The organism is Domibacillus enclensis, assembly GCF_900156125.1.
GTDB lineage: Bacteria > Bacillota > Bacilli > Bacillales > Domibacillaceae > Domibacillus > Domibacillus enclensis.
Genome location: NZ_FTLX01000001.1, coordinates 401,666 through 457,604 on the forward strand (window position 1 = coordinate 401,666; position 55,939 = coordinate 457,604).

Genomic DNA, 55,939 nt, shown 5'->3' on the forward strand with positions numbered 1-55,939 from the left:
TCATCAATGATATTTAAGGCTTCCGCAAGCCCAAGTTCAGATTCACGCACGTCAAATCCAATGATGGTTGCCTGCGGATGGGCTTTTTTGATCGCTTTCGCCAGCGATCCGCCAATTAAGCCAAGACCGGCAATAAATACATTTCCTCTCATGGGCGAAGCACCTTCTATCTTTTTACAGTTTCAGCCAAAAAGCTTTTCATCGCGTTTAAAACGCCGTTATTTTGTTCTGTGGAACCGACCGTTACGCGAACAGTGCCCGGAATGCCGAGTGCTGCGCCTGAGCGGACGATATATCCTTTTGACATTAAATATTCAAACAGCTCATTGCTGTCACAGTTAAAGTCGATCAAAATGAAGTTTGCTTCAGACGGATAATACGAAAGGCCGTTTTCCTGACAAAATGCATAAAACTGCTCGAGTCCTTCTTTGTTAGCTGCTCGGCAATTGTCAATAAATTCTTGGTCACCAATGGCGGCTCCCGCTGCTTTTTGCGCCAGTGAGTTCACATTAAACGGCTCCCGCACCGGGTCCAGCTGCGCAATAAGCGATTCATTGGCCATTCCGTAGCCTACGCGGAATGCCGCGAGCCCGTACACTTTTGAAAACGTGCGCAGCACAATAACATTGCTGTATTCCTTGATAATATCAAGGGCATTGTAATAATCATCTGCTGTGACATATTCATAGTACGCTTCATCCAGAACGACAAATACACCTTCCGGAACACGGTCAAGAAAGCCGCGCAGCTGCACGTCCGTTATGTAGACACCCGTTGGATTGTTCGGGCTGCACAGCCAGACAATGGCTGTGTTTTCATCAATGGACTGTGCCATCTTGTCCAGATCATGGGCCCCATTCACCAGTTCAATCTCGCGTACTTCCGCGCCCTCTACAATCGCATTGTGGCGATATTGCGGGAAAGATGGTGTCGGCATGATTGTGTTTTTGCCGGGTTCAAGCATCGCCCGGGAAATCATCATAATAATTTCATCTGAACCGTTTCCGAAAATAAGCTGTTTTTCAGACACGTTTAAAAAGTGTGCTAGCTCCGTGCGCAGCCCGGTTGTGTAACCGTCCGGGTAAATCGCAAAGGAATCGGCATAGGTCCGAATGCACTCTTTCACTTTTTCAGAAGAGCCAAACGGATTTTCATTCGAGGCAAGCTTCACAACATCCGACAGACCGTACGCCTTTTTCACTTGATCGGTTGTACGTCCCGGCTGATACGCCTTTAACGTCAATATTTGTTCTTTCCACTTCATCTTCTGCAAGCTCCTCTCAATTCGTCGATTTCTGCAAATCCGGGCGTAGGACGACCGCCCCTTCTAAATAAATGTGCTGAATATCCTTTTGAGGTATGTCTGTGTTCACATGCATCATAATCCGAATGCACCGCTCCAGACCGCCTTTAATGGCCAGCTCCTGCATGCACATAACCGGCACATATTCCCAGCCAGCCTGTTCACGAAGGGCTTTGGCTGGAAACATGGAATCTAAATCATCTGTTGCCGATATAAAAGCAGAGCATACTGATTCTGGATCAATGTTATTTTGCTTAATCATTTCAGCGATCAGCCGTTCCGTTGCTTCCACCATCAGCGTACCTTCATTTGCCGGTACTGTAATGGCTCCACGAATGCCTCTTACCATTGGTCGGCCTCCTTTCGGACATGTTCTTCGATTTTTTGCAATTCTTCCTTTGTCATATCCGTCACGTACGGTTCGCCAATGCTATTGAGCAGCACAAACCGGACTGTTCCTCCATACGCCTTTTTATCACGGGTCATCACCTGGTAGACTTCTTCAAACGAAAAGCGAAGCCCTGCTTCAACCGGATAGCCGACACCTTTCAGCCAGGAGGCAAAAGACGGAATATCATATGTCAAACCATTTTTGTATTCGGATGCGTACAGGGCAAAGATCATGCCGCACGCAACGGCTTCCCCGTGTGCTACTTTGCCGTAGCCGGAAAGAGCTTCAACAGCATGTCCATACGTATGGCCAAAGTTTAAAAACGCACGGACACCCGTTTCTTTTTCATCTTCTTTGACGATAGCTCCTTTGATTTCAATGCCTTTTTGAAGACACGTTTCCAAAAACGCTCCGTTAATATCCGCTGTTTCTTGAACATTTTGCAAAATGTCCTGCAGCATGGCTTCATCGGCAATAAACGCATGCTTAATTACTTCTGCAAAGCCGCTCCTCGTTTCTTTTGGAGAAAGGGACGGCAAAAAGGACGTATCGTAAAGAACCGCTTCCGGCTGGTGAAAAGCACCAATCATATTTTTGCCAAGCGGATGGTTAATCGCCGTTTTGCCTCCGACCGCGCTGTCATGAGCCAGAATCGTTGTCGGCACTTGAATAAAAGGAATACCGCGCATATAGCTTGCTGCACAAAAGCCAGCCAGGTCGCCGCACGCTCCGCCGCCAAAGGCGATCACGAGCGAATGGCGGTCAAGCGCTGCTTCGAGCATGGCCGATAAGCACTGTTCAAACACTTGAAAGGACTTGGCTGATTCACCGGCCGGCACCATATGCCAGTCAGAAGGAATGTTTGGCGGCAGCGTCCTTTTTAATGCATCGCCGTGAAGGGCGTATACGGCTTCATCGGCAATGACAAACAGACGTGTCGGCTGCTTTGGCATTTGTGCCAGAACGGTGCTTATTTCCTGCACCGCATTTTCCCCGATCAGAACGGGATACGTTTTATTTGCTGTTTCAACCGTAACGCAGTTCATTGGCTTAAAACTCCTTTGCGTACGATTTATGTTCCTCGACCTGGCGGATTAAATGGTCCATCCGGTCGCCATTAAACTGCTCCAGAATCGCATTCGCCAGCTCCCACGCAACAGCTGCTTCTGCCACAACGGCTGCGGCTGGCACTGCGCATGCGTCTGAACGCTCGATGCTTGCCGAGAACGTTTCCTTCGTATCAATGTCCACACTTTCAAGCGGCTTGTAGAGCGTCGGGATCGGCTTCATAACGCCGCGGACGACAACCGGCATGCCGTTGGTCATCCCGCCTTCAAAGCCGCCTAGACGGTTTGTTTTCCGGTAAAAGCCTTTTTCCTCGTTCCAGGCGATTTCGTCATGCACTTCACTGCCGAACTTTCGTGCCGCTTCAAACCCGATGCCGATTTCAACGCCTTTAAAGGCATTGATGCTGACGATGGCCGCGGCTACTTTTGCATCCAGCTTGCGGTCATAATGCACGTAGCTGCCAATTCCAATCGGCATGCCTTCTGCAATGACTTCTACTACACCGCCGATCGAATCGCCGTTTTTCTTTGCTTGATCGATCGCTTCAATCATCTTTGCGCCTGCTTCTTCATCAAGGCAGCGCACAGAGGAAGCTTCACTTCGCTCCTGAAGCTCTTTTATCGTTTCAAACTGAAGGTTCTCAGCACGGATGCCGCCAATTTCAATAACGTGTGAGCCGATTTCCACTCCGAGCAGCTTCAGCAATTTTTTAGCTGCGGCGCCTGCTGCTACACGTACGGTTGTTTCACGTGCCGATGAACGCTCCAGCACATTCCGCATGTCCCGGTGTCCATATTTAATGCCGCCGTTTAAGTCAGCATGTCCCGGGCGCGGGCGCGTAATTTTGCGCTTGATTTCTTCGGCTGCTTCTTCGCTGTCGAGCTGCTCGATGCCCATAATTTTTGTCCAGTGCTTCCAATCGTCATTTTCAACGACTAATGTAACCGGCGAACCGAGCGTATGACCGTGGCGCACACCTGACTTGATCGCAACTAAATCTTTTTCGATCTGCATGCGGCGGCCGCGGCCGTGTCCTTTTTGACGGCGCAAAAGGTCTGTATTCACATCCTCCGCCAAAAGCTCCATTCCGGCTGGAAGTCCTTCAATAATTGCCGTTAATTGTGGTCCATGTGATTCCCCTGCTGTTAAATATCTCATTTTCCTGCTCCCTTCAGTACGTTAAAGCGGTTATGTACTACTATATCATACTTCAAATTATTTAGAACAGCCGAAACGACTGTTTTTGAGAATTTTATCACAATTCGTTTCAGTCGGCTTCACCCTTTTTTATAAAAAAAGGTATCTTCTGCTACAAAGCCGTACCGTTCCGGATTAAATATTTGCTCCGTGCTGCCGACAAACAAGACGCCGCCAGGCCGGAGCGCCGCATTAAACTTACGGTACAGCTCATCCTTCGCTTCTTCTGTAAAGTAAATCATGACATTCCGGCACACGATTAAATCATAGCCGCTGTCAAAACGGTCTGATAATAAATTTTGTTTTTTAAACGTGACGGTCCGTTTCACCTCATCCGATACTTTGTAATACGAACCTTCCTGACGAAAGTATTTTTTCTTCATCACATCCGGCACTTCTGCAAGTGACCGCTCAGGGTACAAGCCGAGCTTGGCTTTTTGAATGACGTTTGTGTCGAGGTCCGTCGCTTGAACAGAAACAGATGAAAGCGGCATGTGTGTGGACATCACCATCGCGATCGTATAAGGCTCTTCGCCAGTAGAGCAAGCGGCACTCCACACCTTTAAGCGCTTATTTTCACTTAAGAGGCGGGGAAGAATTTTCTTCTCTAAAACGTCCCACCGTTTCCCATTGCGGTAAAATTCAGACACATTAATCGTCATCCTGTCCAAAAACTCATTCATCATTTCCTGGTTTGCATTTAACGCATCAAAAAAAGCCCGAAAGGACGGATAACCTTTTTTTTCATATAAAGAGGTGAGCCTTCTTTTCATTTGCGCTTCTTTGTATAGACTTAAATCAATACCGGTTTTGCGCTTAATGGATCCTACAAATTGTTCATAATCTGCCATGATGTCACCTTTCCCATCGTTCCTATTTCATTCCTTTATTATAGAGTATTTAAAGCAAAGAAATAGTCTTATTTGCACAAAAAAAGAGTTTCCGGCGAAGGAATGCCGAAAACTCTCACTTTTATATTAGTATATCCATTCCGAACCTGACTTCGTGTAATCTGTCAGCTCTTCTTGTTTAAAGAAAATATTGATTTCCCGCTCTGCACTTTCAGGTGAATCCGATCCGTGAATCACGTTTTTGCCGACAATGACACCGTAATCACCGCGAATTGTTGCAGGTGCGGCATCCTTCGGGTTTGTAGAACCCATCATTTGACGCGCAACTGAAATGACGTTTTCGCCTTCCCATACCATTGCAAAAACAGGACCTGACGTAATAAAGTCGACCAGCTCCCCGAAAAAAGGACGCTCTTTATGCTCACCATAATGCTGTTCGGCTGTTTCGCGCGAGACGTGCATCAGCTTTGCACCGACAAGACGAAATCCCTTTTTTTCAAACCGGGACACAATCTCCCCAATCAGTCCGCGCTGTACCCCATCTGGCTTTACCATTAAGTATGTTTTCTCCATCGTTCACCACTCCTGTGTTATGTATACCGCTTTCATGCGGACATGAAGAATCGTACCACTTCCACTGGAAATTTACAACGCTTTCATGGAAAAATTAATATTTTCTTTTTCCAATAAACAGGGCAATATCCCGAAGAGAATTACGATGGCGTCCCACTGGCAGCTCATCTAAAATGGCCAGTGCCCGGTCAAGGTATTGGCGGCTCATCACATGAGACCGTTCAATCACATCGCTGTCCTTTAGCAGATCAATGATCGCATCGATCTCCTCACGGCTTGAATGCGCATGAACAGTCCCGATTCGCTCACGCATGGCTTCATTTTCCATCGCGTACAAAACGGGCAGTGTAATATTTCCTTGAAGCAGGTCACCGCCAGCAGGCTTGCCCAATTCTTTTTCACTGGCTGTAAAATCAAGAATGTCATCTGTAATTTGAAAAGACATACCGACGTTATAGCCGAAATCGTACAATTTCTGGTGAACGGAAGCAGGAGCGCCAGCCGCAATCGCCCCAAGCTGACAGCTGGCCGCAATCAAAATCGCCGTCTTGCGCTTAATTCTGCGGAGATAATCACGCAGATGCTGATCGTAGCGATACTTGTCCTGGATCTGAATGATTTCGCCAATACATAGCTCCGTCATTGTACGAGATAAGATGCGGTGGGCTTCCACGTCATCAATTTTCGTCATACTTTCAAGCGCTGCTGCAAATATGTAATCTCCTGCGTACATCGCAACCCGGTTGTCCCATTCTGCTTTTACTGTATGCTCCCCCCGGCGGATTACCGCATCATCAATGACATCATCGTGGACGAGTGAAGCCATGTGAATTAATTCCAGTGAAGCGGCCGCGTATTTCACCCGGTGAATATCGTAATCTCCGAATTTCGCTCCCAGCAAAAGCATGACCGGGCGGATTCGCTTGCCGCCCGCCTGCAAAAGGTGAACAGATGCTTCTTGTAAAATAGGCGAGGTGGAGCCGACAGCTTGCTCCAGTTCTTTTTCGATTATATCAATATCGCTTTTCAAGCGTGTGTAAATCAGTTTAATGTTCATTTTCTTCACCCGGCTTTTGGTCTAATATGTTTTGTTCCCGTAATGGGTGGCCGCAACCCCGCCTGTATGTGCTTTAAACCGCACATTTTCAAAGCCGGCCTGCTGAAACATCCGGGCAAGCTCCTTCATATCCGGAAAATGACGCGCGGACTCCTGGAGCCACGAATACTCCTCATAGCTTTTGGCGAATAAGCGGCCAATCGCTGGCATCACGTAGCGGAAATAAAGCATGTATCCTTCTTTAAAGACAGGAAGCTGCGGCTGGCTTGTTTCCAGACAAACAGCCATCCCGCCAGGTTTTAGCACACGGTTCATTTCGCTTAAAACCTGTAAATAGTCCGGCACATTGCGAAGGCCAAAGCCAATCGTTACATAGTCAAACGTATTGTCTTCAAACGGAAGCTCCATCGCATTCCCATGAATAAGCTCGACCTGCTCCATGCCGGCAGCTGCTACTTTTTGTTCTCCTACAGCCAGCATGTTCTGGCTGAAATCCAGACCCTTCACAGATCCTTCAGGCCCTACAGCCTCAGCAAGAGCCATCGTCCAGTCTGCTGTTCCGCAGCACACATCAAGTGCACTGGCACCCTTTGGCACGTTCATGATCTTCATTGTGTCATTCCGCCAGCGCTTGTGCTGCTGAAAGCTGATAACGGAATTCATTTTGTCGTAATTGCCGTAAATCTTCTCAAATACATGGTGCACTTTCTCTTCTTTAGATTGCTGCATTTGGTCACCCTTCTCCCACAAGTCGAAGCGGCATGCTATTCACTCGGTCCCATTCCGCCTGAATGGCCGCTGCGCTGGACGATTCCACATTTTTCATCCATTTATTTAAATCTGACTGGCATTTCTCAAGTCGACGGTCAATGGCATCCATCGCCTTTTTCTTCTCGCCGCAAACACGTTCAAGCGCATCCACAACGATAATGGGCTTCTTTTTTTCGCGCTGAAGCCGGTCTAGTTCAAGTAAAAGACAGACAGCGGACCAGCAGGCTTCATCCGCATTTACTTCCGTATAAACAGACCTGATAATATCACTTTCAATAGTTTGAACAGCTTGAAAGACCGACTCCTCTGAACGAAGAAGGCCGCTATGAAGTGCCGTTTTTGTTTCATTTACTTTTTTAACGGCTTCTGCGAGCACGCCAACCCAGTGAATGCAGCCAGCTTCTGCTAGCGTTTGATAGTACATGCCGCTGTAGTAGTCTCCTGCGAGCACAATGAGCTGGTTTTCCCTTGTCATTTCTTCTGTCAGAGGCGGGATCAAGTCATGCGTGTCAAGAGCCATCTGAATAAGAACAGCAGCGGTCATTTGCTTTCGCGCCACGTCTGTTCTCCTTTGATTTTCGTCAAAAGCGAGCATTAAAGCAGATGCCCGCAGCGGATTCACAGCCGGATGTCCGAGCACGTTATCTAAAAAAGGCTGCCGGCAAGCCTGATTAATTTCTTCGAGTAGAGCTCTTTTTTGCTCCTGCCACTCCGTCATTGCCAAAACCCCTCACTCTTGAATCGGTTATTCATCGTTTTCCGTTCTTTGATTACGTATGTTTAGTATAGCATACTCACACGATCATGACGAACGAATGAGCGAAAGCAATTCCGTGCGAAGCTGGGCATCATTTTCATATAAGCCCCTCGCAGCGGTTGTGACGGTTTTTGCGCCAGGCTTTTTCACTCCGCGCATCGCCATGCACATATGCTCGGCTTCCACAATAACCATGGCGCCATGCGGTTCAAGCATTTCCATAATCGCATTGGCGACGTCGCTAGTGATCCGCTCCTGCAATTGAGGACGGCGCGCAACAGATTCCACGGCCCGGGCCAGCTTGCTGAGACCTGTCACTTTTCCCCCTTTTGGCAAATATGCGACATGTGCATGGCCGAAGAAAGGAACAAGATGATGCTCACACATCGAATAAAACGGAATATCCTTTACTAAAACAAGCTCTTCATATTGTTCTTCAAAAACGGTTGCAAAATAGTGTTTTGGATCTACGTGAAGCCCTGAGAATGCTTCTTCGTACATTTTTGCCACCCGCTTTGGTGTATCCACTAAGCCTTCCCGGTCCGGGTTTTCCCCAACTGCTTCTAAAATGAGCCTTACTGCCTGCTGAATCTTGGCGTGATCTACTTCTGACATCTTCACCACTCCTGTTAATATATACTACACTTTTTTATGTTTGTGCTGCACTTCATCTTAGCATAACCGCCTGCAAACCGGCAAAAAGAAGTGTTCACAAAAAGAGACTGCCCGATTAGGGGCAGCCTCATCTTTAGCCAATTTGGCTATGTACTTATTTAACTGCGTCTTTCAACGCTTTGCCCGGTTTGAATGCCGGTACTTTGCTTGCTGCGATTTCGATTTCTTCGCCTGTTTGCGGGTTGCGTCCTTTACGTGCAGAACGTTCGCGTACTTCAAAGTTTCCGAAGCCGATTAGTTGTACTTTGTCGCCTTTTGCCAATGTATCTTGGATGGCATCAAAAATAGCGTCAACCGCTTTAGTCGCGTCTTTCTTAGAAAGTTCAGCTGTTTCAGCAACTTCATTAATCAAATCAGTTTTGTTCATGCCATTCACCTCCTCCCGCATGAGACCCGATAAACATTGTTATATCAATGTTTTACCGTAATTCTGTTAAAAGATTATCACATGTGTTCGGTCATATCAAGCAGAATCCATTCCAAATCGCTATTTTACGCCCTTTCCACGAAAAAAGACTCCCAAATTGGAAGTCCGGCTGTCTATTAAAGAAGAATCGCGATCATGCCGCCTGACCCTTCATTTATAATTTTCTCAAGCGTATCTTTTAATTTGCTTCTTGCATGATCCGGCATTAAGGACACCTTCGAATGTATACCGTCCTTCACAATAGAGCTTAAATTCCGGCCGAAAATATCACTTTCCCAAATCGACAGCGGGTCCTCTTCAAAATCCTTCATGACGTGATGCACGAGCTCCTCGCTTTGCTTTTCGGTTCCAATAATCGGTGAGAATTCTGATTCAATATCGACTTGAATCATGTGAATAGACGGCGCCACCGCTTTCATCCGGACACCATAGCGTGAGCCGTGGCGGATGATTTGGGGCTCCTCCAGGCGCATTTCACTCATGGACGGCACCGCCACCCCATAGCCAGTTTGCTTCACCATCTTAAGTGCTTCTTCTACCTGCCCATATTCTTCTTTAATTCGTGCGTAATGCTGCATGATCTCGAGAAGATGTTCTTTTCCACGAAGCGGCTCGCCAATAATTTCATTGACAATCGTTTCATAAAGGCCATTTGGCGCGTGAACGTTAATTTCCGCAATTCCCTGTCCCATGTCCATTCCCGTTAAAACGGCGGATTCAATATATTCACCACCGCCAAACTGTTCCACAACCCGATTTACATCGCGCAGCCGTTTAATGTCCTTCACGGTTTCTTTTACCATTTCGTTATACTGATCCCGAAGCCAGTGAGATTCATCCAGTGCCATAATCCATGACGGGAGATGAACATTAACTTCATGAACCGGAAACTCAAATAGCGCCTCCTGCAACACGTGCAGCACGTTTGCTTCCGTCATCGCTTCCACAGACATTGCCAGCACCGGAATGTCGTATTTCTCGCTTAATTCTTCCTGAAGCAGAATGGTTTCGGTGTGGTCCGGACGAGCGGAGTTAATAATTAAGATAAATGGCTTTCCAACTTCTTTTAAACCGTTGACAGCCCGCTCCTCGGCCTCGACATAAGACGATCTCCGCATCTCGCCGAAGGAGCCATCTGTCGTCACAACCACGCCAATCGTTGAATGCTCTTCAATCACTTTTCGCGTACCAATATCTGCCGCCTCATCAAACGGGATCGGCTCATCATGCCAAGGCGTTTGAATCATTCTGGGACCATGTTCGTCCTCGTACCCTTTCGCCTCCGGAACCACATATCCTACGCAATCGACGAGACGAATGTTCACCAGAACGCCGCCCGCTTGAACGGCGGCCGCTCTGCTCGGGACAAATTTCGGCTCTGTCGTCATAATCGTCCGGCCGGCTGCGCTTTGCGGCAGCTCATCCTGCGCACGCCGCCGTTCTGATTCACTGTCCATATTCGGCAAAACCAGCAGCTCCATAAAGCGTTTGATGAAGGTTGATTTCCCTGTTCTGACAGCACCGACTACGCCCAAATAAATATCGCCTTCTGTTCGTTCAGCGATATCCTTCATTAATTCTGTTTTTTCCATAAGCAGCCCCCTTCCGTATTAAACGGCCCGTCCGCCGCCCTGCTTTACATTGTATGAGCCCAGTTTCAATGTATGCAAAAAAAAGAAGCCTGATGTTAGTCAGGCTTCTACTTGTTCATAAATATTGGCTCCCCCTGCTCATCTACTGTATAAGGAAGCGAGTAGGCAGGCACGAATGGGGAAGATTGTGTGAGCAGGCTGCGGATGTCCTCTCCCGGTGCTGGCGGAGGGTCTGTTTCCTGAAGGGCTGCGTACAAATCAGCTGCGTAATCAATGTAAATGGTACCGTCGCCGCTCATCACAAGCGGAAGCTGTTTGCCTGAATAAGGACTTGTAATGTAAGGCTCGTCCTCATAGCCAAGCTCTTTGAAATCAAGCGTATACACATTGTCCGCCAGCGCATCCTTAAAGGGCGGAAATTCATGAGCAAGAAGGCGGACACGAATGCTGCGGATTTGCTCTGCGATCCGCAGATCAATCAGCTTAACCGACGGATTGGTTTCAACGTCAATAAGAACGTACTGGTAAATGCCGCCGCTTTCATACGCATTTCCGGGTGGTTCAGCCATGAAGCGCGGTGAAATTTTACTGAAGTCAACAGGATATTTTTCGTAAATATCCGGGTCGTCTTCTTTTGTTTTAATGGGCAAAATGCCGCCCTCTTCTGTTTGAAACTGATTAACCGCAGATTGAACAGACTGAAGCTGATCTTCATACGGCACTTCGTTTTGGTTTAAATTTTCTTCCGGGTACAAACAGCCGCTAAGCAGAAACGAAAGCAGCATGATCGAAAAAAACAACCCATTTTTTCTTTTCATCTCGTTCACCTCTTTGCGTTAGCGGGTCGGGCCGCTTAATACAACATACACCACAATCAGCCCGCCGACAATCATGCACAAGTAGGCAAACAACGCTGTGATCGCTTTAATAACGCCATTGCTGAATTTATAGCGGCTTAAATAAATGGAGAAAATGGAGAGAATCATCAGCCCCATTCCGGCAAATGAGATCCACATTTTCAGCATGGATGGTGACATTCTTCCTCGTCCTTTCTGCTACTCCTGCTTTGTGTCCAATATATCGATTAAATCCTCAAGCTCCGTTTTCTTTACCCGTGCCATCAGCTCATCAACGGCTTTTTTCGGGTCCTGCTGTTCAAATAAAATGTGATAAAGCGCATTGGTAATCGGCATTTGCACGTTGTATTTCTGTGACAGCTGCTGGCCTGCTTTAGTGGTGCGAACCCCTTCCACAACCATACCCATGCTTTGGAGCACTTCTTCAAGCTTTTTCCCCTGGCCAAGCATGTTGCCAGCCCGCCAGTTTCTTGAATGCACACTTGTACAGGTCACGATTAAATCACCGATGCCCGCAAGACCGGAAAACGTGAGCGGATTGGCCCCCATCTTCGTTCCAAGACGGGCAATTTCAGCGAGCCCTCTCGTGATCAGTGCCGCTTTTGCGTTATCGCCATAGCCAAGACCATCGGAAATCCCTGCAGCGAGTGCGATGATGTTTTTCAGCGCACCGCCAATTTCCACCCCGATTAAATCGGGATTGGTGTACACACGGAAATGCTGGTTCATAAACAAATCCTGTGTTTTCTTTGCCGCTTCAGGCGACGCTGAAGAGACCGCAACTGTCGTCGGATGACGCAGACTCACTTCCTCAGCATGAGAAGGCCCTGACAGGACGACCACGCTTTGAAGAAGATCATCCGGTATTTCCTCTTCAATCATTTCGGAAATGCGCAGCAGTGAATCCGGCTCTATTCCTTTAGATACGTGGATGACGGTCAGCGGAGAGGATGCCATTTTCACAACCTCGCGGGAGACCTCTCGAATCGCTTTTGTCGGAACCGCCATCACCACTGCCTCGACACCTTGAAGTGCCTCCTCAAGAGAAGCAGTCGCTTTCAATTGCGCCGGCAACGTGATATCCGGCAAATACTGGCTGTTTGTATGACGCGAATTAATTTCACCGACACGGTCTTTGTTTTTGGCCCAAATAAATACGTCATGCCCGTTGTCAGCCAGAACGAGAGCAAGAGCTGTTCCCCAGCTTCCCGCTCCAAGCACAGCAATTTTTTCAGTCATTTGGCACACAACCCTTCATGCTTATTTTCTTGCACGCGCAATAATATGGATCGGCGTTCCTTCAAACTCAAACGCAGCCCGAATGCGGTTTTCAAGAAAGCGAAGATACGAAAAGTGCATGAGTTCCGGCTCATTCACGAATACAACAAATGTCGGCGGCTTCACTGCTACTTGAGTAGCATAATACACCCGCAGGCGCTTGCCTTTATCAGAAGGTGCCGGGTTCATCGCAACCGCATCGGTAATAACATCATTCAATACGCTTGACTGCACACGCATAGAGTGGCTTTCGCTCGCGCGGTCAATATAAGGCATTAACGTGTGAATCCGCTTTTTCGTTAAAGCAGATAAGAAAACAATCGGTGCATAATCTAAAAATTGAAAGTGGCTGCGGATGTTTTCTTCGAATTCACTCATCGTTTTTTCGTCTTTTTCAACGGCATCCCATTTATTGACGACGATCACAACGGCTCTTCCCGCTTCATGTGCGTAGCCGGCAATATGCTTATCCTGCTCCCGAATGCCTTCCTCTGCATTTAAAATGACCAATACGACGTCGGACCGTTCGATCGCTCTCATCGCCCGAAGAACACTGTATTTTTCAGTTGTTTCATATACTTTACCACGCTTGCGCATACCCGCTGTATCAATAATGACATATTTTTGTCCATTGTACGTGTACGGCGAATCCACTGCATCACGGGTCGTGCCGGCAATGTCACTTACGATTACACGGTCTTCTCCGAGCAGCGCGTTTGTTAACGAGGATTTCCCTACATTCGGCCGTCCAATTAATGAAAATTTAATGACATCATCTTCATATGGCTTGTCTTCGCCGGTCGGAAAATGAGACACCACTTCATCCAGAAGATCGCCAAGCCCAATTCCGTGCGAGCCTGAAATCGGATAAATTTCACCAAAACCGAGCGAATAAAAATCATAAATATCCGTCCGCATTTCCGGATTATCAATTTTATTGACCCCAAGAACGATCGGTTTTTTCGAGCGGTACAAAATCTTTGCTACTTCTTCATCTGCCGACGTCACACCTTCGCGGCCATTCACGATAAAAATAATGACATCTGCTTCATCAATTGCTATTTCCGCCTGCTGGCGAATTTGGTCCAAAAAGGGTTCATCGCTTAAATCAATTCCGCCTGTATCAATCAAATTAAATTCGTGCGTCAGCCATTCTCCTGAGCTGTAAATCCGGTCACGTGTCACACCTGGAACATCTTCTACAATGGAAATACGCTCTCCCGCAATCCGGTTAAAAATCGTTGACTTGCCCACATTCGGCCTTCCAACGATGGCAACAGTCCGTTTCATCATTTCATCTTTCCCTTCAATGGTTCATTCATTTATACGTGAATCGTTTTTGTTCAAAAGAAAACCCTTCTGCCACGAGAAGGGGTTCAATCAACATCTTATTTTAGCACATTTCTATTACGAATCAAATGAGGCTGGCACACGTACCGCAAATCGTTCCGGCTTTAACCCTCTTACGCGGAGCCATTGTTCGGTTTGGCCACCTATAATGAGAGGAGAATGATGAAGATCGGTTATCGATTTAGCGCCCAGTGCACACATCATCATCTTCATATCCGTTTTGATCTGCTGAATATGATCGACAAGTGCTTCCTGACCGCCCGTCAGCAAAATATTTAATAAAAACCCTGAAAGGCCTGCTGCTGAAGCACCAAGAACGAGCGATTTCACAACATCTTCAGCGTTTTGCAAACCGCCCGATGCAATCACGGTTTGATCCGGTGCACCTGAGGACGTTTCAACGATGGAAACAGCTGTCGGAATACCCCAGCTATTAAAAAACGAAAGCGGGCGTTCTGAACGTTCGTTTTCAACGGCTGCAAAATTGGTACCGCCAAAACCCGCCGTGTCAATGGCAGCAAGGGGCAGTTCATTCAGCTGCTTAGCGGTTTCAAATCCAATGCCAAAGCCCGTTTCTTTGACGATAACCGGTACACCCACCTGCTCACAAATCGCAGCGATTCGCTCAAGAGCGCCTTTGAAATCACGGTCTCCCTCCGGCATCGCAAGCTCCTGAATAACATTCAGGTGAATTTGCAAATAATCCGCTTCGATCATGTCACAAACCGCTTTCGCTTCATCCACTGTTGCTTCAGATCCGATGTTCGCCAGCATCAGGCCATTTGGATTTGCTTTTCTTGCTGCTTTAAACGTTGCACTTTCCTCCGGATGGCGAAGCGCTGCCATTTGGGAGCCAACGGCCATCGGGATGTCGCAGGCTGCCGCGACCTCGGCAAGCTGTGTATTAATTTCTGCCGTTGCCTGTCCGCCCCCGCCGGTCATCGCATTCACAAAAATCGGCGAACTCCACTGAAGTCCGCCGATTTCGGTTGATAGCGATAGATCCGTTACAGAGGAACCCGGAAGGCTGCGGTGGACAAACTGAAGTTCATCCAGTCCTGTCCGCCGGCTTTGCCCTGTCGACAACGCATAATGAATATGGTCGATTTTCCGTTCCGATCTGCTCAAATTGTCATCACCATCTTATTTTAAGTCTTTTAGCTGGTCACCCAAAATATCACCAATTTGGAATCCTGAGCTTTCTTCCGGCATTTCATAGGAATCTACCGTTTCTTCCGGCTCATATTCTTCAAAGGATTTCATGCTCAATGATAAACGATGCTCTTGCTCGTTTGCATCAAGAACTTTTACTTTCACTTGCTGTCCTTCTTCAAGCACTTCATGCGGTGTACCGATGTGTCGGTTTGAAATCTGGGAAATATGCACGAGACCTTCTACACCCGGGAACACTTCGACGAAAGCACCATATGAAACGAGGCGCTTGACCGTTCCTTCGTGCTCTGATCCAATCGGTGCGCGGTCCGCAATGTTTTCCCACGGTCCAGGAAGTGTCTCCTTAATAGATAAGGAAATGCGTTCGCTGTCACGATCGATTGACAGCACTTTCACTTTTACTTCCTGTCCTTCTGTTAATACGTCAGAAGGTTTTTCCACATGATCGTGTGATAGCTGGGAAATATGCACAAGACCGTCAACACCGCCGATATCAACGAAGGCGCCAAAGTCCGTTAGGCGCTGAACTTTCCCTTCAATTACATCGCCTGCTTGAATATCTTCCAGTACTTTTTGTTTGTTTTCTGCTTTTTCAATATCTAATACGGCGCGGTGAGACAAAATCAAACGATTTTTATCTTGTTCAAGCTCAACAATTTTAAGCTTCATCACACGGCCCTTGTAATCTTCAAAATCTTCAACGAAGTGATCTTCAACAAGTGAAGCTGGAATAAATCCGCGAATGCCAAGGTCTACCACAAGGCCGCCTTTAACAACTTCTTTGATCTCCGCTTCAAAAATCGTTCCTTCTTCAAACCGTTGCTGCATATCGTCCCAAGCGGTTTCAGCATCCGCTTTCCGTTTCGACAGCACGTACAGATCATCTTCTTCTTTTGTAACAAGCAGTTCGAGCTCATCGCCCTCTGCAACAACATCTGATGCTTTTTCTACGTGAAGGCTTGACAGTTCACTGATGGGAATAATACCGTCTTTCTTGCTGTCCGGAATTTCCACCTGGACCTGCTTTTCTTCGACTTTCACAACCGTAGCGCGGACTTTATCGCCAACGGAGTAGTTATTCACTTCTGCCTGATTCATATCCTCTGTCATATGTAATCCTCCTCAATACGAAACTGCGTCAATTTTTAAAATTCTTAGTTCTAACTTCTTACAAATGAGCGAATTTGTCAAGCCAGAAGCTCATGATCGATGGTTTTCGATCAACTTTCCAATTGCCTGCATAATCGCTTCTGTTGCTTCTTCTGCCGATGCTTTTTTTTCACGGAGCGGCGTCATGTCAATCGGGGGTCCGTACACTACGTGCAGCTTCCGGCCCACTTTGTAAGGTCCGATAACGGCACAGGGAACAACAGCCGCATCCGTCCGCAGGGCAAAAAAGCCGGCACCTGCAAGACCCTTGCCTAACGTCCCATCCTTTGAACGGGTTCCTTCTGGAAAAAGACCGAGCACCTGCCCTTCTTTCAGCATTTTCAGCCCATTTCGCAACGCTTCCCGGTCACTCATGCCCCGCTTCACCGGGAAAGCGTTGAGCCCCTTCATTAATTTCCCTGTCCACTTCGTTTTAAACAGCTCTTCCTTTGCCATGAACCTCACAGGACGGTTGGCGGTGATACCAACTACAGGCGGATCGAGATTATCAATGTGATTGGCGCAAAGCAGGACACCGCCCTCTTTCGGGAAATGTTCAAGACCCGTGACTTGAATCCGGTAAGTGGGGGTTAAAATGGTTTTGACCACTGTTTTCGCAACTGTATAAAATGTTACCACTCCTTATCCCTCCACGCCGGCTGCTGATAAAATGGCGTCAACAACCTGGTCAACCGTCATAAAGGTTGTATCGATTTCAATGGCGCCCTCTGCTTTTTGAAGCGGAGATTCGACTCTCTCCATATCCATTTTGTCACGTGCGGCAATCTCTCTTTTTAAATTCTCCAAATCTGACGAAAACCCTTTTTTCAGATTTTCGGCATGACGGCGCTTCGCCCGTTCTTCTACCCCGGCCAGCAGAAAAATTTTCACGTCTGCTTTTGGGAGAACACTCGTGCCAATGTCGCGTCCATCCATCACAACACCGCCCTTTGCCGCCAGCTGCTGCTGCCGTGCGGTCATGTCGCGGCGTATTTCACTGTGGCGCGCAACGGCGGATACATTATTTGTCACAACGTCTGTCCGGATCGCTTCGGTCACATCCAGGCCGTCGAGCAAAACCATTTGACCGTTTTCGGCTTGTTCAAGCGTGATCGTGGTGCCGTGAAGCAGTTCGCCGAGTTTTTTCCCGTCCTCTACATCTATGTTTTGTTCAAGGGCTTTATACGTAATTGCGCGGTACATTGCGCCTGTATCAATATAAATATACGAAAGCCGTGCTGCGACGATTTTTGCCGCTGTGCTTTTTCCTGCCGCAGCGGGTCCGTCTATCGCAATTTGCAATTGTCTGTCCATGTCGTCACCTCATCCAAAAAGTCTTCCTTATTTTATCACAGAATAACTTCGCCACAAAAAAAAGAACCCAAAAGGGCTCTTCATTATTGCAGTCCTTTTTTGCGCAGCTGCAACTGCCGCTCAAAACAAAACCGCATGAGCATTTGCTGATCCGCGTAAAGCAGCTCTTTGAATTGAAAGGAACCGACCCGCCGGCCGCTTTTTTCATCTTCGCGAATGCGAACAAGATCTGCTTTCGTTTCAATGTAGCGCGGCTCTCCGTGCTGAGATGGAATCACACCGTAAAGCGTCACTTCCGTATCGGGTTCTATTTGGACCGCACCCGGAATAACAACAGCCGCCCCTCCTGCACTAATATCTTCTGTGACTGAAGAAAAAGCCGGTACACCGTTTACCTCTACCGCAATATCGATAGCGGTAGGAACCCGAACGAATTTCCGGCGCTGCACCCGGACATAGTTATCGATCCCCGGATCGTGCAAAACGAGCATCGGTATTTTCTTTTTCACCCTGCCGATAACTTCCGTTTGAAACAAATAAACAGCGGAAGCAGCGGTTGGATCAATAAAGTTCACAGCCAGCTGCATGCCGTCCAGCAGGAAAACGGTTTTATTGGTTTCTGTGCTGACAGGATAGTCAATGTATACCTTTCCTTCCTCCACATCAACAATTTTACATCGGTATTCTTCTTTTTTGTCCACACTATCATATGGCTCCATCGAAATGGGAATCCCTGCTTCAAGCATCGTTATCACTCTCTTTATTTCCATTAATACGCCTTTTGACCTAAAGCGTTCACTGGAAAAAATTATAAAGGATTCGCGCATTGAATGCAATATGTCATTCTCAGCCGTATGACGCTTCTGCTTCCGTCAATTTATCAATTCGCTCTTCCTTCCCGCTGTCCGCATTGATAAAAATTCTATAGGAAGCCGTTCCGTTTTCCGCTAAAAATTCATAGCACAAAACATCTTTCATTTCATCGTTCGTCACAATCGCTTTCGTTGATTCCATCACCGTCAGCTTCGGGTGCAGTTCTTTTTTCGCTTCCGCTTCCGTTAAGCCCGGCTCAGGAATGTCACGGTCTTTTTTATTTTTCCAGTAGTTTTGTGCTTCGAGCCCTGTGATGCCTCCTGTATCGAGTGCTGTTTTCACTGTGACCGACTCTGGATAAACAAGCGTGTCTTTCACTTTTTTCGTAAAGGTAAAGACACCTGTATGGTCATACTGTGCGCTGTTCGTCACGACCATGTCCTCGAAGCCGTGCTTTTTTAAAAACGCCGACGCTTTTTCAGATGCGTCAAACAAGCTGATCCGCCCTTTTCCAGGAGTACGGTTGACAGTAAAGGTGAGTGGATACCCGCCCTTTTTTGTAATATCCATGCTTGCTTCTTCTCCGTTTTGACCGACAACGGCCACGTTGTAAAAAGGAATCGAAGCCCCTTTTAAGCTGCTTTCCACACTTGTCACTTCAGCGTCAATCTGGAAATACTCTTTTGCTCTTTCAGCTGCTTCTTTTTTTGTGATCACCGGGCCCTTTAATTTTTTCAAAGCGTCGTCGGATACCGACTTTTCCACCTGTGATGCCTGGAAAATGTCCGCTTCTGAAAATTCAGATGCTTTTTTCTCAATTTGATTAAATCCATCAATCACGGTATTGTCTTTTGGCTCGTCACCGCTTGCAGCTGCCTGTGCGACATCAGTCCAGCGCAGGTTTTGATCCAGTACAGACATTTGAACCGACCGCAAGTCCTTTTGGATATCCGCTGCCTGCTTGTACAGAGATTCAAGCTGTTCGTATTCTTTTTCAGAGAGCGGCTCTGTGTCTAGATCTCTCACAGCCGTTTTATACGTAAAATCGCCACTGGCGCCTAAAAACTCCTCTGTTTTAGAGAAAGGCATAAACCCGAGCGGAAGACGGCTGATCGCATTGTGGGCTTCGGACGTTAAGCGCCAGACGTCCGTCAACGCAGGCGTTAAATTGGCTTTTGAGTTCATCGCCAGCGCTTCACCCGTTCGGTCATGAATGACATCCACCTGATACACAAGCTCGTGAAATGCTTGCTGATAGCCGCTTTCCGCTTCCATCATCAGCACTTGTTTTTGACGATACTGCGTTAACCCCCAAATGGCTGTCACCACCAGCAAAACCGCCATCGCTGCTGTTATAAACCTCCGCATTCTTTTCTCCTCCTATTCACAAAAAATATGCTGGCCGATTTTCTTGATTTGCGGCCGTGACCAAATCCACTTGCTCGTGGCGGTATCCGGATTAAAATAATACAACGCCTCTCCTGTCGGGTCCCAGCCATTCACGGCATCCAGCACCGCTTTTTTTGCTGTTTCATTCGGCGTCAGCCAAATTTGGCCATCTGCTACAGCAGTGAATGCACCCGGTTCAAAAATAACGCCAGAAGCGGTGTTCGGGAAGGTTTCACTGGCCACACGGTTTAAAATAACAGCCGCAACCGCCACCTGCCCTTCGTATGGTTCTCCGCGCGCTTCCCCGTAAACGGCATTCGCCATCAGTTGAATATCATTTTGCGAAAATCCTTCTGGCGTGTTGACCGATTGAGCAGATGTTTCCGCTCCGCCGTAATACGTAAATGCTTTGCCTTTTCGTATCTGACTTTTCACATGGGCTTCATCGTATTTCGAGGCTTGTTCCAGCTTTCGCTTTGTTGCGCCTCCTGCCAGACCGTCGACCGGGAGCCCGAACGACTCTTGAAAATTCCGCAACGCCCAGTAGGTCGACCAGCCGAACACGCCATCAATCGGATCGCGGTAATATCCTGTATATTGAAGCCGTGATTGAAGCTCAATCACGTCATCTCCTTCTGCCCCTCGCTGGACGACCTGCTCTGAAAAGGCACCTGCCTGCTTCGCCGCAAGCAGAAAGGTAATCGTTAATAAAACAGCGATCTGCTTTTTCCACTTCATCAATGTCGCTCACCATCCTATTGAAATATACAGATAGTTTGTCATCGACCTCTTTTTTTATACAAAAAAAAGCCAACTCCTTGGAGCGGCTTTTTTACATTTTCAGACGATGCTCATGATACGCATCCGTCAGCATATGTGCTTTTTTCACTTTCCTTAATGCAAACCACCAGAGAAACAGCATAAATGGAATCATATAATAAACCCAGGTTCTCTCTATAAATAAAATGTAATCAAAGGAGCCGTGGAGCAGAAAAGAAATGAAAAAAGCGAGCATCAGCATCCTTTTCTCAAGGGATGGGTCACCAAACTTTGCCCGGCTTAAATAATAACCCATGATCGCACCAAACAGCGCATGGCTGGATACAGGCAAAAGAGCCCGCATAAACGCATATTCCACACCGTGCGCCGCGAGGTAAAGTACATTCTCCGCCGTCGCAAATCCGAGGGACACACTTGTGGCGTACACGATGCCATCATATGGTTCATCAAAATGCGTATGCGTGTAAATTAAAAAATACAGCACAAACCATTTCATAAACTCTTCGGGCATCGCCGTTCCGAAAAAAGCCTGAATGAATCCACTCCTCATCAGCTGCTCTTCATTCAGCACATATTGCAAGAACATAACAGGGAAGGTAACGATGATTCCATATATGAACGCCTTGGCCACGGATGCGACCGGCTCCGTTTCGTAACGGTCACGCAAATAAAAAAAGACCAGCAGCGCAAGGCCCGGTGCCATTCCTGCTGAAAGAATCGGGATCATACACGTTCCCTCTTTTCTTTCTGTTTTTTCCATCGTATCATGAGACTTGCAGAATGAAAATAAGGAGTGCACATAATGTCAAAAAAACACCTATTGCTTCTTCACACGGGCGGAACCATTTCGATGAAAGAAAATCTCGAAACCGGCGGCGTTTCCACTGATGGAAGCAACCCGATTGCGGAAGTGATCGACATCCCTGGCGTAGATGCCCAATACACAGTAAAAGAGCTTTTCCAAATTCCTTCGCCCCACGTAACCATCCAGCACATGATGATGCTGAAAAAAGAAATAGAAGCCACTAAAGCGGACGGGGTCGTGATCACGCATGGAACCGACACAATGGAGGAAACCGCTTATTTCCTTCAGCTCACATTAGAAAAAGCGATTCCGGTTGTGCTAACGGGCGCGATGCGGTCTAGCAACGAAGTAAGTGCAGACGGACTTGCCAACTTCATCGCCGCTGTTAAAACGGCAGCAAGCAGCGAAGCAGCCGATCAGGGCGTTCTCGTTGTCATGAACGAAGCGATTCACAGCGCGCAATATGTAACAAAAACCAATACCGGCAGCCTTGATTCCTTTCAAAGCCGTGATGCTGGCCCTGTCGGCACTGTGCTGAAATCAGGTCCGCACTTTTTTCATACGCCGACGCAACAAAGACCAATCCATCTTAAGCATGCAAAAGATGTTCACATTCCAATCTTAAAAGTGTATGCGGGAATGGACGGCAGTCTTATCAACCAGCTCTCAGGCTGCGACGGCATTATTATCGAGGCAATGGGACAAGGAAATATTCCCCCGCTGGCAGCAGAAGCGCTGATCGATTTGATTCAAAAAGGGGTGCCGGTCGTTATCACATCCAGATGCGGCAGCGGAATCGTCCAGCCGGTTTATGAGTACGATGGCGGTGGCGCGTCCTTGAAAAAAGCAGGAGCTTTGTTTGCCGGTGGACTAACTGGCCAAAAAGCCCGCTTAAAGCTTCTCGCCGCTCTATCAGGCGGCCACAACCAAAACCTGCCCTATTTTTTTAACTAAGAGAGCTTAGATACACCAACCAAAGAAACGCTTCACATTTTGAAGATTAAAAAGCGCCGAACGACTGCGAGAGTTCGCGTGATCGTTCGGCGCTTTTTCTATTCAAACACTTCTGGCTCAAGCCCTTTTTCTTTCGTTTCAATCGCAGCGGCTATTTCTTCGCCATGAAAGCGTCCGTTCTCAATAAAGATTTCATTTGCATTGTTGCCGGCTGCAATAACTCCAGCGATGAAAATATTCTCTACATTCGTTTCTTTCGTGTGTTCATCGTAAATCGGCCGGCCTGTTTCTGCGTCAATGCCAACCCCCATCTTTCTTAAAAAAGCGTGATCGGGATGATAGCCTGTCATGGCGAAAACAAAATCGTTTTTTATCGTTTGCTCCACGCCATTCACTTCATATGCGACAGCGCCTTTTTCAATGGCTTTCACGTTTGCCTCGAAAATCATCTTCACTTCCCCGCTGCGGACCAGCGCTTCAAACTCGGGCAAAATCCACGGCTTGACGCTCGGCGAATAGTCGCTGCCCCGGTACATGACCGTTACTCTCGCACCGGCTTTATGAAGCTCAAGCGCTGCATCAACGGAGGAATTTTTCCCGCCAATGACCACCACATCCGTATCAAAAAACGGATGCGCTTCTTTAAAATAATGAAAGACGTGATCCATTTCTTCACCCGGTATGTTCATATAATTCGGATGGTCGTAATAGCCCGTCGCGATGACGACATAGGGCGTTTCGTACGCGTCCTTTGACGTGTGAACGTGAAACAATCCACTTTCCTGCTTTTCAACCCGTTCTACCTGCTCAAACCGGTTGATTCGAAGCTCTTTCAGCTTCACCACTTCCCGGTAATAAACAAGCGCCTGATTCCGGTGAGGCTTGCGCTCTTCAATAATAAAAGGAACATCGCCAATGGCCAGCTTTTCGCTGGAGCTGAAAAACGTCTGATGGGTAGGGTAGCCGTATATGGCGTTCACAATATTCCCTTTTTCAACAACCAGCGGATTTTTTCCGATTTTTTTCATGGCGATGGCCGCAGCCAGTCCACACGGTCCACCGCCGACAATAATGCATTCTTCCGTTTTCATTTCATCCGCTCCCGTTCCTTTTCTCTGCACGCTCTATTGTAGAAAAAAAGAACGGACATTTCAATCATGCCGCTTAAAGCCGGCTGCTCATCCACTCTTTCCATTCGTCTTGCGTATTGCCCACGACATATGACTTCCCTTTTTCTGAAATAGGGCCATTCATCGCTGATCCGCCAATCCCAATTTCCATGGCTGGATACTTGGCCTTTAACTCATCTGCCAATTGGATCGTAGGCTCAAGGTTGCGTTTTAACGTACAGGATAGAAATAAAAACTTCGGCTTCACTGTATCCGTTACAGTGAAGATATCGCCTTCCTTCAAGCTCGCACCTAAATAAACGACTTCATATCCGAGCCGTCTGACAAACAGCGTGAAGATCAATAAGCCGAGCTCATGCCATTCGTCTGGACCGCATACCGCAATCACTTTCGGGAGAACTCCATTGTGCGGAAAGGAATGCATCACCATGCCAATCCGTGACCGCAAAATGGACGTCGCAAAGTGCTCGTGCGCCGTTGTAATCTCTCCATCCTCCCATAACGTGCCAATTTTAACGAGCAGTGCTGCCAATATATTAATCGTGACATTATCGATCGTATAAAGGGAAAAGGCTTTATTGATGAGCTCCTGTGCTTTTACTTCGTCAAAACGAAGCAGCGCCTGCAGCAATTCTTCTGACAAAGCCTCGTGCTGACTGGCTTCACTGTTCGGCAAATAAGGAGGCGTTTCTTCATGCTGATCGAGCAAGGACGCTGCCTGGCTGATCGTGAATCCCTGCTGCACCTTATCTGACAGCCATTTCAATTTCCGAATATGTTCATCCGTATAAAGCCGGTGTCCCGCCTCATTTCGAACAGGCTCTAATATTTCATACCTTCGTTCCCAGGCACGGAGCGTACCTGGCTGAATTCCAGTCATTGTCGATACCGCTTTAATATTGTATTTCCCTTCATTCATAAAGCTCTTTCCTTTCACGGGACGTTGTACAGTTATTATACAAGTCCGATTCACCTACGTAAAATTTCGATCTTCTCTTCCGGACGGCAAATCGTAATAAGGTGTGTTTCTGCACGCGCACCGAGACGCAGCGGGACACCTGTTGTTCCATAACCATTTGATACAAGCGTATGAATGCCTTTTACCGTCCGCCACCGGCCTTTTTCATACATACCCCACCGGCCAAGGCGTATTTGCCCTCCGTGGGTGTGGCCGCTTAACAGGAGTGCTACACGATCTCCCTGGTTCAGCACCCGAATAAAAGCCGGGTTATGGCTGCAGATGATTTTGAATGCATGAGAAGGCACACCGTCAAAAAGAGTCGCCTTATCACTTTTGCCTTTGCTTAAATCGTCTGTCCCCAGCAAAAACACATCGTCAGACAACGCAACAGACTGATTTTTCAGCATCGTGACATTCCATTTTGAAAAGATGGGGGCAATTTTTTCAAACGCAATCTCATAATCGTTATTGCCTGGCACGAAAAAGATGGGACCAATTTGCGACAAACGTTCGATGTTCTCATGAATCCGCTTGATGTTAACGCCGCCTTCATACAGGTCCCCCCCGATTACAACTAGATCCGCACGGCCCTTCACATGCCGAATGATCGATGGATGAACAAGCCGGCAATGAATGTCGGAAATAAAAAAAAGCGCAAGCGGCGCTTTTTCAGGAAATCGTCGATCGGCCAATACGGTTTCTTTTACATGATTGCGAAAAGCTTCTTTCCACATATATATTCCTGCTGCGGCGAAAGGTGACGCAGCCATCATTAGTTGCTTAACTATCAAAATGGCTCATTCCTCTTTTTCGTTCAATATTTTACTGAGCAGATTCTTCCTGTGCTTGATCGGGCTGCTCATTTACAATTTGGTTGACCACCGGCTTTTCTTCCTTAAATGCATATACAGCGATAAAGGGCGATGCGATAAAAAAAACAAGCAACGCCGTGATTAACGGGTAATGTGTTTGTTTATCCGCTTTTTTATGAACCGGACGCTGCAGAGACTCTCCCTCTTCGACCTCAGGCTTTGTCACTTTTTCAAGCGGCTGTTTATGCTTTTCGGCCAATTCGCGATAAGGGTCTTTCATGGTCATTCCTCCCACGCTCATCTTAATTAGACAGCTTTCTTCCTTCTCAATTGTCGGAACAGCCTTTAATTGAACATTGATTGCCCATTTACTTTTTATTATACTCGAATTTGTTTTATTGTGTAATGGATTAAAGTCCCGGGAGCAGATTATTCAATCGTCCGCGCCAGTCCAGGTTTTTCACTGGTTTATTTCCCTGATCGTTTTCTTTATAAACGGCCAGGTCTATCCCACACCGGTCGCAGCATTGCTGCTGGCCGGACGGCTCTTCGTTAAAAAAGCGCATATATCCGGCACGGCGACACTCATCCGAATCGATCCACTCTTTCATTTGACTTCTTTTTTCTGCTTTTTTGGCCAATAGATGCTCTCGAACCTGGAGAATATACGACTCCGCCCGTTTTCCCTCAAGCACGGCCTGCTTTGTGTAGTGTTCGAGAAATCGCTTTTGAATATCTGTAAGCGGCGGTTCAACCTGATCAAGCGACTGGTGCTGCGTTGCTGCCTGCTTAATTTGATCACAGCTCGGCAGCTCTGATTGAGCGATAAACTCGTGAAGCCTTTCATCGCCATGCACATAAAAAATAACGGCGATGGACGGATGTCCGTCCCGACCGGCACGGCCAATTTCTTGTAAATACGCCTCCATTTGCGAGGGCATATGATAATGAATGACGAAGCGGACATCTTCTTTGTTAATGCCCATTCCAAAGGCGCTTGTCGCACACACTACGTCAAGTTCTCCATTTAAAAACTGGTGCTGAATGAGCAGACGGTCTCCTGCTTCCATGCCGCCGTGATAAAAAGCCGCTTTTTTAACACCATTCAGCTTTAACAGCATAACAGCTTCCTCCGCTGCTTTTCTGCCTGAAAAATAAACAATTCCGGGTTTTTTAAAAAAGCGGACAAGCTCCACCAGTTTTTTTTGCTTTTGGAGCGGGTCCTCCATTCGTTCAGCCTTCATTGAAATATTCGGCCGGTTCACGGAAAAAACTAATTCCTTTGGATCAGTCAAGCAAAGCTGACGCTTAATGTCTTCACGCACTTTTTCATCCGCTGTTGCTGTCAATGCCAGGGTAAGAGGCTCATTTAATTTACGCCGAACGTCTCCAAGTAGGCCATAATCAGGACGAAAATCATACCCCCATTGTGAAATGCAGTGCGCTTCATCCACAACAAACAAAGAAATAGTTAAACGTTGAATAGCTTGAATAATGGGCTGAACCTGAAGCATTTCAGGTGAAAGAAAAATGAATTTATAGTGCTGAAGATGCAGAAGGGCACGTGTTTTTTCTTCATATTGTAAAAATGAATTGAGGGCAATGACCCGTTTTTCCCCTCCTGCTTTCAGCTGATCCACTTGATCCTGCATTAACGAAAGGAGCGGGGACACGATCACGGTCACCCCGTCCATTAAATAAGCCGGCAGCTGATAACAAAGCGATTTGCCTGTACCTGTAGGCATCATGCTCAGCGTGTCCCGTCCTTTCAGGAGCGAATGAATGGTTTCCTGCTGGCCCGGGCGAAATGAATCATAGCCGAATTTTTGTTTCAGAACATCTTCTATTGTCATTCAGACCGCCTGCTTTCTTTAGCCAGTACAAGGCGAATTTCAAAGTATGTATGATCAGGAAGCTGATCCTTTAACGGTTTTAGCTGACGGGTTGATTTGCTTGCGCCTGCCTGCAGCACCGCTTGTTCTTTCTCCTCTGTAATAAACGGCCGGATTGAAAAGTGAGGATCGTTCAAGGCCAATTCGACGATGTGGTCCTCAACAGTCGACCGCTTTAAGTGCCGTACCGATACAATCTGATCAATCGTCAAATTATTTTGTAAGTATTCAGCTGTTTTACGGGCAGATGCGGTTAATGGAACGGTTACCGTAATATCTGACAAAATATGCTTTAATAGCGGCATTTCTTCTTCCGTCGTCAACAGAAGCTGAATAATCGCATGAAGACTGTGTAAAAACCGGTACCAATATTCAGTTGGCTCTATTAAAAGCCATTCTGCGGCTTGTTCAGCTGTAAGAGCTGTTTGGCCGCGGCCGGAAAATCGGAGCAATATGCAGTCTGGATTCTCCGGCTGACGTTCCAGAACAAATATCAATTCCTTCTGCAGCTGCGCTGAAAGCATTGTTTTGTCAATAGAACTCTTCTTTAAAAAACCCTTCATCCATTCCTGCACGTGCTCATCGCGGGTAACCGGATAATACGAACGATCCGAATAAGCGATGTGTGAAACGACTTGAACCAGGAGCTGAATGCGATTGAAAAACACCGGCGCCGTTCCGGAAAGGGTCCATCCTGATAAAAAAGGAAACACTGTTGTTTCGTTCAGCTTGTTTTCCATCGCCTTTAGTCCTTTTTCTGTTAAAAACAGCCGCTGAAGAGTGCCATGCAGATGCCCTGAATCCAATAGGTGCTGAACAGCCTGCTCAAAGGAATGCATTTGAAGAAAAGGAGCTGTTTGAAACCACTTTTGCAGTTCGTATAAATGAGCATCCTGTATCGTTTGTGCGGACTTCTTGCCCTTTAACAGATGATAAACCGAGGAAGCCGTACGTTCTCCTTCAACTTCCTTCAGCATAAGCAGTATGACCGCATCCAGACATCGCACAGCTACCCCTCCTCGTCTTTATGCTCCTAGTGTAACATGAACATGCGTTCCTGTCTTGGATTTTTATTCACGCCCAAATGAAAGGGTTTACATAAAAGAAGCGGAAGTTTTTTATTGAAAAGCAACTTAATCGGACTTAAAATGGACAATAGAAGTGTTTTCTCATACGCTTACTGACTGATTTTTATAGGAGGTTTACATCTTGGCGAAATATACGATTGTCGATAAAGACACATGTATTGCTTGTGGTGCCTGCGGCGCTGCTGCACCAGACATTTACGACTACGACGATGAAGGCATTGCATTCGTTATTCTTGATGAAAACGAAGGAACTGCTGCTGTTCCAGACGTTCTTGAAGAAGACATGCAGGACGCATTTGAAGGCTGTCCGACCGATTCCATTAAAATTGCAGACGAGCCGTTCAACGGCGATGCTTTAAAATTCGAATAAAACAAAAGCCGGCCTCAACAGAGACCGGCTTTTCATATTATTGAAAAAGAACATGAAAAGCCGGTGAGTACTTCTCTTTTTCAACGCTACTATGCTTGTGCGAACACAGTCAGGGCGGCTTCTGCAGGACTACGCGTTCGGAGGGGCGGGCGGTGAGCTAACTTTTGTCGCTACGCTCCAAAAGTGGATCTCACCTAACCCGCTTGATCCCTCCCGAGTCTTCGTCCTGCGCCAGCCGCCCTGGTGGGGAAGAAAAGCAGAGTGTAAAACAAAAAATGGAAATCGTTCTGATTGAAAAAAAGAGATGAGGATCCTCTGCTTTTCACCATGTAGGAAAAGAGGGGTTCCTTATTGACGTTAAACATTTTCAAGAATAGCTGTCAGTCATTCACTACGTTCCTCTAGAACCCCTACGGGCGGAGGGAGGCCGGCGCAGACTCCAGTGGGACGAGCGGACAGGCTGAAACAGCCGTGCTTTTTGGGCTGGTTCAGCGTTCGCCCCACCGGAAAGCGGAGCCGGCAGCCCGGAGCCCCTGAATGTTCTTTTTTAGAAAAACAGCCTATTCTTTGCTAAGAAAAAAGGAAACAATTTAGAAAAAACATCGGGTTTCTCTTGACCCGTTTGTTTTTCAACATGATGAAAAGCCGGCCTCCTCTGAGACCGGCTTTTTGCTTTTACACAGTTGAAAGTTTTTTTGTCCAGCTGTGCAGGCGAACGAAGATCATATAAAAGACGATGCCGACAATTGCGCCCTTGACCAGGTTGAATGGCAGAATACCAGCGACAATCATTTGTCTCATCTCTGATCCGCTCATCGCCGGAGATCCGAGAAACATCGTGTAAGCAGGCAAGATGACAAAATAGTTCAGCACACTCATGATGACGGACATCGAAACAACACCTGCTGCGATCGCCAGCGGCATTGCCTTTTTTGATTCAAAGCGTTTATATACGTAATAAACAGGCAAAATAAAGGTGACCCCTGCCGCAAAATTGGCTACATGGCCGACAGGAACGCCGGTTGGGCTGCCCATCATAATAAAGTTAATCACATTTTTCAAAAATTCAACTGTTATGCCTGCAATCGGACCGAGCGCAATGGCCGCAACCAACGCCGGAACATCGCTGAAGTCAATCATCAGAAACCCTGGAAACGGCGGGATCGGAAAATTGAGCAGCATCAGCAAATAGGAAATAGTCGACAGCAGTCCTACTGTCGTTAACGCACGTACATTTTGTTTCTTCATTCGTCATTCTCCTTCTTTTTCATCCATCTCATTAGAAGGAAGGCAGCCCCGCCAACAAAACAAATCCCCTCAAGCAACTTGCTCGAGGGGAGAAAAGTCATGCATAAAGAAGCGTCCGAAAATCGTTCGTTTTTCGGCCACAGGCATACCTTCATCTTCTCCCATCCAGACTATACTGTCGGCTCTGGAATCGCACCAGATCCTGCCTTATCGGCTCGCGGGCTCAAGGACTGTATCCTATTACCGCCGGTCGGGAATTTCACCACGCCCCGAAGATGAAATGATTTAATTTGAGCTTTATTATCTCAAAGACGAAAGAATCTTGTCAAGATGTCTGTTTCGGGATTGTAAAGAAAAAGACAGTGCCATGACCGAGACGGCTTTGCACTTTAATGGTTCCCCCGTGTGCCTGGACAATATTTTTGGCAATCGATAAGCCAAGACCCGTTCCTGCCCGGCCCCGCGTCCGCGCTTTGTCCGCTTTATAAAAACGTTCAAAGACAAACGGCAAATCTTCTTCGGGAATGCCCGATCCGGAGTCTTTCACTTGAATAAGATGAACCTCTTCCTTTGCTTCATGAATAACCGACACGCTGCCACTCTCGGGCGTATGGCGCAGCGCGTTGTCAATTAAATTGGTCAGCACTTGCTCAAGACGGTCTTCATCCACATACACCATTGTTTCAGCATCATCCATTTGCGCAGACAGAAAAATATTTTTTTCCTTGGCCAGTCCTCCAAATTTATTCGTCACACGCTGCAAAAAAGGCTCCAGAGCCGTTTGTTCTTTATTCAATGTAATATGGCCGGCCTGCATCCGGGCGAGGTCGAGCAGCTCATTGACAAGACGCCCCATCCGCAGTGATTCTTCGTGAATGATCTGTGCGATTTCCCGCTTTTCCTCTTCTGATGCAGCGATATCATCCACAATGGCTTCGCTGTACCCTTGCATCATTGAAATGGGCGTTCTAAGCTCATGCGAAACGTTAGCGATAAAATCCTCGCGCAGCTTATCAAGACGGCGCTCCTCGGTCATATCACGGACAACGGTTACCGCTCCTCTGACTGAATCGGCATTGTACAGCGGGCTGACAATCATCACATATGACCTGCCCTGCAGGGTAATTTCGCCTTCCTGCTCCGTTTCGGTTTTCACCGCTTCTATAAACAGAGATTGCAATAAATCCGGTGTTTCTTCTGATCCGCCCTCTGCTTTTTTCTCGAAATTCCAATCATGCAAAAATTGCTTCGCCGGCGGATTGGTAATGAGAACATGCCCGTCCTGATCCAGCGTAATCACACCATCCGCCATGGAGCTTAAAATGCTCGACAGCTGTTCCTTTTCCTGATTCAGTGCATGAATATTCCCTTTCAGCTGATACGCCATGCGGTTAAAGGAGGTGGCAAGAGCGCCAATTTCATCCGTCGTTAAAATCGGCACCTTTGTGTCAAAGTTTCCTTGAGACAGTTCCGTTGCCGCCACCCGCATCGTCCGGAGCGGCGCCGTCACCCGCGTGGACAAAAAGAACGCAAAAACAGTTGTTAAAATAATTGCAATTCCGGCAGCAACCAAAATGAGCTTGGTCGTTTGCTCTGTTGTTTCTTTGATCACTTCAAGTGACTGATAAATAAACACAGCCCCATTTTCACCATCATTTAATTGAACGGGCACGCCGACAATAAATGAATTCTCAAACCGGCTGTCCGCATCCCCTTCACCACCGACATTTATTTCCGCTTCCACTTTGCGCTGGTTGTCAAACACCGCGGACAGGGCAGGATCAGCGGTGATGGTTTCTTTGCTGATTTTGGCTGTATCACTTTCAAAGGGGGAATAGTGAAACACCTGGTCATTTTCAGCGATTAAAATATGAGCTGGATCATCCACTAATTCCCAGGCGACATTCAGCCCCGTTTGTTCATTTTCGTGGTCTTCGATAACGGCAGCTATTTTTTCCGCTGTGTTTTCCAGCTGCTGCTCCACTTGCGTAATGTGGTAGTTTTCAAAAAACTCCAGTAAGAGAATGGTTAAAAAAGCCAGCACAAATGAAACGAGAAGCAGGATCGTAATCCATAGCTTCCCGACAACACTTTTCCATATTTTCATCCATTTCCAACCTCAAATTTATACCCGACACCCCAGACGGTGACAATCATTTTGGCTGCTTCTTCCGATACTTTGTTCAGCTTTTCCCGTAAACGCTTCACATGCGTATCAACGGTTCGCAAGTCACCAAAAAATTCATAGTGCCATACTTCCTTCAGCAGATGCTCACGGTCAAACACTTTATCAGGCGCTTTGGCAAGAAAGTACAGAAGCTCATATTCCTTCGGCGTTAAGTTCACTTCTACACCGTCAGCCGTCACTCGGTGGGCATCGTTATCAATCGTTAAATGATTGTACACAATTAAATCCTTGGATTTCGTGTCAGTATGTAAATAGGTTGTAGGAGATGACCGGCGCAATAGCGCTTTCACACGCAGCACAACCTCACGAGGACTGAATGGCTTGACAATATAATCGTCTGTGCCTACTTCAAAGCCTTGCACACGGTTTGCTTCTTCTCCTTTTGCTGTCAGCATAATAACGGGTGTTGCTTTTGTTTCCCGCAATTCCCGGCACACTTCAATGCCATCTTTTCCAGGCATCATTAAATCGAGCAAAATGCAGTCATATTCATTCGCGAGCGCTTTTTCGAGCGCTTCCTCCCCGTCTGCTGCCTCATCAATGATGTAATGCTCCCGTTCAAGGTACATCCGCAAAAGCCGGCGAATCCGTTCTTCGTCATCCACCACTAAAATCCGTAATTCTTTTTCCAAAAACATTCCCTCCCAATACGCACAATATCTCCTATTATAGTACAAAAAAGATCCCCCGCCAAAGACGAGGAATCAAATTTCTTATGCATAGGAATGCAAACCGGCAATAACCAGGTTTACGGCCACTAAATTAAACATAATAATGCCGAAGCCGACAACCGCCAGCCAGGCTGATTTTTCGCCATGCCACCCTTTTGACAAACGCAAGTGCAAAAACGCAACGTAAAACAAAAAGGTAATAAGCGCCCACACTTCTTTCGGGTCCCAGCCCCAAAAGCGGGTCCAGGCAATCTGTGCCCAAATCATAGCAAAAATAAGTGCACCGAGCGTAAAGACCGGAAAACCGATCAATACGGCGCGATAGCCAATTTCATCCAGTAAATCCGAGCTGATTTTTTGAACGAGCGGCTGCAGCAGGGCCGCCACTCGTTTTCTCGTCACTAACCGGATCAATACATATAAGACAACCCCGCCGATTAATGACCAGAGCACCGTGTTTAACTTTTTCGCATTGATAAACGCCGGCATTTCCGCAAGCGGCTCCATCTTGCCTTCCGTTAAAAGTGATCCTTCATTCGGTCCAACAAGCGCCGGAACGGTAAACTCCAAATTCGCAGCGGCTCCTTCTTTATTGACATAATCAAATTCCGCTTTGTAATCCGCTGCCGCAAAGCCTGTTGTGATGAGGATAAATGCAATGACCGACACGATAAAAAACATCACCGCTTCGAGCCATTTTGTTTTTTTCGTACTGACCGACTGATCAATGTTTTTCACTAAATAAATCAATCCCGCAATAAAGCTGATCCCCAGAATCCCCTGGCCCGCCGCGGCAGTGGTCACGTGAATAGCCAGCCAGTGGCTTTGAAGCGCCGGAATAAGCGGACTGATTTCGCTTGGAAACATGCTCGCATACGCAATGATGATAATGGCGATTGGAAGAGCGAACAAGCCAAGCACAGCCGTTTTGTAAATAAAGAAAATTAAAATGAACGCACCGACAATCATCATACCGAAAAACGTCGTGAATTCAAATAAGTTACTGACCGGCGCATGACCGGCAGCTGCCCAGCGGGTAAAAAAGTAGCCGAGCTGAGCCGCAAACCCAATAACGGTCACTATAATGCCAAGCTTGCCCCACCGGTTCAGCCCTTCCCCGTCACGCAGCCCTTTTTGGCGGATTGAACCGCCGAAAAGAATGGTCGCAGCCAGGTATAGAAAAAACGATGCCTCCAGCAGTGTACTGCTTACACCTGCTAAATTCGACATAAACGATATGCCTCCCTTACTCCTTTTGTCTGTCTTCCGGCTCCGGAATAGACGTTTCCTTTAACACGGCGTGAATTTCTCTTTTTAACCCGTGCCAGTTTTTATTCGTATGACCGGCTACATACACCTGTCCATTTTTTTCACGAATCCACAGACGGCGATGATTCCAATACGACCCTTGAACGACACCAATCATAAAAATAATCCCGCCGATCGCCAAAATCGGAAGCGTCAAATCTTTCCGTATCGTCAAAGCGGATACGTCGCGGGTGTCCAGGCTTTTAAACGCCATTTTATAAACGGTCTCACCGAGCGGCTCCATCGTGTTTCGAATTTGAGCAAAGCTGACTTCACCCTCCGGTGTTTCCGGTGTCACCATATTAAACAGAAACGCCGGATTGTTCGGAAGCGGTGACTTTGACGTCGGTTCGCCGGCTTCGGTAAAGCCATCAAAATCCGGGTAATAGCCAAGCAGCTCTACCTTGTAGCCATTGCCCAGTTCATAGGATTTCTGCTGGTCGAATAAGTCAACGGTAATCTCCCCGTATTCTTCACCCGTCGCTTTATTCGTCAGCGCAAAATGCATCGCTTTCATTTCGTCCTGGCGAAAGCTCGTCTGGTAAATGGCAAAGCTGTCAAACTTCATTGGCTGATTGACCTGAATGGCATCCGACTGCACTTCTGTCAGCTCGGGCTTTGCACCTGGCAGTTCATTGTTTTCATCCCGGTACAAAACAGCATCTGTCTGATAGTTTTTCGCTACAGTGCCTACCCGGTTAATGGCTTCATCGAACACTTCCGGATCTTCGCCTTCTTCATAGTTTTCGAGTGTAAAGCCATTGTTTTTTACATAATAGGTTCCGTCCGTACCCGGCACCTGCAACGTTTCTCCTTCTCGAATCCAAAGCAGCTCATCTATGTACATTCCCGGAACAGACCGAAGCAGCGCTCCGAGTAAAAAGATAATCAAGCCAACATGATTAACATAGGGCCCCCATCTTGTAAACCGGTTTTTTTCAGCTAAAAGAGCACCGTTTTCCATGCGCACTTTGTATCTTTTCTTGATGAGCTCTGCTTTTACGTTTTCAAGCTCCGACGCATTCAGTGTACCGCTTTGCTCCGCAAACAGCCGCTGTTTTTTCATAAACGACTCATGGCGGTCCACACGCTGGTTTTTCAGTGCGCGGTACAGCGGGATGACCCGGTCAAGACTGGCGATCACCAGTGAAACGCCAAGCGCCGCGATTAAGGCACTGAACCAGACCGAATTGTATAAATCATGGAACCCGATCATGTAATAAAGCTTTCCGAATGTTCCGTACACATCTTCGTAATACGTTTCAGCCGGCATATTCGACGGAATATAAAATTCCTGAGGCAAAATCGTGCCGAAAGAAGCCGCGACAAGCAGGAGAACAATGATCCAGATTCCGACCTTCACAGATGAAAAGAAATTCCACACTTTATCAATGATCGTTTTATTGTACGTTTGCGAGCGGCGCGCACTTCCTTCGTAGCGCATATCAACAAGCTTTTCCTGTCTGGCTTCTTCTGTCAGCGCCCGGCCGCATGATTCACATAAAATCGTGCCGTTCGGATTCACGTGGCCGCACTCGCACTTCACTTTCCCCATACGAAAACTCCCCTTACGATGACGGTTTTACCCGTTCAAATAATGCCCGAACCTGCTCTTCCTCAATCAAGCCGCCAATGACAATCTGATCAATTGTACCGTCCGGCTTAATCATAAACGTTGTTGGAAGCGGATCAACTCCGTACGTATCCATCACTTCTTTTCCCTCATCAATCGCAATGGGGAATGTCAGGCCGTACTGCTCGGCGAAATTCGTTACTTGAAAATTCGATTCGCCCACGTTCACAGCTAAAATTTCCACTTCACCTTTGAATTCATTCGCCAGTTTTTCCATATGCGGCATTTCTTCCTTGCACGGCTCACACCAGGTGCCCCAAAAATTCAAAAAGACGCCCTTTCCTTCATAATCAGAAAGCTGGTGGGTTTCGCCATTTACATCGGTCAGCACAAAATCGGGCGCTTTGTCCCCCGCTTCAAGGCTTCCGCGGGACTCTTTCGTCAAATTCGTGTAAAGCGCATAAACGACAAGTCCGGCCAGCACGGCTAAAATGGCCGACCGCATAAACAGCCGCTTTTTCTTTTTATCCATCTGTCAACCTCCAAGCTCCGTTTTCAACAGAGGCATGTGTAAAAACTACGTCCATTATACCATCACTGCCTGTCGTTCAATTCTGACTTTCCTGTGACATTTTTATGTCTTAACGGCTTGAGCCTGCTTCTGCCATTGTCCGCAGCTGCTTGATTTCATGTGCCGTCAATTCCCGATAATCGCCAGCATTCAGCCCGTGCAGCGTTAAATGAGCGAACCGGTCGCGGCGCAGCTTTTGAACAGGATGCCCGATTGCTTCAAACATGCGGCGCACCTGACGATTGCGTCCCTCATGAATGGTTACCTCCAGCAGCGAGCGGTTTTTCTTCCGGTCAATGCCCAGTTCCTTTACTTTAGCCGGTGCCGTCATGCCGTCTTCCAGCTTAAGGCCAGAAGAAATTCGCTTCAATAAATGGCGCTGGACGATGCCTTCTGTTTTCACAATATACGTTTTATCCATTTCGTTGCTTGGGTGCGTCATTAAATTAGCGAATTCACCGTCATTCGTTAGAAGCAGCAAGCCGGACGTATCATAGTCAAGACGCCCAACCGGGAAAATCCGTTCTTCCACATGCGGGAAAAAATCAACAACGGTTTTTCTTCCTTTGTCGTCTGTTACCGCTGATATGACGCCGCGCGGCTTGTAAAACAGGAAATATACTTTCCGTTCCCGCTCAAGTGGCACCCCTTCAACCCGCACATCATCATTTAAGCCAACCTTTGTGCCAAGCTCGGTTACTTTCTTTCCATTTACGGTCACTTTTCCTTCTTGAATCATTTGTTCTGCTTTTCTGCGCGATGCAACTCCTGCCTGCGCAATTACTTTTTGTAATCGTTCCATCTATTTCACCTCTATAATTGTCTGTTCGTCCATTAAGCATTATGGCACAAATATCGAAAAAGGAAAAGAAAACATGAAAAGCTCTTTCTGCCAGGGAATCAGCATGGTCAATACATGGATGGGAAATAACCTGAAGAATGAATGGAACGGCTGGGTGATCAAAAATAATAGCCGGATCATTTTGAAAGAACGAGGCTGGGACATAACAATGTGATTCGCGCTTGAATCCGAATGATCTAGTAGCTGAAAGCCTTGATTCTTCTTTTTTCTTGGAAAAGCATACACAGGGGCTCCGGGCGGCTGGCGCAGGACGAAGACTCGGGAGGGATCAGCCCACCGCCCGCCCCTCCGAACGCGAAGTCCTGTTCGATACCGCCCAAACTATGTTCGCGCAAGCACAGTCACTAAACGATTTACCATCATGAAGAGCTCGAGAGAAAGCCGAACGATCGTCTCGTTCGGCTTTTCCATCTATCCAGAATTTTTCGTCCCAAGCTCCTTATCCATCAAAATCCAGCCATCAAAACGCATATTTATAAAAGCCACACTGCGGCCACCATGGAAAAGAAAAACGCTGCTGCATCTGCCAGCAGCCCAATTTTCAGGGCATCTCCGGTTTTTTTTATGCCGGCTGCCCCAAAATAAACAGCCAGCACATAAAGGGTTGTATCGGTGCTGCCTTGCATAATGGCAGCGAGCTTCGCAATAAAGGAATCGGCGCCATGCTCCTGCATAAGCTGATCCAGCATTGAGAGTGTGGCGGACCCTGAAATCGGCCGGATGAATGCCAGTGGCACCACGTCCGCTGGTATGCCGAACGGTGCAAGGAATGGCGCCAGCCAGGCGGCCATTTCTCCAGCGGCTCCTGACGCACGAAAAACAGCCACAGCGGCCATCATTACGACAAGGTGCGGCACAATCGCCACCCATGTCGAGAGACCTTCTTTGGCGCCATCTGTCAGTGTTTCATAAATATTTACTTTCTTGTATAAGCCAATGCCGATCACAGCTGCAATAATAGCGGGCATAAGCCAGACAGCCATTACCGGCTCCTTCTCCCCGCATAAAAGCGGTCAATCATAATGGCAAAAACCGACGACATCACCGTGGCAAACAGCGCAGGCACGACAATATCGGTCGGGTTCGATGCCCCGTGCTTCATGCTAATCGCCAGGACGGACGTCGGAATCAGCGTAATTGCCGCTGTATTAAGCGCCAAAAACGTGATCATGGAGCGGCTTGCCTCATCCTGGTTCCCGTTCAGCTTTTTTAATTCGCGCATCGCTTTTAAGCCAATCGGTGTTGCTGCATTGCCAAGACCGAAGAAATTGGCTGCCATGTTCGACGCGATATAGCCAAACACAGGATGCTTGTCCGGTATGTCTGGAAAAAGCCGCCCAAGAAGCGGCTGAACCGCATTGGCGACTGATTTCACAAGACCCGCGGATTCGGCGGTTTTCATTACTCCTGTCCAAAACAACAGAATACCGGCAAGCGATATAGCCAGTTCAATGGATTGCTCCATTGATTCGAAAAGTGCTTGATTCACCTCGGCCATTGTCCCATTAAGGGCCGCAAAAAGAAATCCTGTCAGCATTAAGACAGCAAACGCTGCGCTTACCACGACATCAGCTCCTTTTTGATGTTTGTCCAAAAAGAGGAAGGCTTTTCTTTCGTCCGGTACACAGGGGCTGAAACCTTTTTTTCTCCATCGATCCACAATTCTGCTGTTGCGTTTTGATCCGGCTTCATCACAAGCCGGATGTAAGCCGACTCTTTTTCTTGATCCGTCATTGGATACGTGAGGGTTTTTTTGGCGAAATAGGACGCGGATTCTCCCGGAACAGAAAACGGTGTTTTGCCGACAATCATTCGCTTGTGATACGCAGAAAATGCCTCGTCAAAAAGAGCCGTATGATCCCGCCAGTCATCCGGTGCGTCAATCGTCACTGCCACCAGCGCCATCTTTCCTTTTTTCGCCGTTGTCACGAGCGTACGGCCCGATTTTTTCGTGTAGCCGGTTTTTCCTCCCGTAATCATTCCGCCGCTTCTCACAAGCCGGTGCTTGTTTTCCCAAACGCGTACGGGCTTGCTTTTCGTTTTGTACACACTCGTTGAAACGATCTTTTGATAGGTTTTGTTGTTCATCGCCTCCGCGGTTAACAGAGCCATATCATAGGCACTTGAATAATGAGCCGGATCATCGAGCCCGTGCGGATTCATAAAAGACGTATTTCGCATGCCAAGCTCCTTCGCACGGTCATTCATTAATGCTGTGAATTGCTCGGTTGTGCCGCCAACAAACTCGCTGATAGCGATCGCCGAGTCGTTCCCGGACCGGAGCATTAGACCGTACACGAGTTCTTCAAGTGTCAGCTTGTCCCCTTTTTCCAGGTAAAGGCTTGATCCTTCAATCTGTACAGCCCGGTCGTTAATCGTAACCGTTTCGTTTAGACGGCCGGATTCCACCGCGAGAAGCGCCGTCATAATTTTCGTAATACTGGCAATCGGACGCCGTACGTCTGCTTCCTTTTCTGAGAGGACGCGCCCGCTTTCCATCTCCATGAGCACCGCACTCCGGGCAGATACATCGGGCTGTGCCATTGTTTCGGACGGCGACATGCACAGTCCTGCCAGCAGCATAAAGGCGAACAGACTTTTCATCAGCATATGTCTGCTGCTCCTTTCTTTTTCACTAGTGTATGGAAAAAGAAAGTTCCTTATGACTGCTCATCCAGCGCTTCTTCAAATCGGCCAAAAAACAAATCGGCTTCCTGCTGGGCAGTGGCTTCTCCTTCTTCAAGTGGCGGAAGCTCCGCTAATTCCTTTAAACCAAACGCGTCTAAAAATTCCGGCGTTGTGGCATACAAAATCGGCCGTCCCGGTGCATCTGCACGGCCTGCTTCCTCAATAAGCCCTCGTGCAGACAGCGTAGCAATCGGGCGCTCTGTTTTGACACCGCGTATTTCCTCCACTTCGATTCTAGTGACCGGCTGATTGTAGGCAATAATCGCCAGTGTTTCGAGCGCTGCCTGTGACAGCGTTTTAGGAGACGGTTTTTCAGCGAGTCGCTCAATAAATTCGGCATTTTCTTTTTTGGTCATGAGCCGGTATTCCATTCCAAAGGACGTAATCATCACTCCTCGCGTTTCATCCTGCAGAATATCCTCTGCCATTTCTTCTAAAAGAGTGACGGTTTCTTCCGTCGACATTTCCAACACGGCGGCCATTTGATCGGCTGTCAGCCCTTCATCACCTGCTGCAAGCAGCAGGCTTTCAATAATACTTTTATTTCTCATCATCATTTCCTCCAGCCGTTACATATAAATCAGCGAAATTCCCGTTCTGCGAAACAACAATTTCATTTTGCTTCATCAGCTCCAAAACCGCTAAAAAACTGATGACAAGCTCGTCCCGCTCATGGGAATCAAATAAATCATCAAACAAAATCGGCGATTGTGCACTTCGAAGCTTTTCTTTCAAGGCGTGCATTCTTTTTTCAACCGACAGCTCTTCTCTTCTCACCGTCGCTTTAGGCGGAACAGCCAGCTTTTTTCGGCGTGTCATTTTTTGAAAGGCACCGAGCATGTCAAAAATCGAGACGTGCAGCGGACCTTCTGCATTTGATTCAAATAATTTATCCGCCGGCGGACGGGAGTGAACTTTTGCGCGCTCTTCTTCCAGCTCATGCAGCTTTTCTGCAGCCTCTTTATACCGTTTATATTCCAATAATCGGCGGGCCAGCTCTTCACGTGGATCTTCTTCGTCCATAAAATCCTCTTCATCCGACTCATGATCCGGAAGAAGTGACCGGCTTTTCATCGCAATTAACGTAGCCGCCATTACTAAATACTCACTGGCGACGTCAAGCTCCAGCTGCTGCATCGTATTCACATACATTAAATATTGATTCGTAATTTCGGCGGCCGGAATATCATAAATGTCAATTTCCAGCTGCTGAATTAAATGCAGCAGCAAATCGAGCGGGCCTTCAAAGGAATCGATTTTCACTTTATATTCCATCATTATTCTCCTGTACTGGTTGCATTTTTGCCCCTTATTCAAGTATAGTCTATTTCGCTTTTTCTTTCAGTGGTGATAGTTGAGAAAACACGTGAAACATGGTACGGTTAAATGAATCCGACCACTTGACTGGGGGAAAAGAAATGTATGTTTATCCTGTGCCGTATCTTTCGTTTCTGGCACACTTCCATATTGATCATGATTATTTTGAATGTCATGAGGTGCTTGAAGAGCACTGGAAGGAAACAAATGGCACCCGTGATTCGGTTTGGGTCGGCCTGATCCAAACGGCCGTTTTTTTATATCATTACCGTCGTGGAAATTGCGAGGGCGCAAAACGAATGGCCGCCAAAGCGCTTCAGTGCTTTTCAAGGAATCAAGCTGAGCTGGCGAACCTTGGCATTGACCCCGGGGCTTTATCCGAATTAATCAGCCATACCGCACAGCGCATGCTAGAGGGTGCCCCTTTTCAGCCGATGACCATCCCCATTATCGATCAAAAGGTTCTGAAGGAATTGGACCGCTTTGCTCACACGTTTCAAGGTGAAGCAGATAAACAATTTTTAACCGATAAACATTTGCTGCGTGACCGCTCTGACGTTATACAGGCTCGGGCAGCGGCCATCTCATTAAAAAAAGCCGGTAAAATCACGACAAGAGCGTGATTTACCGGCTTTCCTTTGTGCATTTTTCAAAAAAACGGGTGGTGGATTCGTTCGGTCCAACGTCCCGGTCTGAAAATAATTTTGTCACAGCCGCCATCATTTCCGTTCCAATTCCTTCATCCCGGAAAGAAGGATTAACCGCGATATGCAAAATTTCCACTTTGGTGTCATGAACCGCTACGCCGATAACGCCAACTACATCCTCGTCCACTTTCCAAAGAAACAACTGCCTGTCATCGTTTGATTCATAGCAGTCCATCGTTTCCTTTAATGTCCGCAGCTCTTTTTCGCGCGGCATAAAGGAAAGCAGCCCCATTGCGATTTTCTTGAACGATTTTTTATATCGAATCAGCATTTAAAATCCCTCTTCAATTAGCAGGATTTACCTGCTTGATATCGTCACGTTTTCTATCTTACTAAATCCGGTCTATTCCTGCAAGTCGTTTCCTTTAATTTACAATAAACAACCAATAATAGATGCCCCACCCGAACGCCATCACTGTTAATAAAAGAAGTAAAATAATGTTATTTTTCATCGTTTCTCCTCTTAATTCGGCTGCGGCAGCCCGAGCGGCAGATCCAGCTTCACTAAGTCATCGTACGTTTCACGGCGAATGACCAGCTTTGCTTCGCCCTTTTCAGCAAAGACAACCGGCGGACGCGGAATGCGGTTATAATTATTCGCCATCGAGTAGCCGTATGCACCCGTACAGAACATCGCCAGCAAATCGCCGGCTTCCGCCTTTGGCAGCGGGACATCCCAAATGAGCATATCACCGGATTCACAGCACTTTCCTGCAATCGAGACGGTTTCTTCAACCGGATCATTTACCCGGTTGGCGAGCACAGCTTCGTATTTCGCTTCATAAAGAGCCGGACGAATATTATCACTCATGCCGCCATCTACCGCTACATACTTCCGCACGTTCGGCACATCTTTCACAGAGCCTGTTTCGTAAATGGTCACTCCGGCATCTCCAACAAGCGAACGACCCGGCTCAATCCAGATTTCGGGCATGCTGATGCCGGCTTTTTTCGTTTCCGCCTGCACTTTGCGAATAATTTCCTCTACATAAGCGGCCGGCTCAAGTGGATCATCTTCTGCTGTGTAGCGAATACCAAAACCGCCGCCCAGGTTCAAAACCTTTGCTTCAAACGACAGGCGGCTGCGCCAATCTGCCAATTTTCCGATAATTTTTTCCGCTGCCAGGACAAAGCCTGTTGTTTCAAAAATTTGCGAACCGATATGGCAGTGAAGACCCAGCACATCAACATACGGTTTTTCCGATGCGATCTTCAGTGCTTCTTCCGCCTGGCCGTTATTTAAATCAAAACCAAATTTAGAATCCTCTTGTCCGGTTAAAATATAATCATGCGTGTGGGCTTCAATGCCTGGCGTGATGCGAAGCAGAATGCTCATTTCCTGTTTTCTCGCTTCACTGATGTCGCCAATCATGTCCAGCTCAAAAAAATTATCCACCACAATGCAGCCGATTTTTGCGTCGAAGGCCATTTCCAGCTCTTCCCGGCTTTTATTGTTTCCATGAAAATGAATGCGTTCGACTGGAAATCCCGCTTTTTGCGCTGTATATAATTCGCCGCCGGACACAACGTCGAGTGAAAGCTCTTCCTGCTCCGCGAGCTGCATCATCGCGATTGAAGCGAATGCCTTGCTCGCATACGCCACCTGCGCAGTAACACCTAACTGGTCAAACGTCCGCTTAAATCCTCTTGCGCGCTCTCGAATAAGCGCGACGTCATACAAGTAAAGAGGTGTGCCGAACTGCGCGGCAGCATCTACGACGTTTACGCCTCCAATTTCCAACTGTCCACGGTCATTTACGGCCGCTGTACCGTATGTATGCATATGTATAATCGCCCCGTTCTATAATCATTCTGCCGTTTTATTGGCATGAGAATAAAAGTACTATATCATACATTCCACCCCCGCTCAATATAGGAAAAAACACCAGACAAAGGGAGTCTACCGGTTGATTTCCGGTATTCCCTTTTGCTGCGGTGCCTGGCGTCGAATCAATATGGTGCAGAGCGAAGCAAAGTCAAACGGAACGAGTGGCCATAAATACGGCACATCAAACGGCTTTAAGCGGACCAAATAAAAAAACAGAAGCAAAACGGCGACGACAAACCCGACCGGACCGAACACGGCAACGGCCGCAATAAAAAACAATCGGGTCATTTTATTTGCAAGGCCCAGCTCGTAGCTTGGCGTTGAAAATGTGCCGATCGAAGCAAGCGCTGTGTACAGGATCACCTCAGGTACAAAAAGCCCGGTATCAATCGCAATTTGCCCAATCAAGACAGCGGCAACCAGACCCATTGCCGTTGATAAAGGCTGGGGCGTGTGAATCGCCGCAATCCGGAGCCATTCAATACCAACATCTGCAATCAAAATTTGTGCTGCAAGCGGAATGTTCGTTTCTTCATTCGGCCCGATAAAGGAAAGGGATTTCGGCAGCATATCGGGATTTTGTGCGAACAAAAACCAGAGCGGCAGCAAAAACAGCGACATAATCAGTCCGATAAAACGAAGCAGCCGGATAAAGGTGCCGGCAGCCGGCAGCTGGCGGTATTCTTCTGCATGCTGCATGTGCTGCCAGTAGGTGGAAGGCATCATCATCACAGCCGGCGACGTGTCTGTATAAAGCAGCACATGTCCTTCTAGCAGATGGGCGGCAGCGATGTCTGCCCGTTCCGTATAGCGGACAAGTGGAAAGGGGTTAAAGCGCTGCTTGATTAAAAATTCCTCAACGGTTTTATCCGCCATCGGGACACCATTTGTTTCAATGGACTCCACTTCTTTTTTCACTTTGTCGACCAGAGCCTGGTGGGCAAGGCCGTCAATATAACCTATTGCTATATCCGTTTTTGACGACTCACCTGCCTTCATCATTTCAAAGCGAAGCCTGCCGTCACGAATGCGCCGTCTCGTCAGTGCGGTATTCACGATAATGTTCTCCACAAAGCCGTCACGCGACCCTCTCACGACTTTTTCCGTATCCGGCTCCTCCGGCTGCCTTCCCGGGTAGCTTCTGACGTCAATGGTAAACAGCGCGCCAGGAACCGCAATGACAATCAAGCCGGACAACAAAGCAACCGGGAGCTTGGCGCGATCCTTTACTTCCTCTACCGCCTGGTGAACAAGGTGTTCTTTCACTAAATAGGCAGCCGCTTCCTTTCTTTTTCGTTCAAGCGACACGAGTGATTCCATTAGTTCAATAATAAATTGCGTTTCACACAATCCATTCACAAAATAAAGATGGAGCGGTTCTCCGGCAACGATCAACCGTCTTACACCTGTATCAAAGCTTTTGCCCAGTCCCGCTTCTTCTTCTAGAAATGCATCTATTTCGTCAGGCTGAAACATACATAACACTCCTTTCACATCTTCCAAAATAAAATCCATTGAATGAGGGAGCCGGTTGTTTTTCCAAGTGCCACTGCCATCATCAGCCCATTAATGTTGTGAAAAACACCGGCTCTGCGTGAAAGAATGGGAAAGACATTCAACACCTCGGTTAATGCTGCAGCCGCCATGCCAATAAAAAGGCCGCTGAACAGCCCGATCAAAACAGTGGATGCAGCCGGAAGGTGAAGATGGACCGGAAAAATATGCAATAAAGTCCCGGCTAAAACACCAAGCACAAGCGCGAGCTCATAGGAGTGAATGCGTGACTTCGTTTTTGTAGCGGACATTAAGCGCGGAATCACGCCGAGAACGGTAATAAATGCCACATATCCCGCCCCCGTCGCCAGTCCCCCGGATACACCTAAAAAAAGAATAAGCAAAGCGATCATGTCACTTCTGTTCCTTTTCATTCGCGGCTAAGTAGCCATTGATATCTTCTTCATACTTAAACATTTCTAAATCGAGCGGACCCGGTTCTTCATTTAACCGCTTTTGCCAGAGTCTATTGAAAAACAGAATCATTCCGAGACCAAGACCGATCGAATATGGAATTTGCAGCAAAAGCGGCTGATCATTTTTCTCGCCGGTTATTTTTTCATACAATAAAACATGCACCTTCTGCATGGAAACATCCTCGTGAAAATTCATTATCGTCAACGCCGCTCCGGTGAACAGCACAATCCAGACGAGCGCTATTTTCCAAAAAGCAGCAGGACTGTCTGCCGGCTGAAAACTGACGATTGCTTCGGTTTCTCCGGCGATGACCACCCGAGCTTCCGGAAAAATGGTTTTGACTGCGCCAATCACATCCAATACGGTCACGACGACTACATTTCCGGCGGATGGCTTAATCGTTTTAACAATCAACTGGCTCAATAGCCGCTTTGTTTGTTCATCCACTTCTGCATCAGCCACATCAAAAAAAGAAATGCGCCGTTCGTCAAGGCGAACATGGCGCTTTAAGCTGATATAAATGATTTGATCCATAGCAGCACCTCCGCTTTTTACGCAGTTTTTCCGTGCCGGCTATTTTTTATTCATATCCATTCGCAAGCTTTTAATAATTTGCTTTTCAAGCCTTGAAACCTGAACTTGAGAAATACCGAGCCGCCTGGCCGTTTCAGCTTGTGTGAAATCCTTGTAAAAACGAAGATATACAATCAGCTGGTCTCTCTCCGGCAGCTTCTCGACCGCTTCTTTGACAACAAGCGAATCAAACCATTTTACTTCGGGCGCTGCCAACTGATCGAGAATGGTAATCGGCTCTCCTTCATTTTCATAAACGGTTTCATGAATCGATGCGAGCCGGCGGGAGGATTCCTGCGCCATTAACGCTTCTTCCATCGGGATGTCAAGTCTTTCTGCCAGTTCTCCGATAGAAGGCGGGCGTCCGAATTCGGCCGTATACGCCTCGCGTTCGCGCCTCATTTTCCCCGCAGTTTCTTTTAGCCTTCTGCTCACTTTTACTTCCCCGTCATCACGAAGAAACCGCTGAATTTCGCCAATAATCATCGGAACGGCATACGTAGAAAATTTCACGTTGTAGGACAGATCGAATTTATCTATACACTTCAGCAAGCCAATACACCCAATTTGAAATAAATCCTCTGCATCATGACCGCGGTTTAAAAACCGGTGCACAACCGACCAGACAAGCCGTGTGTTCCACTCCACCAGTTTATTGCGTGCTTCTGCATCTCCATTTTGGCTTTTCCGGATTAACGATTTCACTTCCGCGTCTGACAGCTGAACTGCCTGTTTCATTGTGCTGCACCCTTTTGTTCACACACAATTAACACGCTTTCCGGCAAGCCGCTTTTTAAACCGGACGACCGTGCCGGACGAGCTGCTTGATTCAACCTCCAGACGGTCTGTAAAATGCTCCATAATCGTAAAGCCCATGCCGGCCCGTTCCATCTCCGGCTTGGTCGTAAACAACGGTTCTTTCGCTTCTTCAATGTTATCGATGCCTCTGCCTTCGTCCCGAATGACGACGTCAATTTCTCCGTCTTCAATGGTCGCGCTAATATAAACCATGCCAGCAGGATTGCTGTCATAGCCGTGAATAATGGCATTGGTTACCGCTTCTGACACAGCCGTTTTCAGCTCCGCCAGGTCATCCACTGTCGGGTTCAGCTTTGCGGCAAAGGAAGCCACCGCAACTCGGGCAAAGGCTTCGTTTTCGCCCAGTGCATTAAAGGAAATGTTTACCGCATTTTGCATGATGATTCCCCCAATCGGTCGAGTGCTTCTTGTTCAGTTTGGTCAATATACATAATTTTAAACAGGCCCGAAAGCTGAAAAAGCCGTTTCACCTGCGTATTTAATCCGCAAACTGACACACTGCCGCCCATTTCATTTACTTGGCGGTACCGTCCAAGGATGACGCCCAAACCCGAGCTGTCCATGAAAGGAAGACCTGACAGGTTCCAAATAAGATGCTGCGACTGGTTTTCGTCTATTTGCTGTTCCGTAAATTCCTTTACCTGTTCGGAGTAATAGTGGTCCAGCTCCCCTGTCAGTCGGATGATGAGGACTTTTCCCTGCGCTTCTGCTTTCATGGTTACCATATGAATTCCTCCTTTATGTGCTGATACGTATCATTCTTTCTCGCACAGCATTTTTCCTTCACCTTTCCAAAACTAGAAAAAACCTCTTATTTTTCGACAAAAAAAAGGAACTGACGAGTGTCAGTCCACAGTGTTAAAAAACAACATGTCAATAGAATTCAGATGTTTTTTAGCGATGATTCATGTTTTTCAAATAAAAAATCAGTCTAACTTTCTAAAAAATCATATTCAGGGGCTCCGGTCTGCCGGCTCCGCTTTCCTGTTGGGCGAACGCTGAACCAGCCCAAAAAGCGCGACTGTTTCAGCCTGTCCGCTCGTCCAACGGGAGTCTTCACCGCCCGCCCCTCCGAGCGCGAAGTCCTGCAGAAGCCGCCAGGACTGTGTTCTTACAAGCACAATAGCTCTGAAAAAGTGAATTACTCATCTGCTTTTCATTGACACATTCTTTTTCAACAGCAAAAAACCCGAACGGCTCGCAATAATGTTCGGGTTTGTTCATTATTCTTTTATTCCGTAATGACTTTATGAATAAGGATTGGGCGCTCGGTTTTTTCCTGAGAAAAACGGTAGGCCTGTTTTACTTTTTGAATGGAGTCCTCAGGCGTTTCGGTGTCCGCGTGGAGTGTGACGAGGACATCTCCTTTTTGAACGGCGTCGCCGATTTTTTTCTTAAGGGTAATGCCGACAGCGTGATTGATTTCATCGTCCTTTGTTGCCCGGCCGGCGCCTAAATACATAGCGGCTACGCCAATTGACTCGGCGTCGATTTCGGATACGAAGCCTTCTTCATCTGACAAAACATCAATATGATGCTTTGCCTGCGGCAGCTTGTCGGTGTCGTCAATCATGCTGACGTCTCCGCCCTGAGCTTCTATAAAGGAACGAAACGCGTCAAACGCTTTGCCATTTCCGATATTCTCTTCCAGTGTTTTGCGCGCCTCCGCATAATCACTGAATGCGTCTGCCAGCACCGTCATATGTGAGGCAATTTCAAGAGAAAGCTCTCTTAAATCCGGTACATCCGCTCCCTGTAAAATGGCGGCTGCTTCCTTGATTTCATTTGCATTGCCGACTTCATAGCCGAGCGGCTGGTTCATATCACTGATGATGGCAACTGTTTTACGGCCAAGGTTATTGCCGATGGCGACCATTTCCTTTGCCAGAGACTCTGAATCTTCGAGCGTTTTCATGAATGCACCCGAGCCGGTTTTCACATCCAATACAATGCTGTCCGCACCCGAGGCAAGCTTTTTGCTCATAATGGAGCCGGCAATAAGCGGAATGGCTTCAACCGTTGCTGTCACATCGCGGAGCGCGTACAGCTTTTTATCCGCTGGTGCCAGGTTGCCTGTCTGGCCGGCAACCGCGAGCTTATGCTTGTTCACGTTTTCAATAAACTGCTCTTTTGACATTTCAATCTGAAGGCCGCTTATCGCTTCCAGCTTATCCAGTGTGCCGCCTGTATGGCCAAGACCCCGGCCTGACATTTTGGCAACCGGCACGCCTGCTGACGCGACAAGCGGACCAACGATGAATGTCACCTTGTCCCCAACGCCGCCTGTTGAATGCTTGTCTACTTTGTGCCCCTCAATCGCAGACAGGTCGATCGTTTCACCTGAATCGACCATTGCCTGCGTCAGCACCGCGGTTTCGCGGGCTGTCATGCCTTGGAAATAGACGGCCATCATAAAAGCGGATGCCTGATAGTCCGGAATCTCCCCTTTCGTATAGCCTTCTACGAAAAACTGAATTTCGTTATCGGTCAATTCCTGTCCGTCTCGTTTGCTGTGAATAATATCGACCATTCTCATCTCGTCATCACACCTTTATAAAGATTTAACAATCTCTTTTACGTACGCAAGAAAAGCAGCCCGCACCTTCTCGGTTGTTTCAATGACTTCTTCATGCGCAAGCGGCTGATCCAAAATACCAGCAGCCATATTTGAAATACACGAGATGCCGAGAACCTTCATGCTGCTGTGGCGGGCCACAATGACTTCCGGAACGGTAGACATGCCGACTGCGTCTGCACCGAGCACACGCGCCATCCGAACTTCAGCAGGTGTTTCATACACAGGACCGGTATTGCCCGCATAAACGCCTTCCTTCACCGAAAGACCGACCCGGCCGGCTGCATCCTTCGCCAGCGCTCTCAGCTCACGGCTGTAGGCTTCCGACATATCGGGGAACCGGACACCGAGCTCATTGTCGTTTTTGCCGATCAGCGGGTTGCCGCCCATTAAATTCAAGTGGTCGCTAATGAGCATTAGATCGCCTGGCTCAAATGATTCATTCACGCCGCCCGCAGCATTTGTGACAATAACCGTTTCAATTCCAACTGCTTTCATGACACGAACCGGGAACGTTACCTGTTCAAATGAATAACCTTCATAATAATGGAAGCGTCCTTTCATTGCAGCTACTGTTTTGCCCGACAATGTGCCAATCACGAGCTCTCCGGCATGTCCTTCAACCGTCGAAACCGGAAAATGAGGAATCATTTCATACGGGATCGATACGGCATTTTCAACTTCATCTGCCAGAACGCCAAGTCCCGAGCCAAGAATCAAGCCAATTTCGGGCATTGTGCTGATTTTTCCTTCTAAAAACTGCGCAGCTTCTTTAATGTGTGCAACGTTCATGTTAACTCCTCCATAAAGCTTTTTCCATGCTCCGGCATGGTGACGTTAAAGTTGTCCGCGATAGAGGCACCGATGTCTGCAAATGTCAAACGGACGGGCAGCTCTTTTCCGCCGGCAAAGGCTTTTGAATAAATGAGCAACGGGACATATTCACGCGTATGGTCTGTTCCGTGATGGACAGGATCATTCCCGTGGTCCGCTGTTAAAATCAACAAGTCCTGTTCATCCAGCTTGTCCAAAAGCTCAGGCAGCCGCTCATCGAATTCTTCAAGTGCTTTTCCGTAGCCTTCTGGATCACGGCGATGGCCAAAGAGTGCATCAAAATCAACGAGATTCAAAAAAGAAAGCCCGTGAAACTCTTTTTCCGCTACTTCGATGAATTTATCCATGCCGTCCATGTTAGACGTTGTCCGTATTGCTTCGGTTACTCCTTCACCGTCGTAAATGTCGGCAATTTTCCCAACTGCAATGACGTCAAGACCCGCATCCTTTACTTCATTCATAACCGTTCGGCCAAATGGCTTTAATGCATAGTCATGACGGTTCGGCGTGCGCTTAAACTGTCCGGGTTCCCCGACAAACGGACGGGCAATCACTCGTCCGACCATATAATCACCCGTTTTCGTCATGGCACGGGCTGTTTCACAAATTTCATAAAGCTCCTCAAGCGGGACAACTTCTTCGTGAGCCGCAATTTGAAGAACCGAATCGGCGGACGTATAAACAATTAACGCGCCCGTTTTCACATGCTCTTCGCCAAGCTCGTCTAAGATATCAGTGCCGCTGGCCGGTTTATTTCCGATCACTTTACGGCCTGATTTCTCTTCTAATTCTTGTATTAACGAATCCGGAAAGCCGTCCGGAAAAACTTGAAACGGCTTTTTAATATGAAGGCCCATGATCTCCCAGTGACCCGTCATTGTATCTTTTCCATTGGACGCTTCCTGCATCTTCGTGTAAAATGCAGCCGGCGCTTTCGCTTTCTCAATGCCCTGAATTTCTTTAATATTGGATAAGCCGAGAGCCCCCATGTTTGGCATCGTTAACCCGTTCATTCTTTCCGCAATATGGCCCAGTGTGTCAGCGCCTTCATCGTCAAATACGGACGCATCCGGTGCTGCGCCGATTCCGACTGAGTCGAGAACGATTACGTGAATCCGTTTAAATGATTGACTCATCATCCGTCTCCCCTTTCTCTTTTTCCCATTCTTTATTTTACCCCGACTGCCTGACGTCTAAGCTGTTCAGCTCTTAACGTCAGAAGTCTGACTTCTCTTTTTCAGTATAATTCATTTCTTGAGGAAATACAAAAAGTGCCTGAACATTTTTCAGGCACGGGGATGGAACTGGCTGTATACGTCCTTGAGCCGTGTTTTCGTAACATGTGTGTAAATCTGTGTAGTGGAAATATCCGCGTGTCCAAGCATTTCCTGCACGGCACGAAGATCGGCCCCATTTTCAAGTAAATGAGTGGCAAAGGAATGACGAATCGTATGAGGCGTTAATTCTTTTTCTATGGTCGCTTTTTTCGCAAGCGCTTTTAACACCTTCCAGAAGCCCTGACGTGTCAGACGCTGTCCGTAATGATTTAAAAAAAGGGCTTCATCACGGCGCTTAGCCGACACAAGCTGCGGACGACCGCTTTGTAAATAGCGCTCAATGGCTTCCAGTGCATGGCTGCCGGCAGGAATAATCCGTTCCTTGCCGCCTTTTCCAACACACCGTACAAATCCCATCGTCAGGTGAACGTCCTCTTTATTCAAGGCTGTTAATTCACTTACACGAAGTCCTGATGCATACATCAGCTCAATCATCGCTTTATCGCGCATGCCAAGCGGCACTGTCGTATCCGGAGCGGCAAGCAGCGCTTCGGTTTCCTCCATATTCAATACCTTTGGCAGACTGCGCCCTGATTTCGGTGTTTCAATATGATGGGTCGGATCGTGTGTGCTGATTCGGTCCTGAATTAAAAAGTGATGAAAAGAGCGGATTGTGGAAATGTGCCGCGCAATGGTTTTAGGTGATTTCCCCTGACTTTTCAGCTGTTCTAAAAAATGCAGAATGTGAAGCCTTTGAATATCCGGGGCACTCACCTGCTCGACTTTCTCCATATAATCCGCATAATGGCGCAAGTCACGCCGATAAGCAGAAATCGTATTATCTGAAAGCCCTTTTTCCACAAGGGAAAAATGTAAAAAATCAGTCACATGATCGTTCATGCACCCACCTCTTCTCCTGATCAAAAAACCTTTCGATTGGCATCGAAAGGTTTTGGCACGCCAGCCATTTGTTATTCTGCGTGCTGCTTTTCTAAATCTTCCTGTTCATCTTCTTCTTGCTTCGTGTGGCAACGGCTGCAAATGCCGTGGAATGTCAAACGGTGATCTTTAATTTTAAAGTTCCATCTGCTTTCAACGACGGCTTCGACATCATCCAGCAAATCCTCTTGAATTTCATCAACAGCACCGCATTCAATACACACAAGATGGTGGTGGAAGTGTGCCGCACCTTCCTGGCGCAGGTCGTAACGGGAGACCCCGTCCCCAAAATTTATTTTATCAACTACTTTGAGTTCATTTAATAGTTCCAGCGTTCTGTAGACTGTAGCCAACCCAATTTCAGGCGCTTTTTCTTTAACGAGGAGGTATACGTCTTCAGCGCTTAAATGGTCCTCTTCATGTTCAAGAAGAACACGCACAGTAGCTTCGCGCTGCGGTGTCAGTTTATAGCTTGCCGCATGCAGCTGTTTTTTTATTCGGTCAATCCGGCTTTCCATGTTTGTCCCCTCCCTCGCCGATGTACTCCTTATTATAACAAAAGGCGTCAATGAATCAAAAGAATTTATTTACGAGGATATTCATTATTTGGCTGGAAACGAATGCTTCTGTTAAGGAAGCAAGCAAAATCGCCGCTGTTCCGGCTGCGACGTACCCTGCATACGAGGCAAAACCTTTTCCTACATGAATGGGCATTGTCCGGCGCGCTGTAATTCTCTGCACGAGACGGATCGAGCAGGAAGCCGACATAACCGCCGTAAACAGAAAAACCGGTACGAGAATCACATTTTGGGGCAAAATAGCGGACACGGACAGCAGCAGCCCGTCCCATTTCATCTGCTGGATCAGAAACCCGACCGAAAACCCGGTAACCGCCCCTTTTAAAAACAAAAGAACAAAAATAAGCGGCAGCCCAATAATTGAAATACCGGCGATCCACATTGCCCCAGTAAATTTCACGTTGTGGATAAAGCTTTCAACGAATAAATCAGCCGGATTCGCTACACTGCCGGCTGAAGACTGGCCAAAAAACTCTTTTACATAGGAATACAGCTCCGATTTTTGCACAGGCTCCATGCTATTCACGGTCATCGCACCAAAAGCGGTACCCGTCATAAATAAAACGGCTGAAAACAAATACAGCGCAGCTCTTTTTTGAATGTGTTCGATGATGGCAGTCCACATAAATGGGAGGCCCCCTCTCTTTTCGCACTATATGAGAGGAAGCCCGGCATTATGCGAGTCCGTTTAAACGGATGTACTGGACAGCCCAGAGTGTTTTAGCATCAAAGATTCGGTTGTCTTTTGCCAGCTGTTCGGCTTCTGGAAGCGAGACCTCTAGCAATTCGACAAATTCATCCTCATCTGCCACAAGACCGTCCTCCACTTTTTCCAGCTGTTCGGCTAAAAAAACGTGAACGAGCTCGTCTGCGAATCCTGGTGATGTGTAAAAGGATTGAAGGTGCGTCATTTTACCGGGACGGTAGCCGGTTTCTTCCTCCAGCTCCCGCTCCGCGCAATACGCCGGCTCTTCTCCCGGTTCCAGCTTTCCGGCCGGTACTTCAACAAGTGGGCGCTCCAACGCTTTTCGATACTGCTCCACGAAAATGATCTTTTTCTCATCGGTAATCGCGATCACACACACCGCACCCGGATGCTTGATTAATTCCCGTTTCGCTTCTTTCCCATCCGGCAGTAAAACATCATCCACCTGCAGGGAGATTACCTTTCCGTTGAAAATGGGCTTTGTTTTAATTGTTTTTTCTTCAAATTTATGCATGAAAGGTCCTCTTTTCTATTTTTTTCTTTCCTATGATACACTGTATGAAAAAGGAAGGTGAAGCAATTTGAATAAACGTGAAATTGGACAGTCAGGTATTTTTGCCAGTGAGCTTGGACTTGGCTGCATGTCGATTGGAACGGATCAAAGCCAGGCCGAAGCAATATTAAAAACAGCTCTCGATGAAGGCATTACGTATTTTGATACAGCGGACTTATATGATTTCGGCGTAAACGAACAGCTCGTCGGCAAAACCCTGCAGCCTGTCCGTGACCAGATCGTGATCGCCACCAAAGCAGGCAATCGGTGGACAGATAACAAAGACAGCTGGACGTGGGATGCTTCGAAAGCCCATATAAAAGAAGCCGTCAAGCACAGTTTAAAAAGGCTTGGAACTGACTATATTGATTTGTATCAGCTACATGGCGGTACACTTGAAGATCCCATGGATGACACCATTGAAGCATTTGAAGAGCTGAAGGCGGAAGGATTGATCCGGGCTTACGGCATTTCCTCTATTCGCCCAACCGTCATTAATGAATATGTAAACCGCTCCCATTTGTCGAGCGTCATGATGCAGTACAGCATCCTGGATCGGCGCCCGGAAGTCCAGGCCCTCCCTATTTTAGCAGAGAATGGCGTAAGTGTCGTTGCACGGGGTCCGGTTGCATTTGGATTGTTAACGGACAAATGGCGCGAGAAGCTTTCAAAAGCGTCGAAAAAAGGGCTGAAATGGTACGATGAAAACAGCTTGAAGGATGTTTTAACTGTTCTTGAAAACGAGAAACCAGCGGGACGCACATTAAACGGACTGGCTTTTCGCTACGTGCTTCACCATCCTGCCGCAGCTGCTGTTATCGCTGGCGCAAGCTCCATTGAACAGCTGAAAGAAAATGCCCGTGCTGTGCAGGAAGCCGCATTGACGGAGGAAGAATACAAATGGATACAAGATATCTCAAAAACAGCCGATTACGACGAGCATCGACTGTAAAAAAAGGTCTGACAGCTGCGGCATCCGCTTTCCTTGTCACCGCAGCAACCGGTCTTTACTTGTCAAACCGGATTTTATATATAGCGAAAAAAGCGGAGCAGGCGATTACAGATCGGGAAACGGAGGCCGGCCGGTTTAATGCGGAACGTTACAGCCAGCTGCCAAAGGAAGATGTCTGGGTTCGTTCAGAAGACGGCACCCGCTTGAAATGCGTGTTTGTCACACCCCACCCGGGCAAGCCTTACGTCATTTTTTGCCACGGTGTCACCGAGCATAAAGTAAACTCGGTTAAATATATGAATTTGTTTATCAAAAAAGGATTTAATGCCATTTTATTCGATCATCGCCGCCACGGGGAATCGGAAGGGACATTTACAAGCTACGGCCATTTTGAAAAAATGGATGTCAAGGCGATTGTGGATGA

At 47.4% G+C, this 55,939-nt stretch carries 64 protein-coding genes and 1 riboswitch (2 of these 65 cut by a window edge); of the genes, 6 read left to right on the plus strand and 58 right to left on the minus strand.

The features are described from left to right. From BW952_RS02010 to prsW, 25 genes are all read right to left on the minus strand, one after another. On the minus strand, positions 1 to 152 hold the 5' end (the start) of the coding sequence (locus tag BW952_RS02010) for a prephenate dehydrogenase (RefSeq protein ID WP_045851431.1). It extends 952 nt beyond the left edge of the window; 152 of the gene's 1,104 nt are visible here — the first part of the coding sequence; its start codon is at positions 150 to 152; the stop codon falls past the left edge of the window. Positions 153 to 166: 14 nt separating this feature from the next. Then, positions 167 to 1,264, minus strand: a complete 1,098-nt coding sequence (hisC, locus tag BW952_RS02015; protein ID WP_045851430.1) for a histidinol-phosphate transaminase — start codon at positions 1,262 to 1,264, stop codon at positions 167 to 169. 16 nt (positions 1,265 to 1,280) lie between these two features. Next, complete coding sequence (gene aroH / locus BW952_RS02020) at positions 1,281 to 1,652, minus strand: chorismate mutase (protein WP_045851429.1); 372 nt, start codon at positions 1,650 to 1,652, stop codon at positions 1,281 to 1,283. Continuing rightward, positions 1,646 to 2,740, minus strand: coding sequence for a 3-dehydroquinate synthase (gene aroB / locus BW952_RS02025; RefSeq protein ID WP_045851428.1), 1,095 nt, complete (start codon positions 2,738 to 2,740; stop codon positions 1,646 to 1,648). Before aroB ends, aroH begins: the two co-directional genes overlap by 7 nt. 4 nt (positions 2,741 to 2,744) lie before the next feature. Beyond that, on the minus strand, positions 2,745 to 3,920 hold the full coding sequence (aroC, locus tag BW952_RS02030; RefSeq protein ID WP_045851427.1) for a chorismate synthase: 1,176 nt from the start codon (positions 3,918 to 3,920) through the stop codon (positions 2,745 to 2,747). A gap of 119 nt (positions 3,921 to 4,039) precedes the next feature. Continuing rightward, the gene (locus BW952_RS02035) at positions 4,040 to 4,810 is read right to left on the minus strand and encodes a CheR family methyltransferase (protein WP_045851426.1); all 771 of its coding nucleotides are present in this window, start codon (positions 4,808 to 4,810) and stop codon (positions 4,040 to 4,042) included. A 126-nt stretch (positions 4,811 to 4,936) separates the two neighbouring features. Then, positions 4,937 to 5,383 (minus strand): nucleoside-diphosphate kinase, encoded by a 447-nt coding sequence (gene ndk, locus BW952_RS02040; protein ID WP_045851425.1) that lies wholly within the window; start codon positions 5,381 to 5,383, stop codon positions 4,937 to 4,939. Between the two features lie 94 nt (positions 5,384 to 5,477). Continuing rightward, complete coding sequence (hepT, locus tag BW952_RS02045) at positions 5,478 to 6,440, minus strand: heptaprenyl diphosphate synthase component II (RefSeq protein WP_045851424.1); 963 nt, start codon at positions 6,438 to 6,440, stop codon at positions 5,478 to 5,480. A gap of 21 nt (positions 6,441 to 6,461) precedes the next feature. Beyond that, positions 6,462 to 7,169, minus strand: a complete 708-nt coding sequence (locus tag BW952_RS02050; protein WP_045851423.1) for a demethylmenaquinone methyltransferase — start codon at positions 7,167 to 7,169, stop codon at positions 6,462 to 6,464. A 4-nt stretch (positions 7,170 to 7,173) separates the two neighbouring features. Beyond that, positions 7,174 to 7,929, minus strand: coding sequence for a heptaprenyl diphosphate synthase component 1 (locus tag BW952_RS02055; RefSeq protein WP_045851422.1), 756 nt, complete (start codon positions 7,927 to 7,929; stop codon positions 7,174 to 7,176). Positions 7,930 to 8,013: 84 nt separating this feature from the next. Continuing rightward, a complete protein-coding gene (folE, locus tag BW952_RS02060; RefSeq protein ID WP_045851421.1) occupies positions 8,014 to 8,583 on the minus strand; it encodes a GTP cyclohydrolase I FolE in 570 nt (189 codons plus the stop codon). A 154-nt stretch (positions 8,584 to 8,737) separates the two neighbouring features. Continuing rightward, on the minus strand, positions 8,738 to 9,010 hold the full coding sequence (locus BW952_RS02065; protein ID WP_045851420.1) for an HU family DNA-binding protein: 273 nt from the start codon (positions 9,008 to 9,010) through the stop codon (positions 8,738 to 8,740). A 176-nt stretch (positions 9,011 to 9,186) separates the two neighbouring features. Beyond that, positions 9,187 to 10,662 carry a stage IV sporulation protein A gene (spoIVA, locus tag BW952_RS02070; RefSeq protein ID WP_045851419.1) on the minus strand — a complete coding sequence of 492 codons (1,476 nt, stop codon included), beginning with the start codon at positions 10,660 to 10,662 and terminating at the stop codon, positions 9,187 to 9,189. 107 nt (positions 10,663 to 10,769) lie between these two features. Then, on the minus strand, positions 10,770 to 11,480 hold the full coding sequence (locus tag BW952_RS02075) for a hypothetical protein (protein ID WP_045851418.1): 711 nt from the start codon (positions 11,478 to 11,480) through the stop codon (positions 10,770 to 10,772). Between the two features lie 18 nt (positions 11,481 to 11,498). Next, positions 11,499 to 11,699 (minus strand): DUF2768 domain-containing protein, encoded by a 201-nt coding sequence (locus BW952_RS02080; protein ID WP_045851417.1) that lies wholly within the window; start codon positions 11,697 to 11,699, stop codon positions 11,499 to 11,501. Positions 11,700 to 11,717: 18 nt separating this feature from the next. Further along, entirely contained in the window at positions 11,718 to 12,758 is a 1,041-nt protein-coding gene (locus BW952_RS02085) for an NAD(P)H-dependent glycerol-3-phosphate dehydrogenase (protein WP_045851416.1), read from the minus strand. A gap of 21 nt (positions 12,759 to 12,779) precedes the next feature. Beyond that, entirely contained in the window at positions 12,780 to 14,090 is a 1,311-nt protein-coding gene (gene der / locus BW952_RS02090; protein WP_045851415.1) for a ribosome biogenesis GTPase Der, read from the minus strand. A 114-nt stretch (positions 14,091 to 14,204) separates the two neighbouring features. After that, the gene (fni, locus tag BW952_RS02095) at positions 14,205 to 15,275 is read right to left on the minus strand and encodes a type 2 isopentenyl-diphosphate Delta-isomerase (RefSeq protein WP_045851414.1); all 1,071 of its coding nucleotides are present in this window, start codon (positions 15,273 to 15,275) and stop codon (positions 14,205 to 14,207) included. Positions 15,276 to 15,290: 15 nt separating this feature from the next. Beyond that, positions 15,291 to 16,430, minus strand: coding sequence for a 30S ribosomal protein S1 (gene rpsA, locus BW952_RS02100; protein WP_045851413.1), 1,140 nt, complete (start codon positions 16,428 to 16,430; stop codon positions 15,291 to 15,293). A gap of 90 nt (positions 16,431 to 16,520) precedes the next feature. After that, positions 16,521 to 17,108 (minus strand): lysophospholipid acyltransferase family protein, encoded by a 588-nt coding sequence (locus BW952_RS02105; RefSeq protein ID WP_045851412.1) that lies wholly within the window; start codon positions 17,106 to 17,108, stop codon positions 16,521 to 16,523. Between the two features lie 3 nt (positions 17,109 to 17,111). Beyond that, positions 17,112 to 17,783 carry a (d)CMP kinase gene (cmk, locus tag BW952_RS02110; RefSeq protein ID WP_045851411.1) on the minus strand — a complete coding sequence of 224 codons (672 nt, stop codon included), beginning with the start codon at positions 17,781 to 17,783 and terminating at the stop codon, positions 17,112 to 17,114. 83 nt (positions 17,784 to 17,866) lie between these two features. Further along, positions 17,867 to 18,553: a flagellar brake protein gene (locus BW952_RS02115; RefSeq protein ID WP_169714075.1), complete on the minus strand. Its 687-nt coding sequence runs from the start codon at positions 18,551 to 18,553 to the stop codon at positions 17,867 to 17,869. A gap of 76 nt (positions 18,554 to 18,629) precedes the next feature. After that, a complete protein-coding gene (gene ypeB / locus BW952_RS02120; protein WP_045851409.1) occupies positions 18,630 to 19,964 on the minus strand; it encodes a germination protein YpeB in 1,335 nt (444 codons plus the stop codon). A gap of 12 nt (positions 19,965 to 19,976) precedes the next feature. After that, positions 19,977 to 20,723, minus strand: coding sequence for a spore cortex-lytic enzyme (sleB, locus tag BW952_RS02125; protein WP_045851408.1), 747 nt, complete (start codon positions 20,721 to 20,723; stop codon positions 19,977 to 19,979). A 94-nt stretch (positions 20,724 to 20,817) separates the two neighbouring features. Further along, complete coding sequence (gene prsW / locus BW952_RS02130) at positions 20,818 to 21,492, minus strand: glutamic-type intramembrane protease PrsW (protein WP_045851407.1); 675 nt, start codon at positions 21,490 to 21,492, stop codon at positions 20,818 to 20,820. A gap of 75 nt (positions 21,493 to 21,567) precedes the next feature. Between prsW and BW952_RS02135 the strand changes: the two genes are divergently transcribed. Further along, positions 21,568 to 22,524: an asparaginase gene (locus BW952_RS02135; RefSeq protein ID WP_045851406.1), complete on the plus strand. Its 957-nt coding sequence runs from the start codon at positions 21,568 to 21,570 to the stop codon at positions 22,522 to 22,524. A 98-nt stretch (positions 22,525 to 22,622) separates the two neighbouring features. Here BW952_RS02135 and BW952_RS02140 read toward each other — a convergent pair whose 3' ends face one another. The 6 genes from BW952_RS02140 to BW952_RS02165 form a co-directional block, all read right to left on the minus strand. Then, entirely contained in the window at positions 22,623 to 23,615 is a 993-nt protein-coding gene (locus BW952_RS02140; RefSeq protein WP_045851405.1) for a YpdA family putative bacillithiol disulfide reductase, read from the minus strand. A 73-nt stretch (positions 23,616 to 23,688) separates the two neighbouring features. Beyond that, the gene (locus tag BW952_RS02145; RefSeq protein WP_045851404.1) at positions 23,689 to 24,573 is read right to left on the minus strand and encodes a MerR family transcriptional regulator; all 885 of its coding nucleotides are present in this window, start codon (positions 24,571 to 24,573) and stop codon (positions 23,689 to 23,691) included. A 50-nt stretch (positions 24,574 to 24,623) separates the two neighbouring features. Beyond that, positions 24,624 to 25,349, minus strand: a complete 726-nt coding sequence (locus BW952_RS02150) for a metallophosphoesterase (protein WP_231581430.1) — start codon at positions 25,347 to 25,349, stop codon at positions 24,624 to 24,626. A gap of 88 nt (positions 25,350 to 25,437) precedes the next feature. Beyond that, positions 25,438 to 25,707, minus strand: coding sequence for a hypothetical protein (locus BW952_RS02155; protein ID WP_045851402.1), 270 nt, complete (start codon positions 25,705 to 25,707; stop codon positions 25,438 to 25,440). 130 nt (positions 25,708 to 25,837) lie between these two features. Continuing rightward, positions 25,838 to 27,280 (minus strand): RecQ family ATP-dependent DNA helicase, encoded by a 1,443-nt coding sequence (locus tag BW952_RS02160; protein ID WP_045851401.1) that lies wholly within the window; start codon positions 27,278 to 27,280, stop codon positions 25,838 to 25,840. After that, complete coding sequence (locus tag BW952_RS02165) at positions 27,277 to 28,326, minus strand: YpbB family protein (RefSeq protein WP_052698482.1); 1,050 nt, start codon at positions 28,324 to 28,326, stop codon at positions 27,277 to 27,279. Before BW952_RS02165 ends, BW952_RS02160 begins: the two co-directional genes overlap by 4 nt. A gap of 202 nt (positions 28,327 to 28,528) precedes the next feature. Here BW952_RS02165 and BW952_RS02170 point away from each other — a divergent pair, with 202 nt between their 5' ends. After that, the gene (locus BW952_RS02170; protein WP_045851400.1) at positions 28,529 to 28,777 is read left to right on the plus strand and encodes a ferredoxin; all 249 of its coding nucleotides are present in this window, start codon (positions 28,529 to 28,531) and stop codon (positions 28,775 to 28,777) included. A gap of 675 nt (positions 28,778 to 29,452) precedes the next feature. Here BW952_RS02170 and BW952_RS02175 read toward each other — a convergent pair. The 7 genes from BW952_RS02175 to BW952_RS02205 all read right to left on the minus strand — a co-directional run bounded on the left by BW952_RS02175 (position 29,453) and on the right by BW952_RS02205 (position 37,138). Then, complete coding sequence (locus BW952_RS02175) at positions 29,453 to 30,025, minus strand: ECF transporter S component (RefSeq protein ID WP_045852619.1); 573 nt, start codon at positions 30,023 to 30,025, stop codon at positions 29,453 to 29,455. Between the two features lie 149 nt (positions 30,026 to 30,174). Continuing rightward, positions 30,175 to 30,306, minus strand: a riboswitch (FMN riboswitch). 44 nt (positions 30,307 to 30,350) lie between these two features. Then, complete coding sequence (locus BW952_RS02180) at positions 30,351 to 32,132, minus strand: ATP-binding protein (protein WP_045852618.1); 1,782 nt, start codon at positions 32,130 to 32,132, stop codon at positions 30,351 to 30,353. Next, entirely contained in the window at positions 32,129 to 32,845 is a 717-nt protein-coding gene (locus tag BW952_RS02185) for a response regulator transcription factor (protein WP_045852617.1), read from the minus strand. Before BW952_RS02185 ends, BW952_RS02180 begins: the two co-directional genes overlap by 4 nt. Positions 32,846 to 32,926: 81 nt before the next feature. Then, on the minus strand, positions 32,927 to 34,114 hold the full coding sequence (ccsB, locus tag BW952_RS02190) for a c-type cytochrome biogenesis protein CcsB (protein ID WP_045852616.1): 1,188 nt from the start codon (positions 34,112 to 34,114) through the stop codon (positions 32,927 to 32,929). A 16-nt stretch (positions 34,115 to 34,130) separates the two neighbouring features. Continuing rightward, positions 34,131 to 35,747: a cytochrome c biogenesis protein ResB gene (gene resB / locus BW952_RS02195; RefSeq protein WP_045852615.1), complete on the minus strand. Its 1,617-nt coding sequence runs from the start codon at positions 35,745 to 35,747 to the stop codon at positions 34,131 to 34,133. Between the two features lie 13 nt (positions 35,748 to 35,760). Continuing rightward, a complete protein-coding gene (gene resA, locus BW952_RS02200; protein ID WP_045852614.1) occupies positions 35,761 to 36,297 on the minus strand; it encodes a thiol-disulfide oxidoreductase ResA in 537 nt (178 codons plus the stop codon). Between the two features lie 109 nt (positions 36,298 to 36,406). Beyond that, positions 36,407 to 37,138 carry a pseudouridine synthase gene (locus BW952_RS02205; protein ID WP_045852613.1) on the minus strand — a complete coding sequence of 244 codons (732 nt, stop codon included), beginning with the start codon at positions 37,136 to 37,138 and terminating at the stop codon, positions 36,407 to 36,409. 73 nt (positions 37,139 to 37,211) lie between these two features. Here BW952_RS02205 and BW952_RS19295 point away from each other — a divergent pair, with 73 nt between their 5' ends. Beyond that, complete coding sequence (locus BW952_RS19295; RefSeq protein ID WP_156149437.1) at positions 37,212 to 37,352, plus strand: hypothetical protein; 141 nt, start codon at positions 37,212 to 37,214, stop codon at positions 37,350 to 37,352. A 319-nt stretch (positions 37,353 to 37,671) separates the two neighbouring features. Here BW952_RS19295 and BW952_RS02210 read toward each other — a convergent pair whose 3' ends face one another. From BW952_RS02210 to BW952_RS02230, 5 genes are read right to left on the minus strand one after another with little or no spacing between them, the layout of a single operon-like run. Next, positions 37,672 to 38,181, minus strand: coding sequence for a spore maturation protein (locus tag BW952_RS02210; RefSeq protein WP_045850891.1), 510 nt, complete (start codon positions 38,179 to 38,181; stop codon positions 37,672 to 37,674). Continuing rightward, the gene (locus tag BW952_RS02215) at positions 38,181 to 38,762 is read right to left on the minus strand and encodes a nucleoside recognition domain-containing protein (RefSeq protein ID WP_045850892.1); all 582 of its coding nucleotides are present in this window, start codon (positions 38,760 to 38,762) and stop codon (positions 38,181 to 38,183) included. Before BW952_RS02215 ends, BW952_RS02210 begins: the two co-directional genes overlap by 1 nt. Further along, positions 38,756 to 39,808, minus strand: coding sequence for a D-alanyl-D-alanine carboxypeptidase family protein (locus BW952_RS02220; RefSeq protein WP_052698446.1), 1,053 nt, complete (start codon positions 39,806 to 39,808; stop codon positions 38,756 to 38,758). The genes BW952_RS02215 and BW952_RS02220 overlap by 7 nt, the downstream gene beginning before the upstream one ends. Positions 39,809 to 39,858: 50 nt before the next feature. Then, positions 39,859 to 40,437, minus strand: a complete 579-nt coding sequence (gene scpB, locus BW952_RS02225) for an SMC-Scp complex subunit ScpB (protein ID WP_082084606.1) — start codon at positions 40,435 to 40,437, stop codon at positions 39,859 to 39,861. Then, the gene (locus BW952_RS02230) at positions 40,427 to 41,164 is read right to left on the minus strand and encodes a segregation/condensation protein A (RefSeq protein ID WP_045850894.1); all 738 of its coding nucleotides are present in this window, start codon (positions 41,162 to 41,164) and stop codon (positions 40,427 to 40,429) included. The genes scpB and BW952_RS02230 overlap by 11 nt, the downstream gene beginning before the upstream one ends. 140 nt (positions 41,165 to 41,304) lie before the next feature. Between BW952_RS02230 and BW952_RS02235 the strand changes: the two genes are divergently transcribed. Continuing rightward, on the plus strand, positions 41,305 to 41,826 hold the full coding sequence (locus BW952_RS02235) for a DUF309 domain-containing protein (protein WP_045850895.1): 522 nt from the start codon (positions 41,305 to 41,307) through the stop codon (positions 41,824 to 41,826). 1 nt (position 41,827) lies between these two features. Here the strand turns inward: BW952_RS02235 and BW952_RS02240 are convergent, their stop codons facing one another. The 15 genes from BW952_RS02240 to BW952_RS02310 form a co-directional block, all read right to left on the minus strand. After that, positions 41,828 to 42,181 (minus strand): GNAT family N-acetyltransferase, encoded by a 354-nt coding sequence (locus tag BW952_RS02240; RefSeq protein ID WP_045850896.1) that lies wholly within the window; start codon positions 42,179 to 42,181, stop codon positions 41,828 to 41,830. 192 nt (positions 42,182 to 42,373) lie between these two features. Then, entirely contained in the window at positions 42,374 to 43,693 is a 1,320-nt protein-coding gene (gene lysA, locus BW952_RS02245) for a diaminopimelate decarboxylase (protein ID WP_045850897.1), read from the minus strand. A 117-nt stretch (positions 43,694 to 43,810) separates the two neighbouring features. Then, positions 43,811 to 45,214 carry a spore germination protein gene (locus BW952_RS02250; protein WP_052698447.1) on the minus strand — a complete coding sequence of 468 codons (1,404 nt, stop codon included), beginning with the start codon at positions 45,212 to 45,214 and terminating at the stop codon, positions 43,811 to 43,813. A 14-nt stretch (positions 45,215 to 45,228) separates the two neighbouring features. Further along, complete coding sequence (locus tag BW952_RS02255; RefSeq protein ID WP_045850899.1) at positions 45,229 to 45,645, minus strand: stage V sporulation protein AB; 417 nt, start codon at positions 45,643 to 45,645, stop codon at positions 45,229 to 45,231. 1 nt (position 45,646) lies between these two features. Continuing rightward, on the minus strand, positions 45,647 to 46,243 hold the full coding sequence (locus tag BW952_RS19755; RefSeq protein ID WP_045850900.1) for a stage V sporulation protein AA: 597 nt from the start codon (positions 46,241 to 46,243) through the stop codon (positions 45,647 to 45,649). Between the two features lie 39 nt (positions 46,244 to 46,282). After that, complete coding sequence (gene sigF / locus BW952_RS02265) at positions 46,283 to 47,020, minus strand: RNA polymerase sporulation sigma factor SigF (RefSeq protein ID WP_045850901.1); 738 nt, start codon at positions 47,018 to 47,020, stop codon at positions 46,283 to 46,285. 18 nt (positions 47,021 to 47,038) lie between these two features. After that, positions 47,039 to 47,479 carry an anti-sigma F factor gene (spoIIAB, locus tag BW952_RS02270; protein ID WP_045850902.1) on the minus strand — a complete coding sequence of 147 codons (441 nt, stop codon included), beginning with the start codon at positions 47,477 to 47,479 and terminating at the stop codon, positions 47,039 to 47,041. Continuing rightward, complete coding sequence (gene spoIIAA / locus BW952_RS02275; protein ID WP_045850903.1) at positions 47,464 to 47,826, minus strand: anti-sigma F factor antagonist; 363 nt, start codon at positions 47,824 to 47,826, stop codon at positions 47,464 to 47,466. Before spoIIAA ends, spoIIAB begins: the two co-directional genes overlap by 16 nt. Before the next feature lie 506 nt (positions 47,827 to 48,332). After that, positions 48,333 to 49,637 (minus strand): pyrimidine-nucleoside phosphorylase, encoded by a 1,305-nt coding sequence (locus BW952_RS02280; RefSeq protein WP_045850904.1) that lies wholly within the window; start codon positions 49,635 to 49,637, stop codon positions 48,333 to 48,335. A gap of 15 nt (positions 49,638 to 49,652) precedes the next feature. Further along, the gene (locus tag BW952_RS02285) at positions 49,653 to 50,468 is read right to left on the minus strand and encodes a purine-nucleoside phosphorylase (RefSeq protein WP_045850905.1); all 816 of its coding nucleotides are present in this window, start codon (positions 50,466 to 50,468) and stop codon (positions 49,653 to 49,655) included. Further along, positions 50,465 to 51,646 carry a phosphopentomutase gene (gene deoB, locus BW952_RS02290; RefSeq protein ID WP_175607556.1) on the minus strand — a complete coding sequence of 394 codons (1,182 nt, stop codon included), beginning with the start codon at positions 51,644 to 51,646 and terminating at the stop codon, positions 50,465 to 50,467. Before deoB ends, BW952_RS02285 begins: the two co-directional genes overlap by 4 nt. 150 nt (positions 51,647 to 51,796) lie before the next feature. After that, positions 51,797 to 52,687: a site-specific tyrosine recombinase XerD gene (gene xerD, locus BW952_RS02295; protein WP_045850907.1), complete on the minus strand. Its 891-nt coding sequence runs from the start codon at positions 52,685 to 52,687 to the stop codon at positions 51,797 to 51,799. A 71-nt stretch (positions 52,688 to 52,758) separates the two neighbouring features. Beyond that, complete coding sequence (gene fur, locus BW952_RS02300) at positions 52,759 to 53,244, minus strand: ferric iron uptake transcriptional regulator (RefSeq protein ID WP_045850908.1); 486 nt, start codon at positions 53,242 to 53,244, stop codon at positions 52,759 to 52,761. Positions 53,245 to 53,299: 55 nt separating this feature from the next. After that, positions 53,300 to 53,929, minus strand: coding sequence for a stage II sporulation protein M (gene spoIIM / locus BW952_RS02305; protein ID WP_045850909.1), 630 nt, complete (start codon positions 53,927 to 53,929; stop codon positions 53,300 to 53,302). Positions 53,930 to 53,978: 49 nt separating this feature from the next. Then, positions 53,979 to 54,524, minus strand: coding sequence for an NUDIX hydrolase (locus BW952_RS02310; RefSeq protein ID WP_045850910.1), 546 nt, complete (start codon positions 54,522 to 54,524; stop codon positions 53,979 to 53,981). A gap of 67 nt (positions 54,525 to 54,591) precedes the next feature. Here BW952_RS02310 and BW952_RS02315 point away from each other — a divergent pair, with 67 nt between their 5' ends. After that, entirely contained in the window at positions 54,592 to 55,515 is a 924-nt protein-coding gene (locus BW952_RS02315; protein WP_045850911.1) for an aldo/keto reductase, read from the plus strand. Beyond that, positions 55,464 to 55,939 carry the beginning of an alpha/beta hydrolase gene (locus BW952_RS02320; protein WP_045850912.1) on the plus strand. The gene runs 484 nt beyond the window's last position, so 476 of the gene's 960 nt are visible here — the first part of the coding sequence; the start codon lies at positions 55,464 to 55,466; the stop codon falls past the right edge of the window. The genes BW952_RS02315 and BW952_RS02320 overlap by 52 nt, the downstream gene beginning before the upstream one ends.

What these genes read in the sequence shown, in the direction of transcription:
- hisC (WP_045851430.1), bottom strand. Translation starts at nt 1,264, where the DNA reads ATGAAGTGGAAAGAACAAATATTGACGTTAAAGGCGTATCAGCCGGGA.
- aroH (WP_045851429.1), bottom strand. Translation starts at nt 1,652, where the DNA reads ATGGTAAGAGGCATTCGTGGAGCCATTACAGTACCGGCAAATGAAGGT.
- aroB (WP_045851428.1), bottom strand. Translation starts at nt 2,740, where the DNA reads ATGAACTGCGTTACGGTTGAAACAGCAAATAAAACGTATCCCGTTCTG.
- aroC (WP_045851427.1), bottom strand. Translation starts at nt 3,920, where the DNA reads ATGAGATATTTAACAGCAGGGGAATCACATGGACCACAATTAACGGCA.
- BW952_RS02035 (WP_045851426.1), bottom strand. Translation starts at nt 4,810, where the DNA reads ATGGCAGATTATGAACAATTTGTAGGATCCATTAAGCGCAAAACCGGT.
- ndk (WP_045851425.1), bottom strand. Translation starts at nt 5,383, where the DNA reads ATGGAGAAAACATACTTAATGGTAAAGCCAGATGGGGTACAGCGCGGA.
- hepT (WP_045851424.1), bottom strand. Translation starts at nt 6,440, where the DNA reads ATGAACATTAAACTGATTTACACACGCTTGAAAAGCGATATTGATATA.
- BW952_RS02050 (WP_045851423.1), bottom strand. Translation starts at nt 7,169, where the DNA reads ATGCAGCAATCTAAAGAAGAGAAAGTGCACCATGTATTTGAGAAGATT.
- BW952_RS02055 (WP_045851422.1), bottom strand. Translation starts at nt 7,929, where the DNA reads ATGACGGAGTGGCAGGAGCAAAAAAGAGCTCTACTCGAAGAAATTAAT.
- folE (WP_045851421.1), bottom strand. Translation starts at nt 8,583, where the DNA reads ATGTCAGAAGTAGATCACGCCAAGATTCAGCAGGCAGTAAGGCTCATT.
- BW952_RS02065 (WP_045851420.1), bottom strand. Translation starts at nt 9,010, where the DNA reads ATGAACAAAACTGATTTGATTAATGAAGTTGCTGAAACAGCTGAACTT.
- spoIVA (WP_045851419.1), bottom strand. Translation starts at nt 10,662, where the DNA reads ATGGAAAAAACAGAATTAATGAAGGATATCGCTGAACGAACAGAAGGC.
- BW952_RS02075 (WP_045851418.1), bottom strand. Translation starts at nt 11,480, where the DNA reads ATGAAAAGAAAAAATGGGTTGTTTTTTTCGATCATGCTGCTTTCGTTT.
- BW952_RS02080 (WP_045851417.1), bottom strand. Translation starts at nt 11,699, where the DNA reads ATGTCACCATCCATGCTGAAAATGTGGATCTCATTTGCCGGAATGGGG.
- BW952_RS02085 (WP_045851416.1), bottom strand. Translation starts at nt 12,758, where the DNA reads ATGACTGAAAAAATTGCTGTGCTTGGAGCGGGAAGCTGGGGAACAGCT.
- der (WP_045851415.1), bottom strand. Translation starts at nt 14,090, where the DNA reads ATGATGAAACGGACTGTTGCCATCGTTGGAAGGCCGAATGTGGGCAAG.
- rpsA (WP_045851413.1), bottom strand. Translation starts at nt 16,430, where the DNA reads ATGACAGAGGATATGAATCAGGCAGAAGTGAATAACTACTCCGTTGGC.
- cmk (WP_045851411.1), bottom strand. Translation starts at nt 17,783, where the DNA reads ATGGACAGACAATTGCAAATTGCGATAGACGGACCCGCTGCGGCAGGA.
- BW952_RS02115 (WP_169714075.1), bottom strand. Translation starts at nt 18,553, where the DNA reads ATGGAAATAAAGAGAGTGATAACGATGCTTGAAGCAGGGATTCCCATT.
- ypeB (WP_045851409.1), bottom strand. Translation starts at nt 19,964, where the DNA reads ATGCGGAGGTTTATAACAGCAGCGATGGCGGTTTTGCTGGTGGTGACA.
- sleB (WP_045851408.1), bottom strand. Translation starts at nt 20,723, where the DNA reads ATGAAGTGGAAAAAGCAGATCGCTGTTTTATTAACGATTACCTTTCTG.
- prsW (WP_045851407.1), bottom strand. Translation starts at nt 21,492, where the DNA reads ATGATCCCGATTCTTTCAGCAGGAATGGCACCGGGCCTTGCGCTGCTG.
- BW952_RS02135 (WP_045851406.1), top strand. Translation starts at nt 21,568, where the DNA reads ATGTCAAAAAAACACCTATTGCTTCTTCACACGGGCGGAACCATTTCG.
- BW952_RS02140 (WP_045851405.1), bottom strand. Translation starts at nt 23,615, where the DNA reads ATGAAAACGGAAGAATGCATTATTGTCGGCGGTGGACCGTGTGGACTG.
- BW952_RS02145 (WP_045851404.1), bottom strand. Translation starts at nt 24,573, where the DNA reads ATGAATGAAGGGAAATACAATATTAAAGCGGTATCGACAATGACTGGA.
- BW952_RS02150 (WP_231581430.1), bottom strand. Translation starts at nt 25,349, where the DNA reads ATGTGGAAAGAAGCTTTTCGCAATCATGTAAAAGAAACCGTATTGGCC.
- BW952_RS02155 (WP_045851402.1), bottom strand. Translation starts at nt 25,707, where the DNA reads ATGAAAGACCCTTATCGCGAATTGGCCGAAAAGCATAAACAGCCGCTT.
- BW952_RS02160 (WP_045851401.1), bottom strand. Translation starts at nt 27,280, where the DNA reads ATGACAATAGAAGATGTTCTGAAACAAAAATTCGGCTATGATTCATTT.
- BW952_RS02175 (WP_045852619.1), bottom strand. Translation starts at nt 30,025, where the DNA reads ATGAAGAAACAAAATGTACGTGCGTTAACGACAGTAGGACTGCTGTCG.
- BW952_RS02180 (WP_045852618.1), bottom strand. Translation starts at nt 32,132, where the DNA reads ATGAAAATATGGAAAAGTGTTGTCGGGAAGCTATGGATTACGATCCTG.
- ccsB (WP_045852616.1), bottom strand. Translation starts at nt 34,114, where the DNA reads ATGTCGAATTTAGCAGGTGTAAGCAGTACACTGCTGGAGGCATCGTTT.
- resB (WP_045852615.1), bottom strand. Translation starts at nt 35,747, where the DNA reads ATGGGGAAAGTGAAGTGCGAGTGCGGCCACGTGAATCCGAACGGCACG.
- resA (WP_045852614.1), bottom strand. Translation starts at nt 36,297, where the DNA reads ATGGATAAAAAGAAAAAGCGGCTGTTTATGCGGTCGGCCATTTTAGCC.
- BW952_RS02205 (WP_045852613.1), bottom strand. Translation starts at nt 37,138, where the DNA reads ATGGAACGATTACAAAAAGTAATTGCGCAGGCAGGAGTTGCATCGCGC.
- BW952_RS19295 (WP_156149437.1), top strand. Translation starts at nt 37,212, where the DNA reads ATGAAAAGCTCTTTCTGCCAGGGAATCAGCATGGTCAATACATGGATG.
- BW952_RS02210 (WP_045850891.1), bottom strand. Translation starts at nt 38,181, where the DNA reads ATGGCTGTCTGGCTTATGCCCGCTATTATTGCAGCTGTGATCGGCATT.
- BW952_RS02220 (WP_052698446.1), bottom strand. Translation starts at nt 39,808, where the DNA reads ATGCTGATGAAAAGTCTGTTCGCCTTTATGCTGCTGGCAGGACTGTGC.
- scpB (WP_082084606.1), bottom strand. Translation starts at nt 40,437, where the DNA reads ATGAGAAATAAAAGTATTATTGAAAGCCTGCTGCTTGCAGCAGGTGAT.
- BW952_RS02230 (WP_045850894.1), bottom strand. Translation starts at nt 41,164, where the DNA reads ATGATGGAATATAAAGTGAAAATCGATTCCTTTGAAGGCCCGCTCGAT.
- BW952_RS02235 (WP_045850895.1), top strand. Translation starts at nt 41,305, where the DNA reads ATGTATGTTTATCCTGTGCCGTATCTTTCGTTTCTGGCACACTTCCAT.
- BW952_RS02240 (WP_045850896.1), bottom strand. Translation starts at nt 42,181, where the DNA reads ATGCTGATTCGATATAAAAAATCGTTCAAGAAAATCGCAATGGGGCTG.
- lysA (WP_045850897.1), bottom strand. Translation starts at nt 43,693, where the DNA reads ATGCATACATACGGTACAGCGGCCGTAAATGACCGTGGACAGTTGGAA.
- BW952_RS02250 (WP_052698447.1), bottom strand. Translation starts at nt 45,214, where the DNA reads ATGTTTCAGCCTGACGAAATAGATGCATTTCTAGAAGAAGAAGCGGGA.
- BW952_RS02255 (WP_045850899.1), bottom strand. Translation starts at nt 45,645, where the DNA reads ATGATCGCTTTGCTTATTCTTTTTTTAGGTGTATCCGGGGGACTGGCG.
- BW952_RS19755 (WP_045850900.1), bottom strand. Translation starts at nt 46,243, where the DNA reads ATGGATCAAATCATTTATATCAGCTTAAAGCGCCATGTTCGCCTTGAC.
- sigF (WP_045850901.1), bottom strand. Translation starts at nt 47,020, where the DNA reads ATGAAACAGGCAGTTCAGCTGTCAGACGCGGAAGTGAAATCGTTAATC.
- spoIIAB (WP_045850902.1), bottom strand. Translation starts at nt 47,479, where the DNA reads ATGCAAAATGCGGTAAACATTTCCTTTAATGCACTGGGCGAAAACGAA.
- spoIIAA (WP_045850903.1), bottom strand. Translation starts at nt 47,826, where the DNA reads ATGGTAACCATGAAAGCAGAAGCGCAGGGAAAAGTCCTCATCATCCGA.
- BW952_RS02280 (WP_045850904.1), bottom strand. Translation starts at nt 49,637, where the DNA reads ATGAGAATGGTCGATATTATTCACAGCAAACGAGACGGACAGGAATTG.
- BW952_RS02285 (WP_045850905.1), bottom strand. Translation starts at nt 50,468, where the DNA reads ATGAACGTTGCACACATTAAAGAAGCTGCGCAGTTTTTAGAAGGAAAA.
- deoB (WP_175607556.1), bottom strand. Translation starts at nt 51,646, where the DNA reads ATGAGTCAATCATTTAAACGGATTCACGTAATCGTTCTCGACTCAGTC.
- xerD (WP_045850907.1), bottom strand. Translation starts at nt 52,687, where the DNA reads ATGAACGATCATGTGACTGATTTTTTACATTTTTCCCTTGTGGAAAAA.
- fur (WP_045850908.1), bottom strand. Translation starts at nt 53,244, where the DNA reads ATGGAAAGCCGGATTGACCGAATAAAAAAACAGCTGCATGCGGCAAGC.
- spoIIM (WP_045850909.1), bottom strand. Translation starts at nt 53,929, where the DNA reads ATGTGGACTGCCATCATCGAACACATTCAAAAAAGAGCTGCGCTGTAT.
- BW952_RS02310 (WP_045850910.1), bottom strand. Translation starts at nt 54,524, where the DNA reads ATGCATAAATTTGAAGAAAAAACAATTAAAACAAAGCCCATTTTCAAC.